The sequence below is a fragment of the Microcoleus asticus IPMA8 genome, assembly GCF_013179805.1.
Lineage (GTDB): Bacteria > Cyanobacteriota > Cyanobacteriia > Cyanobacteriales > Microcoleaceae > Microcoleus > Microcoleus asticus.
Genome location: NZ_SRRZ01000040.1, coordinates 1 through 52,399, shown reverse-complemented (window position 1 = coordinate 52,399; position 52,399 = coordinate 1). Strand labels below are relative to the sequence as shown.

Here is a 52,399-nt window from a genome sequence, read left to right as displayed (position 1 = left end):
GTGTAACTTTCATCTGACCTATCTTTTTTTAACACAAGTCGGTCAAATACCAGCCCTGTCTGAGTTCCGGCGGGGTTGTCACCCCGCCAGAACTCAAAGGAGGAGCGAATGAACTAAATATTATTAGCAGGTTGGTCAAGCATGGGCTGAAATTCACCCAATAACCTGCAACAAAACAATGCCCAAAATAGCCATCATATGCTGATGCTAAGCTAAGCACTTATCCACACACCATAGACATACTGAATGAAAAGCGCGATCAAAAAGTCCGATTTTGTGCTAGCTCCTTATATGAAGAGCAACAATTTGAAAGCTACTTGCCAAATACTCAATACAGTGATTCCTTATACATTCTTATGGTTTTTAGCATTTAAAGCGGCTGCCATTTCTGTATTCCTTCTTCCGCCGATAATGGTGTTGATGACACTTTTTTCAGGACGTTGTTTCTCTTTGATGCACGATTGCGGACACTATTCTCTTTTTAGTTCCAAAAAAGTCAATCGCATTATGGGTTTTCTGCTAGGTATCATCAATGCGATTCCTCAGTACCCCTGGTCGAGGGGACACGCTTATCACCACAAACATAATGGTAATTGGGATATGTACCGAGGCCCTTCGGCGTTGATATCCACCGAAAAATTTGCGGCGCTAAGTCCATTTAGTCAAAAGATGTATCAGTTACTCAGACACCCATTGATGCTGTTTCCCGGTGGTTTTTTCTATCTAATTATTAAACCAAGGCTTGCGCTTATCTTGGGAACTACGGGTTTTATCCGACATATTTTTGCTTGTCTCAATCAAGATTTTGGCATGGGTTTATCTGCAATCATTGCTTCTTATAAATCCAAACATTGGTATACGACGGCTGAGTTTTGGGATTTACTGTTCAACAATATTTGTGTTGTGGGTAGCTGGATTTATCTGAGCAACTTACTTGGGTTTGGCTTTTTCTGGAGTGTTTACTCAATTGTCATGACCTGTTCAGCAGCGATATTTATCTGTATTTTCTTTGTTCAGCATAATTTTGACGGTTCCTACGCTCATAAAGCCGAGGGTTGGGACTATCTTCTTGGGGCAATTGAAGGCAGTAGTTACCTAAAATTACCAACTATTCTCAATTGGTTTTCGGCTGATATTGCTTACCACAATATTCATCATCTCTCTGAGCGAATACCTAACTATAATCTTCTGGCTTGTCACAATGCTAATATTCACTTGCTGGCTAATTCAAAATTACTGACTATTCGCGATATTCCTGACTGCTTCCAATTCATTCTTTGGGATGCTGCTTCAGATAGTCTGCAATCGATTAAATTATTTCAACAACAAGAAGAAATTCCCTTCAGTAATGTAGCTAATTAAAATCGGTTGGCAATGAATTTGGTCGCTTTTTTATCAGTCACCAAAATCCTATGATTAGGGATGCAGCTAGTGGGAAAAATTTTAACAGTAACTTTGCTAGTTAAGTAGGTGGTTACAAATAAACATTAGATAGGTCTGGCGGGTTTAATCGGGAGCTATGCTAGCAGCCAGTTTATCCTGACAAAATTCGCCCTCCTCGTGACCAGTTTATTTGCACCAGCCTACTTATCTAGGGTCTAACTATAGATGACTCAAAGTATCTGTCACTGGTCAATGCAGCAATTCCTCTAATTTTTGCTGGTTCCACAAATACTGATAAAGCCCTGTTTGCCCTACCAATTCAGCGTGAGTGCCGCTCTGAACTATTTCTCCTTTCTCCATAACGAAAATGCGATCGGCAGTGGCCGCCGCTGACATTTGATGCGAGATAAAAATTACTGTTTTGCGATCGGTTCCCGTTGCCAAGTTTTGCAAAATATCGGTAGCAGTTTGATTGTCAACGCTGGAAAGAGCGTCATCCAAAATTAACACCGGGGCGTCAACTAACAAAGCGCGAGCAAGTGCCGTCCGCTGCCGCTGTCCGCCGGATAAAGTAATGCCGCGCTCGCCGACAACTGTTTTGTACTGCTGCGGAAAATTGAGGATTTCGGGGTGAATTTGCGCTTGTTTCGCCGCCGCTTCAATCTCCGGCTGTTGCGCTAAAGGGTTTCCGTAACGGATGTTATTCTTGATGCTAGTGCCGAACAGAAAACTTTCTTGCGGAACGTAGGCGATCGCCCCGCGCAATTGGGTCAATTTTACCTTGGTAATATCCTGTCCGTCTACAAATAACTGACCCGGATCGATATCGAGCAAGCGTGGCAGCGCATTAGCTAAAGTTGATTTTCCCGATCCGATCGCGCCAACAATTGCGACAGTTTCTCCCGGTTGTATGGTAAAATCAACATCTTTAAGCGCGGGTATCTTAGCACCGGGATAAGTATAATTTAGATGGCGAGCCGCAATTTCGCCTTTGAGTGGAGTCGGCAGTTCCACTGCATCGGCAGCATCCTTAATTTGCGGTTCCACAGTCAGAATTGATTCGATGCGATCGACACTCACTTCTCCCCGCTGGTAAGCAGTAATCGTGAAACCCAACAGCGCCGTCGGAAACACCAAACGCTCGACATAAATCAGCAACGCCACAAAATCGCCAATGCTAATTTTACCATTAGCAATTGCCCCGCCACCAGCCGAGAGCAGCACCAACAAACTGATGCTTGCCAAACCGCCCAGCAGCGGAAAAAGAAAGTTTCTAGTTTTTGCTAATTCCAAATTAGCTGATAGCAACTGCGCGTTGCAATCGCGAAAAGCTCGGCGTTCGTTTTCTTCTTGAGCGTAGATTTTAATTACGGAAATCCCGCTCATATCCTCCTGAATCAAATCGCTCATCGCCGACAGTTCTTCCTGTACACTTAACTGCTGGATACGAAGTTTGTCGCTAAATAACTGTACCAAAACCAGCATTAAAGGATAAACTGCGATCGCCAACAGCGTCAGCCGTACATTAATCCCCAGCATCACCGGCAAACTCAAAGCATAAGCAAAAGCTGTATTCGCCAAACTGAGCACTGCAAACCCCACCAAGCGCCGAATATTGTCCAAATCGGAAGTAGCGCGGTTAATTAAATCCCCAACCGTATTGGCGGCAAAATAAGACGGTTCTAATGTTAATAAATGGTTAAAAATTTGCTGTTTGAGGTCAAATTCGACTTGACGCCCCACGCCAAACAGCAAAATCCGCGATGCCATCCGAATCAGCCACATAATTGAGGCGAGGAGCAGAATTAGTGCCACGTAGTTGAAAACTTGGTCAAATTTAGTCGCAACTTGGAGAGTGTCAACTGCATTCCGAATTAGCAGGGGAATGTAAACGCCCACAGCATTGACAATTAACAGCGAAAAAACGCCCCAGAATGTTGGTTTCCAGTGCGGGCGCATATAAGAGCCGAGTTTTTGCAGTCGAGAATAACGAGCCATAGGAAGAAGGAAGAAGGAAGAAGGAAGAAGGAAGAAGGAAGAAGGAAGAAGGAAGAAGGAAGAAGGAAGAAGGAAGAAGGAAAAAGGAAGAAGGAAGAAGGAAGAAGGAAGGAGGTTCGGCAGCGGATTTTGTAACGGATTTAACGGATGGATGCTGAAGGAAGAAGGAGTCTTCCCCAAGGTTTTTAGCAATTAAGAACGTCCTAATAGTCTTGGCGGTTGCTATAGAAGGTAGAAGTTTGAAAAAAGAATAGAAGCTCTATCGAAAGGTAGATGACCGAAAACACAAGTTAAGAAATTTTGAATAAAAATTCTGCTTGGGGATGACGCGCCATAAAAGTTGGGTTTGGGGCAGAACCAAAATTCGATCGAGATGTCACAAACCACATTATATCTGCGGGACAGGATATCTGTGGGGACACGATATCTGCGGGGACACGATATCTGTGAGGACACGGCAGTGCCGTGTCCCTACCCACCCGGAACGATCGCCCAAATCTCCAATCCGCCCCCACAATCCCCCGCAGCATTGGGGCGCGCTACAATCAAAAATTGATCGGCTTAGCACTCAGACTCAGAGAGTGCTAAATTTGCTAATGTAAGCGACAGGAGACAAACATGACCAAAATAGTTGCATTTAGCGACAAATCTCGGCGGGCACTAGAACGCGGCGTCAATCAACTCGCCGATGCTGTCCGCATCACCTTGGGCCCGAAAGGCCGGAATGTCCTATTGGAAAAGAAATACGGCGCTCCCCAAATCGTTAACGACGGTATCACCGTTGCTAGGGATATCGAGCTCGAAGATCCCCTGGAAAATGCCGGCGCTCGCTTAATTCAAGAAGTCGCCTCCAAAACTAAAGATATCGCAGGCGACGGCACAACAACCGCAACGGTTATAGCTCAATCCCTGATTCGCGAAGGTTTGAAGAATGTCGCAGCAGGCGCGAACCCAGTCGCGCTGCGCCGGGGTATTGAAAAAACGATCGCCCACTTGGTACAGGAAATCGAGAAATTGGCGAAACCCGTCGAAGGGGCTGCAATTGCTCAAGTCGCCACTGTCTCCGCCGGTAACGACGAAGAAGTCGGCAGTATGATTGCCCAAGCAATGGAAAAAGTCACGAAAGACGGCGTAATTACTGTTGAAGAGTCGAAATCTCTGACAACAGAATTGGAAGTTGTCGAAGGGATGCAGTACGATCGCGGATATCTTTCTCCGTATTTCGTCACTAACACCGATCGCATGGAAGTTGAGTACGAAAACGCTCGCATCCTGATTACCGACAAAAAAATTAGCTCAATTCAAGAACTAATTCCAGTTCTCGAAAAAATCGCCCGCACCGGTCAACCGCTGCTAATTATCGCCGAAGATATTGAAGGCGAAGCTTTAGCAACTCTGGTAGTCAACAAAGCCCGCGGCGTATTGAACATCGCAGCAACGAAATCTCCCGGATTTGGCGATCGGCGCAAAGCTATGCTTCAAGATATCGCCGTGCTCACCGGCGGTCAACTGATTTCCGAAGAAGTCGGACTCAGCATCGATACCGCAACCCTAGAAATGCTCGGTACCGCCCGCAAAATTACGATCGACAAAGAAAACACGATCATTGTTGCTGGCGAAGAACACAAAGCTGACGTGCTAAAACGGATCGAGCAAATCCGCAAGCAGCTAGAAGCGACGGATTCCGACTACGACAAGGAAAAGCTAACCGAACGCATCGCCAAACTCGCCGGCGGCATCGCTGTAATTAAAGTCGGCGCAGCTACCGAAACCGAGCTCAAAGACCGCAAACTGCGTATTGAAGACGCTCTGAACGCTACTAAAGCTGCTGTGGAAGAAGGTATCGTTGCCGGAGGCGGCACGACGCTACTTCACCTGATTACAAAAATAGATGCGATCAGAAATACTTTAGACGCCGAAGAACAAGTAGGCGCTGACTTGGTTGCTAAAGCTTTAGAATCACCTTTGCGTCAAATTGCTGATAATGCTGGCGTTGAAGGTTCAATCGTCATCGAGCGAGTGCGGGCGAGCGAATTCAACATTGGCTACAACGCTCTCACCGACGTGTACGAAGATATGATTGCCGCTGGGATTATTGACCCCGCTAAGGTGGTGCGATCGGCTTTGCAAAATGCCGGTTCCATCGCTGGTATGGTTTTGACCACTGAAGCTGTGATTGTCGAAAAACCCGAGAAGAAAAAAGCCGGCGGCGACATGGGCGACATGGGCGGCATGGGCGGCATGGGCGGCATGGGCGGCATGGGCGGCATGGGCGGCATGGGCGGCATGGGCGGCATGGGCATGATGTAGTGTTCAGTCATTAGTCTGTAGTCTGTAGGGTGCGCCACAAGCACCATTGGTGTAAACAAGCGCGTCTTATGTAGTACCGTCTACTGTTTGAGGATTAGAGCAGCTTATCCCCCCGGCGCCCCGCTGATAGTCCGGGGGGACTTGAAGCTATCAAAGTCCCCTTCTTAAGGGAGATGCAATAAAGATCGGGACTAAGCTAAAAGCGAGGGTTCTCATGAATTTTAAGCTTGAGTTGGCACCTATGCAGTGCGCGCCTTACCCGATCGATCGACTAAGATTCTTCCAAGAAACGGCGTCTCCCCCTCTCCCAATCTCCTTTAAGACGACGGAGTTACATTGTTGCTGTGCAAGTCTTGAGGAGATTGAAACAGAGTTTCGAGATAAACTCTCGCAGCTTGGCGATAGCTGCGCGAAGCTTCAGGCGTACCGCTATCGGCATTTTGCAACAAAAACAGCGACAGGGCCGCGCAAAATACTCGGTCTAGATCCCATTCGGGATGGGTTTCCAGGTACGTTTTGAGAGAATCGTGCAGCGTTTCGGGAATTTCGGCAAAAATACTGACTGTTGGGTTCATCATTTTTTTTAGTCTCGCTAATAAATTGAAAACAGAACCCCCCTTCGGCCGGATACAGGTGCAGGCACAGCCGAAATCAGAGCGCTTTTTTTTAGGTCGGTCGCATCATTGTGCGCTATCAGGGGGTGGGTTTGTCAATGTTGCGAAATATTACAAATTCCTTTAGATAAAAAAAAGGTTTACCAAATAATAAGCTTTTCAGGGCATTTTTTGTTACATATCTTTATGGTGTCAGGGTTTTATGAGGGATTGGGCAGCAAGTTAACGAAATCCCCAATTCCGCAGCAAGATGCTACCGTGCCGTTAATTTCTGTGGAAAACTTTGTCGAATCTGTGGAAAACCTCAGACTTGCCTGTGGAAACGCTGTGGAATGTTTAGGGAAAAGTCAGGGAAAAAATAAGAATTGCAAAGGGCATGGGGCATGGGGCATGGGTAGCAAATAACAAATGACTAATGACTACTGACTAATGACTTCCTAAGTGCCACTCTGCCGCTTTTTGGCGGATGGTTGCCAATTCTGCAGGCGACATTTTGTCGAGATTGGCTAAGATAAAGCTCATGCGACCGATCGACTGAAGTTTGTCCCGGTGGCGCGCTAGGAAATCCCAGTAGAAGAAGTTGAAGGGACAGGCATTTTCGCCGGATCGCACAGTGCGATCGAATTTGCACCCCCGACAATAATCGCTCATTTTATTGATGTAATTGGCAGAAGCAGCATAGGGCTTCGACGCCAACACACCGCCGTCAGCAAACAAACCCATGCCCAGCACATTAGTCTGCATTACCCAGTCGTAGGCATCAACAAACGCACTGTGGAACCACTTTTCTACCTCAGTCGGCGAGATTCCCGCAATTAGGCCAAAATTGCTCAAAATCATCAACCGCTGGATATGGTGCGCGTAACCGCTGCCTTCGACTTGAGTTAAAACTTGGCGCAAACAGTTCATATCAGTTTTGCTAGCGTCCCAAAAAAACTTCGGCAGTGGCTGAGTGTGGTTGAACCAATTATTCTCAAAATAATCAGCATCCACGTAAAAATACATACCGCGAATGTATTCTCGCCAGCCCAGAATTTGGCGGATAAAACCTTCGACGCTGTTTAAATTTAAGTGTTTTTCTAGGTAGGCTGTTTCGGCAGCTTGAATAACTTCTAAAGGATGCAGCAAGCCAATATTGAGATACGGAGAAATTAGGGAATGCCACATTGTTTCCTCCCCCGTTACCATCGCGTCTTGATAAGGGCCAAAAGCAGGGAGACACTGTTCGATGAAATTATCTAATACTTGCAGTGCTTGCTCTCGTGTAACCGCCCAGCGAAAAGGTTCAATGTTTCCGTAAGTTGCGAAAGATAGAGATTTAACTTGTGCGATAACTTCTTGAGTTATGGCGTCCGGTTCAAAACGCAGAGGTTTCGGTGTATCCAGTTTTCCTTTGGGTGGCTGACGATTTTCTTTGTCAAAATTCCACTGACCTCCGACAGGCTTATCGCCCTCCATTAAAACTTGGAAACGCTGGCGGCTGGCTCGATAGAAGTCTTCCATTAACAAACGTTTGCGGCTTGACGCCCAATCTTTGAATTCTGTTTCTGTCCAGAGGAATTGATTGTTGGGAATTAGGGTTGTTTTGCAGGGGAGTTGCAAGTTTTGAATGAGCTGTAAAAAAGGTCGATCGTTCGGAGCCATCACGCGCACTTCGGTGATATTGTGAGCTTGTATCCAAGCTTTGAGAGGTGCTTCAAAGTCCCCCGATGTTGTGTAAGTGACTTGGCAGCCCCCGCCGCGCAATTCTTCAGCGAAGTGCCGCATTGCCGACCAAATTAATACTAATTTTTGTCGGTGGTAGCGACGCTGTTGAACGTGCTGCCAAGATTCAATTAAAATTACGGGTAGGGAAAAGTTATCATCTGTGCGGTTGAGAGCAGCTTGGTTCTGCCAAAGTTGATCGCCTAATATCCAAACGCCAACAGTCATTTTACTTTTTTTACCCTAAAAGTTATATTTTACTTTTACTGAGCGCTGATTGTCTGTTCAGACAACTTAATGGGATGAAAAGTTACCACTCAAAAATTATGATTTTTCCGCTTTTCCCGATAACTCACTAGAGCATAACATTGATTTCCAAAGATAGGGACACCGACCAGCAAATTTAAATTTTATGTCTGTGTATCCTTCAGATGTTAATAACTTGGTTAGCGTCTTTACTGAAAAAAATTTAATGTGACCGTTATCCCAAAGTACGGTAAAATGTTGATCGAGTTTGCCAGAAATAGCTAACGCCAGGTTTTTCAAATAGCCGTGATATGGCGTGGAAATAATTAGCCTTCCTCCCGGCTTGAGGCATTTTTTTGCAGCTTTTGCTAGTTCTTTAGGATAAAGCAAGTGTTCGATTACTTCAATGGCTAAGACAACATCAAATGAGTGCAGCATATCGGTATCTGGGAGGTCGTAAATATCTGCTTGGATAAACTGACAGTCGGGAAAACTTTGACGGGAGATGGCAATTCCGGGTGCAGAAGTGTCAACGCCGACAACTTCGCAGCCGTGCTCTGCGATGACGTGACTGAGGCTGCCATTGCCACAGCCGAGATCCAAAACTCGGAGTTGTGTCTTGCTGGCCTCCTGAAGTGTCGCCAGCATTTCTAAAAGGGGAGATATCAAATAAGCGTGATGATATCTGGGACGGTTGTTTGTGTAATAATACGTATAATTGCTAAAGTTTTTTTTCATCGATTAAGTTATGGAAATTATTGCCGAGACCGCCAATTTACGGAGCGCGGGTGTACTGTTTGGGCCAACGTTCGCCAGCTTAGGGTTGTCAGAGTCGATCGGCAGCTCGATCGTCTCATTCTTTTTTTTTGACAGGTGAATTGTTATCACCGGATCAATCGGATGTCAAAAGAAATCTTTCACAGGGTGCAAAATCTCGAATCGCCCATCTCTCGAAGGCATTCGGAAAGAAAAAGTCCCATCGAGCAAAAATTCTCTCCGTACACTAGCCGGAAACCGAACTTTTTGCCTCTTAACTTTGGCGGAGTCAATCCATGCGATTCTAGCTTCAAACAACTGCGGTATGTGCAGCCGAGGCTTTTTTGCAGCCTGAAAAATCTGCCCTGGGGCGATCGGGTGCAAGTCGATCGGAGAAGTGAGGAGGGATGTGTGACGGAAATCACAGGCATTCGCCAAACAAATTGCTGAGCATCTTTAAGTCCACACACTTAGAATCGAGATTACTACAAGTGGCTTCTATAATTGTGTTTAAATGTTGTTCGGAAGCTGTGTTGTCCCGTCAGCAGAGCACCCTAGACAGATTGGGGCTTTGGGTCTGGTTTATTTCACTTTAATGGTCGCTGTTGGGTGTTGCACCTTAAGTTAGATACGTCCTATGGTTAAGTTAGGTCAATCCTCCTTTCGCCGTATTTTACTGTCGCGGATTTTGTTGCTCAGCGTACCTGTTCTACTGGTGGGGGAGTATGTTACCTATCGCAAGGCACGCTCGACGCTTCTGGAAACTGCTCGTCAAAACTTGACAGAAAGTGCAGTCAGAAAAGCAGAAACTATTGAACAGTGGGCGAAATCGCTGAAGTCGAATCTGATCGGCGCTTCGGAAAGCTCGATGTTGCAGTCTGTAAATCCGAAGGATTATCAAAAGTTTATCGCGCAATTAGGGCAGCGGTTGCCAGCGCAGGTTGATTGCTTGCAATTGACTAATTTAAAGACAAATCAAGTCATAGCAAGCACTTGCGGGCAGCAGCCGATTCAGTCGCTGCCGGCTAAATTTTGGCCGCCAGTACAGCAGCAGCAGACGCTCCTGGACGACAAGAGCGTTTACATCAGTCTGTCGTTGCCTCAGCAGCCGCAGGGGAAAGCAAACGACCAGAAGGTGGCTTTGGGTGCTGAGGATTTTCCAGAGGCGGGTAAAGAAGGCCGCGAGAGCCAAGTGAGTTTGGTGTTGAGCGCTCCTGTTTACATTCGTCGGGGCAATAGCCTGCAGTTGAGCTATGCTTTGAGTTTGCAGTCAGCCTTGCCTGTGCAAACCAGCGCTCCCAAGGGTTCTCTAGCCGGCTATACGGTGGCGATCGACCAAGATGGGACGATTTTGGCGCACCCGAATATCAACCGCGTGGGCCGCAATATCGCCCAAGAGGCAGATGCCGATCGACTAAAAAGTATTGTCAGAAGGGCGATCGCCGGCGGAACAGCTTTTCTCCATCTATTTTCCTTTGAAAGAAATGGTGTAGAGTTGCTAGCAGGATACGCTGCTATCCCGAGTCCTTCAACTAAACAGGAGAACAGCAAGTGGATTATTTTAGCTGTTTCTCGTTTAGATTACGCTCTGTCAGGTTTGGAAGAAATTCAGCAAGTTTTATTTAATTTAATTGTAGGTTTGGTTGCTGCTAGTATCATCGCGACTTTATATCTGTCTCGCGACTTGGCGCGTCCTCTGGAAAAACTGAGAGACTACGCCCTGAAAGTAGATACGGAAGCGCCGCAGGCCGTGCCGCAAAATTTCCAAATTAGGGAATTCAATCAACTATCAGAAGCGCTAAACAGCATGGTGCAGCGCCTCAGATCCTGGGCCAGAGAATTGGAAGTGGCAACCAAGGAAGCGCAAGTTGCCAATCAGTTAAAAAATGAATTTTTGGGCAATATTTCTCACGAATTGAGAACGCCGCTCAACGGGATTATTGGTTTTATTCAAATTGTTCGTGACGGCTACTGCGATGACAGAGATGAAGAGATGGAGTTCTTACAGAGGGCTCACGACTCGTCCATGCAATTGCTAAATATTATTAATGATATTTTGGACATTGCTAAAATAGAAGCCGGTACGTTCTCCATGATGTTAGAAGTAGTTGATATTACCCAGGTACTTGAAGACGCGATTGATTTGCAAGCACCTCTAATGGAGGAAAAAGGCTTGAATTTAAGTTTGCCCGCACCTCACGATCCGATTATTGTTCATGCCGATCCGGAGAAGCTAAAACAGGTGTTTTTGAACGTTTTGAGCAATGCGATTAAGTTTACCGAGTCGGGCAGCGTTAATATATCTGTGCGGCTAGAATCGAGGAAGAATTCTCCTGGTTTTAACGGCAGTGCGGAAAGTACGACTGGCCACAGCAGTCAAAGCGATTGGGTGGTGGTGACAATTAAAGATACGGGAATTGGTATCGATCCCGAGCAACAGCAGAAATTGTTTCAACCTTTTGTGATGGCTGATGGTTCTACAACTCGCAGGTTTGGCGGTAATGGTTTGGGTTTGGCTATCTCCCGAAGGATAATGGAATCTATGATCGGAAGCATTACCCTGCACAGCGCGGGTGTGAATCAAGGTACTACGGTGATGATTTCTTTGCCTGTCAATCAGCAGTCAAGTTTTTATTATCACAGCGAGGACTTGGTAACGGAAAATGGAAATTTCAAAAGTTGATGAGTGGTTTTTCCAATCTAAAATCTAAAATCTAAAATCTAAAATCTAAAATGGTATTAGGGGCTGTCCGCCGAGTTCGAGGGATTTGCTCAAAGTGCTGAGAATGCGGATTAATTCTACGGAGGCAGAGCCGGATGAGGTAGGACAGGGGGTATTAGTTTGCACGCTGTTGAGGAAGCGATCGCACACTCGCTGTAGCGGTTCTGCCGATTCTAAATTCAAGACTTCGCGGTGTCTGAGGCCCGTTGGCTGCGGTGCGATCGCACTTTCAAAAGAGTTATTCTCTTCGCCCACCCAATCTGAATTGCCGCGCTGCACAATCAGGGGAGTTTCTGGCGACATTTCATCAAAAATCAAGGTTCCCAAACTGCCAACAACTGTTAAGCGCCGTTGTTTGTCGGGATTTAGCCAGCACAGGTGAATAAATGCTTGAAATCCGTCTGGATAGGTGAGGGTTACCCAAACTAAATCTGCTAGTCCTTCTGAATGATTCGCAGTCATCCGTGAAGAAGCAAATTGATTTTGTATTTCTGCTGCTACTTCTTTATTTATTCCTTCTTCCTTCTTCCCTCTTCCTTCTTGCTTCGGAAACACAGTGCCGATCGCGCTTACTTGAATTGGGGTTTGTTCCAGCCAAGTATTGAAAATAGCGATATCGTGAACGGCCAAGTCCCAAAGGGCATCAACGTCATGGCGCACCGGTTCAAAATGGGTGCGCTGGGCATAACCGTAGCGCAATTTTCCCAGTCGATGCTGTTGAATAATTGTTTGGCCTCGATCGACTGCTGGATGAAACAAATAAGTGTGGTCAACGAAGAGTTGCCGCTGCTGTTTTTCGGCTAATTGACAGAGTTCTATTGCTTCAGTCAGGTTGAGGGCGAGAGGTTTTTCTGCTAAGACGTGGTAGCCTTGTTTCAGCGCTGCTGCTGCGAGGGTGTAGTGTGTGGAAGCTGGAGTGGCGATCGCCACAGCTTCCAGTCCCGGCAATGCTTGCAATTGAGACCAATCGGCAGCTAGAATCACCGAGGCATCGAGATTAAACTGTTTTTGGACGGCCGCCAAGGAATCGAGATTCGGGTCTACTACCGCTAAAACTTGGCTGTTGGGATGTTTGAGAAAGTTGCGAATTAGGTTAACTCCCCAGCGGCCGGCACCCAATACAGCTATTCCGATTTTCATTGATTATAATTTCAAAAATCGCACAGCAATTATAGCATATTTTGTTATTATTATCTATGTTTTAACTCCAAAAAATCACTGTTGACTGTTGACTGTTGGCAGTAGTTATTGGTTATTGGTAGCAGCTAACAAATAAGCAATAACTGATAACACCAGTCAACAGTCAACAGTCAACAGTCAACTGACTACCAACTAATTTATTGAAAGCTGCCTGAGCCGCTGCTTGTTCGGCCGCTTTGATAGATCGACCTTTTCCCTCTGCTACCAACTTTCCCTGAACGAGAACTTCTGCTGTAAAACGATCTTCCCCGCCCTGCACTGTCCCGGTTTCTTGCACGCTATATTTGGGCAAAGTTTTGTATTTCCCTTGAGTCAATTCTTGGAGAGCAGCTTTGTAGTTTTGGCGGGCTGGATCGCTGCGGATTTCTGTCGCTAAGCGTTGAAAGTGAGAATCTAGCCAAGGGCGAATTAATTCTAACGTCTTGGTACTCAAATAAAGCGCAGCCAGTACCGCTTCCAAAGCATCGGCCAGCCGGGGTTCAGCGCCTGTTTTGTCCGAGGCGGCGCTGCTGGAAACAATTAAATAGCGATCGAACCCGTAACTTTCAGCGATTTTAGCAAGATTGCGATCGCTCACCAAGATCGATCGAATAGCAGCAAATTCCCCCACTGTACAGTCGGGATAAGTCTCAAACAACAATTCCGACGCCGCCAGCCGCACAACTGCATCCCCCACAAACTCTAGTTGCTCGTAATTTGCCTTAGCTGACGCGCTCGCATGAGTTAAAGCTAAATCGAGGAGATGCCATTTGATCGCAGCATTCTTTGCCAGTCCCAATTTTTGAATTAATGTTTCAAGTTGCTTTTGGCGACCCGGATAAATCATACCATTTTAGATTTTAGATTTTAGATTTTAGATTTTATAATTGGGAATTACGCATGACTCTCCGGGCTTGGAGCTTGTCTAAAATTCCATTCTTTTTGGAAAATGGTATCAGATTCATATCACTAGAAAGCTTTTCATTAAAAAACTAAAGAGTCCTCCGGGTGCTTGTAGTCCGCTCTGTCAAGGTGGTCGAGAAGTGCCTCAAACGCTGGAAATCTCTGCTTCGGGCGATCGAGAAATCTTCTTCATTTGATAGACCATTAGCAATAAATAACATTTCAAGAACAAAGCTCAACGGTTACGATGAGGCAAACACGTTAACGACACCTTGACAAGTCTGGCCACAAGCACATTACCCAAAATTGGGTGGGGAAAAAGTCGGACATAAGCCGGGTTCTGTTCTCTCAACTGCAAGCAGTTTTCGAGGGCAGTTATCTATCTGGGACGCCTGTTACCAGACGCCTCAAGCGGTACCAAAAAACAGAACTGGTAAAAAACCAACCGTAGTCCCTCCGACCTTGCTCCCAACTGGGGTTTACCTAGCCAGCACCTCTCGATGCTGCTGGTGCGCTCTTACCGCACCTTTGCACCCTTACCCCCTAACACTTTGCGATTTTTGATGCTCGATTTTTGATGCAATCTCAAATCTCAAATCTCAAATCGGGGGGCGGTATCTTTCTGTGGCACTATCCTCACGATCGCTCGCACTGGGCGTTACCCAGCAAGTTTGGTTTTTCGGGAGCCCGGACTTTCCTCAGACAAGCTTTCGCTAATCCGCAACCGCCTGCGCCTACTTTTTCCCCAGATTTATTGTACGCGATCGTTCGTCAATCAATTTGGGATTTGAGATTGACGATTTTAAGTCGCCCAGTTAATTTGGACATCTGTGTTTATTCAAACTCTTGTGCGGTGGCCGCGAAAGCCCGCCCAACAATTAAATTGCCATGCAAATCCCCTTAAATTCACTCACGGATGAATCTGGAGGCGGAAAAATTTGGGAATTATGATGCAAGGGTTTATGAGACGGCTTCAACAAGGGTCAGGAAACCTTTTTACCTCACAGGATTTTGAATTATTCAATCCTCAACCCAAAATCTCAAACCTCAAGTCTTAAATCCGGTTACTTTACTGAGTCATCTTTCACCACAGTAGAAAAATTATCAAACCAGCCCCGCCGCCAGAAGAAGTAAACTAAAGCCGAGGCGATCGCTAGCATCAGTGCCCAACAAAGCGGATATCCAAAATACCAATTCAGTTCCGGCATATTGAAAGGCGATTTCTCTGTATCGAAATTCATCCCGTATACTCCCGCCACAAAAGTTAGAGGAATAAAGATACTAGAAATTACTGTGAGCAATTTCATAATTTCATTCATTTTATTGCCCACCGATGACAGATAAACATCCATTAAACCCGAAGACAACTCTCGATAGGTTTCCACCATATCCATCACCTGCACCGTGTGATCGTAACAGTCGCGCAGGTAAATTCGCACCTCTGGACTAATCAAATCACTGCTATCTCGAATCAAAACATTAATTGCATCCCGCTGCGGCCAAATGGCGCGGCGCAGCGTCAGCAATTCTCGCCGGATTTTATAAATTTTTTCCAGGGTTCTGCGGGTGGGGTTCACCACCACTTCATCCTCTAGTTCTTCAATGCGCTCTCCGTAAACTTCTAATACTGGGAAAAATCCATCTATAATCGCATCTAAGAGAGTATAAGCCAGATAATCTGAGCCGTGTTTTCTAATACTTCCTTGTGCTTTACGAATGCGATCGCGCACGGGGTCAAAACAATCATAGTCCGGTTCTTCCTGAACAGTTAGCAGGTAATGTTTACCCAAAAGCAAACTAACTTGTTCTTTGTGAAAATTCTCTGAATTCGGCTTAATCATCACCATCCAGGCAATGATTAAAATATGATTTTCGTAATGTACAACTTTAGGGCGCTGGGGTACATTAACCACATCCTCTTGAGCCACAAGATGCAAATCAAACACTTCGCCCATTTGATGCCAAGTTTCTTTATTTCCCAATCCCAACATATCAACCCAAGAAACAGATGCTGTATCTAAATACGCAGCAGCTTCTTGAGGATTGGCTAATGTGGTGCGAGTAGCTGCTGTCTCGCAATAGTCAATTAATATAATCTCGGGAGGTGGCGCATCGATTGGTAAGTCGAGAGTTCCAGGCGGAGACCCCGGAACGTCATAAAAATAGTCAACGTAGGAATCATCATCATCATCATCTTTAATTGTTTTTGCAACTGCACTAGAAGTATGTATGCTTTTGGATACCATGCTAATATTCCTGACTTTTAGAACCTTTAATTAGATTATCATTTTTCTCGTGCGACTACCAATTACCAATTACCAATTACCTCTGCCGAATTGGAATCTCGATCGCGAATTCAGTTCCCCCTCCCGGCGCGTCCTTGCAGCCCAGCGTACCCCCGTGTCTTTCCACCACAATCTGATAGGAGATAGACAGTCCCAAACCTGTACCTTTGCCTACTGGTTTAGTAGTAAAAAACGGGTCAAATACCCGAGATTTAACAGACTCTACCATTCCCGACCCGTTATCTGAAATTGCGATCGCAACCCGATTGTTATCCAAAACCTCCGTGCGAATGTGAATCCCTGGTAATGCGTCGCAACTTAAAGGTAAAGTCGGAAAATCTTGCCGTTCCGCATCCGAAGAACTCACCAATTCTAACTTTCTATTCCTGACATCTGCTAAAGCATCGATAGCATTATTTAAAATATTCATAAACACTTGATTTAACTGTCCGACGTAGCACTGTACTGGTGGCAGTTTCCCATATTGTTTAACTATTTCAATCTGGCGGTTTCTGCCATTTTCTTTAAGTCTGTGCTGCAAAATCAACAGAGCACTGTCTATTCCTTCGTGGATATCAACACGCTTAATATCTGATTCTTCCAGGCGGGAAAAGTTGCGCAAAGACAGAACAATTTGGCGAATCCGATCGGCTCCGGTTTCAATTGAAGTCAGCAAATTCGGGAAATCCTCTTTCATAAACTCGAATTCTATTTCCTCCGCAAACTCCGCGATAACAGCAACAGGTTTCGGGTAATGTGCTTGGTACAAACTGCACAGATCCAGCAAGTTTTTAGCATACTCGCTAGCGTAAATGATATTACCGTAGATAAAACTGACAGGATTATTAATTTCGTGAGCAATTCCCGCTACTAGCTGTCCCAAACCCGACATTTTTTCCGCTTGAATTAGTTGAGCTTGAGTCCTGCCTAATTGTTTCAATGTTTGCTCTAGCTGGCGATTTTTCTGTTTTAATTGAGATTCGGCTTGTTTGCGCTTGGTAATATTGCGGGCTAGAATAATAATTTGATCTGAATTAAACGGCAACAGTCTGGCTTCATAAGTTTTTTCTTCTTCCGACATAGAAAGCGAATACTCTATGTCGATTGAATTTCTTGTTTCGGAAATTTCAAAGATTGCTTGGGCAAATTGGCAGGCGACATTGTGTGGCAATATGTCTGTCATTCGTTGACCCATAAAATGTTCGGGAGGTACGTATAAATTTGAGGAAGTACCTGACAAATAATCCACGATTATACCGTCAGCATCTAGTCGAAAATACAAATCAGGCAAAGCGCGAAAAACTGCTTCTAACTCTAAAGTTTTTTGGCGCAATGCTTCCTCGGCGTAGTACCGATCGCTAATATCAACAATCACCCCATCCAAACAGCAAACGTTCCCATCTGCGTCGAACACAGGAGAACCTTTATCCCACACCCATTTAACCGTGCCGTCTGCTGCTAGCAAGCGGTATTCCAAGTTATAAGAGTGTTTGTTTTCTATTGCTTGCTGAATAGTGGCTTCTACTTTTACCAAGTCTTCCGGGTAAATAATGCTAGCAAAAGCCCTACCTCCCCTGTTCAAAGGCGAAATAAAATCGGCAGCAGGGTAGCCCGTTAGTAAGTAAACGGCATTGCTAATAAAACTTGTCGAAAAATCGCATTGCCAGCGATAAACTACTCCGGGAATATTCGCGACCAAAGACCTAAATCTGGTTTCGCTCCGGCGCAAAGCTGCTTCCGATTCATGGCGTTCTGTAATATCGCGAGCGAAAGCTAGCACTGCAAATATATTGCCTTCAGCGTCGCGCAGTGGAAGTTTTTGGGTGTCAAAAATATGTACTGAACCGTCTGCAACAGTGGCCTCCTCGCAGGGATTGTGGATGATTTCGCCTGCGAGTACAGCAGAGTCGTCTGTGCGGAATCCTCGGATATTTTTGTCTAAATTTCCAAACACTAGCTCTTCTGAAAATCCTAATTCTAAATCGGATTGGGTAATGATTTCTTCTACTGTTTGATCAATTGCTTGAGCGAAACTCTTGTTTGCCAAAATATATCGAAAATTTTTGTCTTTGGCAAAAATCCAGTCGCTGGTTTTGTCTATTACTGTGCGCAGCAGTTGTTCGGAACGTTCGGTTTTTTCCAAAGCTACCTGCAGTTCTACTTCCAGGCACTTGCGAGCAGTAATATTTTCAAAAGCAACGCCGACGCAGTTGTTGGGTAATGGAAAAGCTTTAATAGAAAAAGCGCGAGTTATTCGGCCGCCTTCATCGCAGTCAATATCTTCAATTTCTACGGCTTTTTGGCCCAGAATTACCGAAGCAAATGCTTGCGGAATGTTTTTCGATCGCAGGTGGGGAAAAATCTCGTCGATTGTCATGCCCAAAACGTCGGCCATTTCTAATCCGGTAAACAGGGTAGCAGCGGGATTCGAGGCGATCGCCCTGAGGGTGCTGTCATCGTCTATGTTTTCTAAATGGTAGACGTACAAACCAATTTGCATATTCTCGACAATTTGGTCGTAGAGGCGCACGCTTTCGTCTACCTGCCTGCGTTCGGTGATATCTTCAGTAATACCTAAAACGTACTGAGGACGGCCTGCCGCGTCGAGAATTGGCACTTTGCGGGTGTGCAATATTCTCATACCTTTGTGGCGAGTTTGAATCGGCTCTTCGGCTATGTCTTTAACAGTAGATTGGTTGTGCTCACCGGTCAATATTTCCCTGTCTTGAGCGGTGAAAACATCAGCTTGTTCTTTGGGGTAAATATCGTAGTCATTTTTGCCGATCGCCTCTTGAGAGGTAACACCTGCGATCGTTTCTCCCGCTTTATTCCACAGCACAAATTTCAGCGAAGAAGCATCTTTAGCAAAAACTCCCACAGGCAGATTTTCTACTACGGAATTGAGGAACCCTCTAGCTGATTTTAATTCAGCTTCTGCACGCTTGCGTTCGATGCCTAAAGCGATGACATCGGCAACCGATGCTAAAGTTTCTTGAAAAGGTGTTGTCAGCGGCTGGCTGCTGATAATTACCATGACTCCCACCAGCCGTTCTTCGACTATTAAAGGGTAGCCGGCGAAGGTGAGAATTTGCTTGGGGATTGGGCAATTGTCCGGCTTGTGACTGGTGTCGATCATTGCTACTTCGGAACTGTGTGCCGCTGTTTCTTTCGCGGATTCTTCCTCGGGAAGTCCAAAATTATTCAGTTCAAATCCGCAGTCAAATTCCGGTTTTTGCTGTTTGGCGATCGAGTTAACCTTAGTTTCAATAAAGCTAGCCCGATCGTCTGTGCGGCCGTAGATTCCCGAGGCTGCTTGCAATTCCCAAACATTATATTGAGAGTTGAAAGTCCAAATTTCAGCAGAGGCGACATCGAGATTCCGCACCATTGCCTCGCAGCAGGGAAGCAGGATATCTTGAGGGTGTTTGGTGAGGGCAATACCGACATCGGCTACCATTGCTGTGAGGCGAGAAGCTTGGGCTTTTTCTGCTTCCAACCGTTTGCGATCGGTGATATCTTCCACCAAAGAAAGCACGGTAAAAGTCTCGCCGCTGCGAATAATCGAGTTGAACCAGCGACACCAAATTACCTGTCCGCTTTTAGTATAATTGCGGTTAATTGAAGTATTGCCGTTGCCGGTGGCTAGTTCGAGTTCGATCGCGCTTACAGCGTCTCTATCTTCGTCGCAAACCAAATCTAAATCGCCGAACTGCTTGCCCATCATATCATCGGATGTCCAGCCAAAGATTTCCTCGGCGCGTTTAGACCACTGAACGATCCGAAAATCTTCATCCCAGCCCACCATTGCCAGGGGAGTGTTAGCTGCATTCAACAACAGTAAATGGTTCGATCGGCGCAACTGTTGAGTTTTCTTCTGCTGCCAGCGGTAGTGCCTGGTGATATCTCTACCGACGCCCAAAACCCGCATCTGGTTGCTAGAGGCATCCACCGCTGGCGTGTAAGCAGTTTCGTAAATTTTAATCCCGCCGTTTGCCGCCGTAACCTCATGAATTGCCAGCCTTTTTTCCCCGCTTATAAATACTTGTTGCAGGCAGGAATCAACCTGCAAGATTATATTTTTAAGAGCAGCATTATTGGGATATAATTTTAATAATTCCTGATTAGTTTTGTTGACTATTTCAGCAGGATCTAATCCCATCCAAGCAGCAGCAACAGGATTTATCGATAGGTACTTTTGCTGTCGATCGCACTCTAGGAAAGCATCAACAGAGTTAGAGAAAAAAGACTGAAACGAGTTGATAACTTCCTGCATGGGTATTTTTTCATGAGAAAAGCTTAGGAGTGTGGAAACCTCGTGTCTTTAGGCTCATATGTTGCACCATTTTCAATAAGTTTTTATGGGCGGGATCTCCTGCCCACCCCACAAGAAATTAACTCTTTGCTTAACAGGCCGGAAAGCCTGTTCTTAAGAATGGTGGAAGATATGAGTAGACCGGGCGAGGAAACACACATCAGGCAGTTTTAACCGCCTTGAATATTAATTATTGTTACAGGGAGACTACTTGGTCGCTTAATACTTTTGTGATCTACTTTCCACGGGACAATTACCGTTTCAAACATTTCACCCGCGATCGCATAGCAGCTTGCACTTACACCCATATTTTTGATAACGTCATCAGTTAAGACGATAGGTGGTCAACTCTCTCTTTTGATTAGGGCAGGAAGCCCCATCTTTTCAGAGCGGGGTGCTGACTTGCAAGTTAAGCTGTAAAATTTTCCTAAAGTTAGTTTAACCCACTCAAATCTTTTTGCGCACTTTACTGCTGCGTTTCCTAGTGCAATTTTCGGCACAGTTCCCTATCATACAAAAATTTTCAATAAATAGTATTTTTGGAAATATAGCTTAATTAGAGCATCTGCTCTTTTTTTAAACCAGACCCAGCGGATACAAAACGGAGATGGGGAGAAGGGGAGACGGGGAGAGGTTAATCGATAACCTTCGAGAAAAATGCTTGAGAAATGCGGGATAGCTTACCGATTCCCCATTCGCAATTCCCCATTCGGTAATCTGAAAGCGGTTTTGCAGTACGCTCCGCAAAGAACGCAAGCCGTGCAAAGCCATGTAACATAAAGATTGCGATATTTTTATATGTAACATGGAACTATTAGATACCTTGATTGTGGGTGCGGGTATTAGCGGTTTGAGTTTGGCGCACGCACTTCACAAGGAAGCAACGAGTGCATCCTCGCTGAAGATTTTAGTCGCTGAGAGTCAGGGACGTGTGGGCGGGAACATCACAACTGTGACAGCGGGGGGGTTTCTCTGGGAGGAGGGCCCGAACAGTTTTTCGCCGACTGCGGAATTGATGAAGTTGGCTGTGGATGTGGGATTGAAGCAGGAGTTGATTTTTGCCGACCACAAATTGCCTCGTTTTGTTTATTGGCAAAATAAGCTGCAACCGGTGCCGATGACTCCACCGGCGATGATTCAGTCTCAGTTGCTGAGTTTTCCGGGAAAACTGCGGGCGTTGTTCGGGGCTTTGGGGTTTGTCGCGCCGGCAATGGGCGATCGACTTTCGCAGCAGGGTGACGAGGAAACTGTTTCTCAATTTTTCCGCCGTCATCTGGGGACGGAAGTGATGCAGCGGTTGGTGGAACCTTTTGTTTCTGGGGTTTATGCCGGAGATCCCCAACAACTTAGCGCGGCGGCGGCTTTTGGGCGGGTAACGAAGATGGCTGATGTGGGTGGCGGGCTGGTGGCGGGGGCGCTGCTTTCTGCTAGGAAAAGACCGAAGAAAATGCCCGCAGACCCGAATGTTCCTAAAACTAGGCCGGGGGAGTTGGGTTCGTTTAAACAGGGGTTGAAGGCTTTGCCAGAGGCGATCGCTGCTCAATTGACCGATCGACTGAAACTCAACTGGCAATTGACTCGCCTCCAGCGTACAGAACGCGAAACTTACATTGCTGAATTTTCCACGCCCGATGGGCCCCAACAAGTTGAGGCGCGCACCGTGGTTTTGACAACGCCGGCTTACGTTACAGCCGATTTGTTGGGGCCTCTGCAACCGGAAGTTAGCAGCGCTTTACAAACTTTTACTTATCCTACTGTTGCCTCCGTTGTACTAGCATACCCACAGTCGGATGTCAAGGGAAAATTAGTAGGTTTTGGAAATTTAATTCCGAGGGGGCAGGGAATTCGCACTCTGGGGACGATTTGGACATCGAGTTTATTTGCCGATCGCGCGCCTGCTGGTTGGCAAACTCTCACGAGTTACATCGGCGGGGCAACAGACTCGGAAATTGGCAATCTCGACTCAGAACAAATCGTTCGGGAGGTGCACCGAGATTTGTCTCGCATTTTGCTGAAACCAAATGTGCCACAGCCAAAAGTTTTAACGGTGAAGCTGTGGAAGCGGGCAATTCCTCAGTACAATCTGGGGCATTTCGATCGCCTGCAACAAATCGATCGGGGCTTAAAATCCTTGCCTGGGGTGTATTTGTGCAGCAACTACTTTGGCGGCGTGGCTTTGGGAGATTGCGTGCGCAGGAGTTTTGAGCGTGCGCTAGAAGTGCGCGAGTATTTGCAGAACCAGGAATCAGATACTCGATCGATCTGAATTATTGCGTGGGGAGAGCGGGTTTACAAATATCGAGTATGTTAATCAGAGATATTCGTGAACCCGCCCCTATACAGCCTTCTGCCTTGTGTTCCGGCGGACGTTTGGCGAATGCTACTAGGTTGTTGGCTCAAACTTGTAACCCACCCCCCGGACGGTTTGAATCATCGATATTTGAGTGGCATCTGGTTCAATTTTGCGGCGAATTTGACCGATATGAACATCCACCACGCGATCGGCTCCTACATACTCGTAGTCCCACACTTCATGCAGCAATTCCGATCGCCTCCACACGCGACCGGGTTTGCTGGCCAAACAGTACAACAGGTCGAATTCTAAAGCAGTCAAAGCAACTATCTGACTGCCGATAATTACCTCGCGGCGAACCGGATCTATTAGTAGCTCTCCAAAGGTAAGACTTTGTTGTTCGGCGGGAGTAACAATGCGCTTGCGCTTTAAAATTGCTGCCACGCGAGCTCCAATCTCTACAAGACTAAAAGGTTTAGTAATGTAGTCGTCAGCACCTTCGGCAAACCCTTTCATTTTGTCAGCTTCATCGGTTCGGCTGGTCAGCATCAACACAAACACGCCCGTGCGTCTTTGCATTTCTTGACACAGTTTGTAGCCAGTAGTATCGGGTAAATTTACATCTAGAACTACTAAGTCAGGATTGAGTTGCTCAAATAATTCCAGACCAGTCTGACCGTCCTCGCCAGACTCAACTTGATAACCTTGCTGGCTCAAAAAACGCTGAATTAAATTTCGGATTGCCGGGTCGTCATCAACCACAAGGATTTTTACAGGGGCCATGACCACAAGTTTGCTTGAAGAATTTGGCAAGAATATTCAGCCATAATAATAGAAAACTGGATACAAATCTCGAAAAAATTGAGCTTTTAATAGTTATAGCCATATTTATAACCTACGCAAGATTTCAGGCAATAAATCTCCGGGAACTTTGGATAAGGCTAAATTTTGGCCAGGCAGCCCACATTCACTATAGAAAGCTCTAATCGTTTTGACAATATAGCTCAATGCTGTTTGCCGGGAATCAGCAGCTTGGGAGTTTGCCGGGGCTTGCAGGTTGAGTTTATCCCCATATGTTAACCCTTTGTCCTTGAGATGTTGTCCCCATTCGGCGCACACTTGCAACTGGTGGTGCAGGGCTGCTTCTAAATGGCTTGTCTGTGCGGCTTTGTTGAGGGCGAAATCTGGGTCTGTGGCTAGTTGATAGTGGGCTAGTCCGAGATTGTTGCGGGCGGCCAAGGTGTCAAAGGTGAGTTGCGTTCGATCGATCTCTCCGGCGATATCCAGGGCGGCTTCATAGGCGGTAATCGCCTGCTGCAAAGATTCCGTCCGCGCCTGTTTGTTCTGAAACTGGTTCGCCAAATGCCAATAAGCGGTACCGAGATTATTGTAGGTGGCGGCTGCTGCTGCGGGTACTAATTCTCGGGTGCGGTATTTCAATGCTTCGCGGTAGGCCTCAATCGCCGTGACTAGCAGGGGTTCTGAGGGTTCGTGCTGGGCGAGGTTCCAGTAGGCGGTACCGAGGTTGTTTTGCACTCCGGCATAGTTGAGGGGTTCTCGTTGGGGACTGTAGCAGGAAAGGGCTTGGGTGTAAGCTACGATCGCGCTTTTGAGGTAGACGATCGGCTGACCATCTTGGGCTAAATTCCAGTATGCTGTCGCCAAATTATTCTGAGCAGCAGCGTACTGCTGGGGTTCCGCGGCGGGGTCTAGATCCTGCAGCGCTTGTTGGTAAGCTGCAACTGCTTGCTGCAAGTTCTCTGTCTTGTCTCGATAGCGCGCTAAATCTGCCGAAGCGATTCCCAAATTTTTGTTTAATCTAACGCGGGTTTGGGGTGCGCTCTCGGCATCTGTTCGCCTCAAACCTTCAAGGTAGAGGGCGATGCTGCGTTCGAGGCAGGATACCGGATCTGAGGCGTTATGCTGCGTGCGATCGCGCGACAGCATCCAGTAAAGAGTGCCGAGATCGTTGAGCAGATCGGAAATTGGCGGTAGGCTGTAGGACTGTTGGGCGTACTGAGTTAAATTTTGTGTCAATTGGGCAATCAGCCGGGCGCATTCTTCGGTTGGTGGTTGATTTTGCTGCGAGTTGGCGTCAAGTTCGAGGTACGCAATCACTTGTTCGATCGCGCCAATGGCGATTGTCACGTTTTGCTCTGAAGCGTCTCCGCCCAGAATGCGATCGCGGTAGTAATTCCCCAAACTGTGATAAGCCAAAGCCAATGCTTCGCAACAACACTGATGTTCTTGCAGCAGTTCGATGTATTGCAAGGTTTGCAGCGGCAGAAAATTGTCCTCCGATGCGGCATTATTTTCTGCTTCCAACTCCTGCGAGGTCGCTGCTAGCACCAAATCTGCCAGTTCGACGGATTTAGAATCTGGCGCTGGGGATGGGGAATCGGGAATTGGGGATGGGGAATCGGGAGTTGGGGATGGGGAATCGGGAATTGGGGATTGTCCAGACAGAAAAGATATTACAAGTTTGTCGCCGGAGTCTCCGTTGTCCTGACAGTTTCTCAAATCTTTGGAGTGCCCGAAGTCTCCCTTAGCTGGAGTTGGTTCGCCTTCAAACTCAAATACTCCGGTTCGCCAGTGCCAAAATTCCGGGGCCGACTGCTCGATCGAACTCAGCCAAGGGCGCGACACCCACAGCAACAGAGTAGACTCGCACAATTGCAGGTGTGCTTCGATGTCCCTCAAATAGCTCAGGAACGACCACTGCACGGATGCTGAGTGCCTGGTCAGGTGTTCTGCCCCGATAATTTGGAATCCCGGCAAACGGCTGTAGCTGCCCCTGTTTTGGGGCGGTGGGTGTTGGGTCAGCCACGCGGCGATCGAAGCCCAAGGATTTGGATCGCTCAAGTCGAGTTCCAAACTGACAAATCGGGGGTAGTCGATCGGGGAGCGAGGATTGGAGCCTGCGCTCTCTGCAACTAATTCTGCCTGCAAGCGGGCTGCCAGACAGTCCCGCAAGCACAAGTCGTCGCAGGCGGCAATAAAAATTTGACGGCGTAAATTGAGGTCGATCGCCTGTTTCAAGCGTTGGTAGATCAGCTTGTTGGAGCTAGAAACTTTTTGGGAAGGAATAGACATCAGAGTCTGGCGATTTTAGATTTTAGATTTTGGATTGTAGATTGTAGATTGTAGATTGTAGATTGTAGAGTTGAGAGTTGAAATCTCGATCGCTCATAACTCGCAACTAAGCCCCGAAGGCAGTCAATCGCACCGGTGATGACCAAAGGATTGTAGATTTTCAATTGGCAATTTTATATTGGTGACGCACCCGTCGGATTAATTGCAACCTAAGTCCCCGATCCCGACGGCAGAGAGGAAAAAACCTAATTTCTGCTTGTGTTATTTAGCTTTCCAGCTCGCTTGGCACGCTTCAGGATTGTTGCAACTACCTGCTTTGTATTGAAACACAAAAACCATGTTTCCATTGGTTGGAAAACATGGTTTGCTGAAGGATTATTTAAAATTGCGATTTGATGAAGCAGCTTTGAGTCTCAGCCCAGCTTTTAGACGGAAGCAGCCACGAACACCAAACCAGCGACCAACATGGCTGCTGCAATTCCCATGATGATATAGTTCCGCTGCTGATTTTTGTTGGGAGGTACGGCTTCATACACCTTCGGCTCTTTAGCAAAGTTGTTCAGGCGTCCATCGTCATCTTTGATGTAAGGCATCAGTCACAATCCTTAATATTTTTGATGTTTACAACTGTACCAAAAAAGCGCCCAGGAAAATTCTGCCATTTATTTGGAGGTGACAGTGCCTGTTTGGGGAGAAGAGGCGATCGCGTAATCTTTGATCGGCATTCTGCCTGCTAAGTACGCTATCCGGCCCGCTTCTGCTGCCATTCCCATTGCTTTTGCCATTGCCGGGGAATTTTGGGCATTGGCGATCGCGGAATTAATCAAAAGTGCATCGGCTCCCATTTCCATTGCTTGAGCCGCTTCGCTGGGCGTTCCGATCCCCGCATCGACAACCACAGGAACCTTTACCGTCTCAATAATTATTTGAATGTTGGCGGCATTGTTGATCCCTTGTCCCGAACCGATGGGCGAACCTAAAGGCATGACTGTCGCACAACCGACTTCTTCGAGGCGTTTTGCCAGCAAGGGATCGGCATTGATGTAAGGCAAAACTGCAAAACCTTCTTTAACTAATTGTTCTGCGGCTTCCAAAGTGCCGATCGGATCAGGCAGCAAATATCTAGCATCGGGAATCACTTCTAATTTGACAAAATTATTGTCTTCTTGCCCTAAAAGTTTCGCCATTTCCCGGCCTAAACGAGCTACTCTAATCGCCTCATCCGCAGTTTGACAACCGGCAGTATTTGGCAGCATCCAAATTTTAGTCCAATCGAGAGCCTCTGCCAATCCTTCATGGCCCGGAGCATTTGTTTGCACTCGCCGCACCGCCACGGTAACAATTTCGCACCTGCTAGCGTTGACACTTTGCTGCATTTCTGCCATGCTGCGATATTTTCCCGTCCCCGTCATCAAGCGAGAATGAAAAGTTTTGCCTGCAATAACCAGAGGTTTGTCTAAAGGTGGCGTTGCTGTGTCTACTGGATAGCCAAAAATACTGTACTCAAGTGCCTCTTCCCACTGTGTTCTGCCACCCATCATCTCTTCAAGCTTCCAACCTTCTTCTATTGTGAGATCGTCGTGGCTAACAGCATATAAAATTTGCCCTACAGTAATTAATTTAGCATCTCGCGGCATATTGTTCTGCAATCCCCGCGCTACAATCTCTTTAAATTCGCTAAAATGATCTTCCATTGTTCCACTCTTCCCTTGTGATGATTTGAATTTGTTCGCTATTAACAACAAAAAATATTTTTTGAATTTGCTTTTCGGTATCCCAAAACAGAGCTTGTTTGATGCCAGCGTTAATTTTCCCGACATCATAATTTTCTCGATTGATGTGAAAAACAACGGCTGATGCACCTTGCTTTTTGGATCTACTGATGCCTTCTTGCACTCGGTCTCTGATGTTTTGAGTCTGTTCAGTCAACTCCTTAAATTCGCAAATCTCACCGTCAATCTGAGCGTCTGGTGTTCTCACACCTTCTGCTGCTTGCTCGCTCAACATTATAACTCTCTTCCCTATTTTAGCCAAAACTTCAGCTAGAAAGATTTCCGAATTATTAAGATTGTGTTGTTGGTGAATTAGCACAAATCCGCCAGCTATCTCATCAAAATAATATCGCCGATATTCTGGTTCTGCATTTTCGTAGATGGCTCTGCTTGTCTCGATATATTCTGAATTCACCGTTATTATACTCTCAATAGACTCCTAGCGGGTAGAGTTAAATGTATGAAAGCAACTGTTGAGCAACTGGCTAAAATTGGAATATTTGCCAGCTTAAACCGAACTGAATTAGAGCGATTGCAAGAACATACAGCAATTCGGACGTACCGACAGGGAGAAGTTGTAATGTATGAAGGCGATCGCATCCCCGAAAAATTATACACTCTTTTGAGCGGTTCTCTGCGGGTTGCAAAAACAGCGGCGGCGGGCAAAGAAACAATTCTCCGCACTTTATTTCAGGGAGATATTTTTGCCGCACCTGCTTTGTTAGGCAACGGCATTGCCCCCGCAACGGTGACGGCAGAAACTGATGTGCAAGTTCTTACCACAGAACGGGAAGTTTTGCTAGCAGCTCTTCGGGAAAATCCCGAGATTGCTTTGCGAATATTGGCGGTTTTCAACCAGCGGTTGCAGCAACTGCACGAGACTGTGCACGGGTTGGTGTCGGAAAGGGCGATCGTGCGGCTGGCCCGATTTATTCATTACTTTGCCGTCGAGCAAGGTACGAAGATTGCTGATAATAGTGTATGTTTAGAAAAACGTTTTCCCTACTATCAAATTGCTCGCAGCATTGGGATTACCTACGAAGAATGCGTGCGGTTGTTTAAGAAACTCAAGCCGTTTGTCTCCTACAGTCGAGGGGGTAAAATTATTGTATTGGATTGGGAAAAATTGGAGGATATCGCCTCTGGAGATGAAATAGACTAAATGTTAAAATGCCAATTTTTGTAGGCGGCTTTCACAAAGAATACTTGATTGCAACTCACTATCTATATAAACCCGCCCCGCACAACCTGTGAATCGGGGCGGGTTTATGAGATTATTGATTTTAGGCAGTTATGGTTGGTAAAACCCGCCCCTACAGCAATATTTAGGGAATTAATTGACTTCAGAAAGTGTCAAAATAAACGCCAATTTTTCTTCAGCTTTCAAAGCGTGGAGTGCTTGACCTGGCATGAAGGCAAATACCCCCGGTTCCAAAACAATATCCTTTCCTTCCCAAGTCAAAATACCCTTTCCTTCGATGACATTAACCGTGGCATTTCGTGCCGAAGTGTGCTCCGAAATTTCCGTTCCTACGGTCATACAAAATAAACTGTACTGACAATTATTGTCTTTGACTAAAATTTTGCTCAACACTCCGGCGGGATATTCAATTGTGTCTCGGAGTTGGATTGCTGAAGATTGTAGCTGTAAAAGAGTAACAGTCATAGTTTTTGACAATCAATTAATTTAGTCAGAAAGCCCCGAATTTATCAGTGGCTTCACTATCTTCAATCGACAATCGACAATCGACAATCGAAAATCGATTGACTCCGTTAAGTTGTTTTTTTTGCAGAGATAACGATGTAGCCTAGATCCTGTTGGTAATGCTGGAAAACTCGACGCATTGCTAAGATACGATCGCGAATCTGCGATCGGCTTAATATATTCCACAAAATCCGCACAGTACCCACAAACCCTTCATCTTGCAGCATTCGCGGCAAGTTGAGGAGCCCCATCGCCCCGGTTTGACACTTTTCTACTTGCAAACTCGCGTTTTCGTAAACAGCAATCCAGCCAGACTCCGACAAAGGCGTGGAATTAACCCGAATCACTTCTGATAAAGCTTTGTGAATTTCAGATTCTCGGTTTCTAGCTAAAAGTTCGTGAGAGAGAAACTTGCCGCCTGGTTTTAAACGATCGCAAATTCCCGATACAATTTTAGCTTTCCCTGACGGCGACTGCATTGTCAGGATAGCTTCAGCCAAAACCCAATCAAACTGTTGGGAAATCCGATCCAAGTGAAAAATATCTCCTTCCACAATTTCCACTCGATCGCTCAAACCGGCTGCTGCAACATTAGCACGAGCGCGGGCCACACTGTCGGGATTTTTCTCAACTCCCACTACTTTTACGCCAAAACGTTCAACAAGGGCGATCGAACTATATCCAAAACTAGGAGCCAACTCCAAAACAGTCTCCCCAGGCTGAAAATCCGCCCATTCAAATAACTGTTTTGTAGCAAGTTTCCCCCCCGGTCTCAGCATTCTCTTACCCGCCGAGGCCAGAACTTCATGTCCGGGTGCAGTCTTAAAATTGAGAGCAGTATTGGTCATTAAATTGACCTCCTATTTAACCTTACTCTCAGTTTGTCAAATTCTCCCAAATCTTTCTATGATCTAGCTTATATTCACATTATCGTAGGCTGACGCACGCTACAATATCAGGAATTATACCATGTCCGCCCATCAACAATTAGGACTGTTTTTGATTGCCAACACGGAATCTAACAAGGAACGAGAAATTTGATGGTTTTAGGACTTACGCAAAATTTCCACATAAGCGGGACAATCACGGGGATTATCCCTACAAACACCCTATTAAGAAACAATTTTCTCATGCCGCTCTTTGAAACATTGCTGCAACACAGAAGCAGGGAGCTCATTCAATTGACCCGATCGCACAAATTCAGCATAAGTATCAGCCTCTATTGCCTGCAAATCCCCTTCGAGTTTGTCGATAGTCATCTGCCGCAGTTCAGGAGATCGATCGTACATTTGGTTGATTTCTGCTTGCAGCAAGTTTAATTTTTCTTGAAGCTGACTCATGAGATGATTGGAAAACTCAGGCTCGATTTTACGATCGCCCGATACTTCAGATAGATACTTGAGAACCCGATTGAGAGCAACACGTTGGGCGATCGCCTCCAGATACTGCTGGCGCAACTCCTGGTTGCTCAACAACCCCAATTTTTCCAGCAGCGCCTTGGTGGTTAAACCTTGTACTAGCAGCGTAAATAAAACTACCCCAAACACGATCGCAATAATTTCTGGTCGATCGGGCAGAACATGGGGTACGCTCAAAGCTAAAGCAATCGATACAGAACCCCGTAATCCTCCCCACCAAATTACAGTTTGATCGGACAATGAAATTTCAGAGTTTCCTAACCAATTGCTCAACCATCCTAAACCAAAAATAGCGAGCGCTCGCGTCACAAACATCGCCACTACAGTTATGCCAATCACTCCTAAATTCGTTCCCAAATCAGCAAACCTCATCTGATCGCCAATCAGCAGGAACATGATCGAATTTACAAAAAACGCCAAAAAATTCCAAAATTGTGTTACCGCAAGTCGGGTACTGGGTTGCATACCAATCTGAGAGCCAAAATTGCCAAATATCAAGCCCATCGTCACCACCCCAATCACCCCTGAACCGCCCAATTCCTCCACAATTATATAAGTACCGTAGGCGGAAACTAAGGTTAACGATTGCTCAACCAAAGGTAAATCAAATGGTTGAGTTAGATAAGAAACTCCAAAACCGATTAAAGTGCCGACAACAACCCCAATTCCCACAAAAGCTAAGAAACGCGCAATCAGATTTGGGATGCCAACGTCATCAGTCCCTAGAGAGAATCCCACCAAAAAACTAAAGGCAACAATAGCAATGCCATCATTAAATAAACTCTCACCCTCCACCAGTAACGCTAAGCGTTTTTCAACTCCCAATTCCCGGAACAATGCAATTACTGAAACAGGATCGGTAGCAGATATACTAGCTCCTACCAACAGGGCGATCGCTAAAGAAACTCCCGCTATTTGGCTGAGAGCAAAAGCCACGCCAGCAACAGAAATAACAACACCCAAAACCGCATAAAGAGCGATCGGCACTAAATCCCGCTTGAGTTTAGGCCATTCCAGATTCCAAGCAGCTTCAAACAAAAGAGGCGGCAAAAAAATCAACAAAATTAGTTTCGGTGAAAGCGTCACCAGCCGCACATCTATAAAAGCCAAACCCAACCCGACAATTACTAACAGCAGCGTGTAGGGAATTTTGCTCAGCCACCCAAAGATTTGCGGCAACGTTGCCACAGTTAAAGAAACCGCTAGCACTAAGAGAAATTGCTTCAGATTCCCCTCGATCGTCACTTGGTTAATTAGAGCTTCTGGGGTCATACAATTAGGGCTAAAATAGTTAAAATTTCGGTTTTGATCCGGACTTATTCAGGGTTGAGCGCCGCACTTCTTCAACTTGACTGACTTGAAAAATCAGGGTAAATGGTTGACCCATTTCTTTTTCGACAAATGCTTCTAAAAGCTGCACCTGTTTGGGTGTCAAAGCTTCGCTGCTGCGAACACTCAGACGAACTTCCGGCGGTTTCGCCAACCAGTTAGTATCGCTTTTAATCATTTCCACTCGTTGAAAAGTGATAGTTCGGTTAAGCAATGCCCGCTTCAGACTGGCTTCTAGTTGCGCTTGCTCGATCAATTCCGCAAAACTCACCCCCAGAGGAATCACAAGTATAGTCGTCAATCCTAGCGCCCACAAGAGGGCTTTACCGGCGCGATGCAGGGGCGTGTAGCCGGCCATTAAAGAGGTTAGCATACAGGAAAGAGTAATCCCCAGCAAATTAGTAAGATACAGGAGGCTTGCTCCCAAACTGAGCGACCAATTAGCTTGAGATAAGCCTAAACCTATAACACAAATTGGCGGCATGAGAGCCACGGCGATCGCAGTTCCCGCCAGAGTAGCAGAAACTTTGGGCTGAACTTTCGCATAACCACTGATTCCCCCAGCGGCGATCGCAATTCCTAAGTCTAGTAATGTAGGTTTAGAACGAGCTAGAACTTCGCTCCCATAGCCGGGAAGTTGTACCAAAGCTCCCAAAAAACAAGCTAGAAAAATTGCTAGCACCGTCCCAACTGCTAATGCAATTAAACCTTTGCGGAAGAGGAGAACGTTACCTTCTACCGCTCCAAATGCTAACCCTCGGATTGGCAACATCAGAGGCGCGATTATCATAGCACCGATGATAACGGCGGCACTGTTGGCAAGCAGTCCAAAGGTGGCAATTATACAGGAACCGAGAATTAAGACAAGATAGTTAATATCTAGGGTTGATTCTTCTAACAAGTCAACTCGTATTTGCTTTAAATGCTCTCGAGGAATCCGGCTCCTGGTGAAATATTTAAGACGGTCTCGAATATTGTTGAGCAAAATAATCTCCTTAAGTCGGGGGCTTCTATCCCTATGCAGGTGCGGTCAGTCGATTTTAGATTTTAGATTTTAGATTCGAGATTTTAGATTTACTCCCCAAATTTTAGATTTTAGATTTTAGACTCGATATTTTAGATTCGAGATTTTCAATTTACTCCACAGATGAATCTGGGAGGTAGAATAAGAGTCTAAAATTTGGGGTGACTCACGAGAAGAGTCGGCGGCTTGTCTCCCTGTGCAGGTGCAGTCAAAAGAATCAAAATCCCAGCCAGCAAGTTTTCGAGGATGTCCCAGAACTATAAAGCAATTGCCGCGCCACTAATACCCAGCAGTTGCATCAAATCGCCTGCCGTGAATGACGGGAGGGAGATGAATAACGCGATCGGCAATAATTGATTTATAATCAAGATATATACTCCACCCCAATAATACCGAATCATGCTCGCAGAAGCAAACGCGACACTTTGGCCTAGTCTAATTACTGTTTCAGCATTAATTCTCTACTTCGTTGTTACCATCAACGTTGGCAGAGCTAGATTCAAACACAAAGTTTCTCCCCCGCAGATGACAGGAAACCTAGACTTTGAACGAGTGTTGCGAGTTCAGCAAAATACCTTAGAGCAAATGATTCTATTTTTGCCCTCGCTGTGGCTGTTCTCGCAATTTATCAGCCCAATTTGGGGTGCTGCTATCGGCGCAGTTTGGATAATTGGACGCATTTTGTTTGCTTGGGGTTACTATCAAGCTGCCGAAAAAAGAGCGGCAGGATTTGGCATTAGTACCTTAGCTACTTTAGCTTTGCTTGGTGGTTCCCTAACTGGCATAATTATGTCGCTGCTGAAGGTTTGAGCATAGCTTCCGATCGACATAATTGTTTTTCTACTCGTTTCCAGGCTCTGCCTGGTAACGCAGATCCGGAGGCTCTGCCTCCAATTTTCCTGCTGAAAAAGCGAGGCAGAGCCTCTCGACAGCGGTTCCCAGGCAGAACCCGGGAACCAGTTATAATGTAATAAATGTTAGGAGTGAATATGTCAGAAACCAACAAACCCGTATTTGAAATTAACCCGAAACTTTTTCAGCAGCTTGTCGAGTGGCAAGAAAAACTTGAACGAGAAGATGAATTAGCAAGCGAGTCAGAAAACGAGAAACCAACTGAGGTAAAAACTCCTCCCGACAGTGATGAACAGCATTCTCAAACAGATAATTTCTAGCTGGTGGCTAGCAGCATCTTTTGGATTTCCGGCTGCTGTCTCGGCTCAATCGCTGACACCCAGCCAAATTCAGCAAGTCAATAGTGGTTTGTTTCGTTCTAACTCTCAAGATTTCTTTCAGCAAGGCTATCGGCAACTGGAAAGGGAAATCGCAATTTTGTTGCAAAAAAGTGTCACTTCCGAAGGTCAGATTCTGGAGATTGATGAAAAATTGCGCTCTCAGATTTGCAGCGAAGAATTAAAAATATCTTCGCGCAACTTTGATAGAGTAAGCGCTACTCAGGTTGCCAGTTTTAATGCACAACTGAAAGAGATTTGCAGGCACAATTAAAATAAAAATGAGGTAAAAATTAAAAGTTTCGTGTTAATGGATAAAGAAGCAATGACCAAATTGAAACTAGCAATGCTGGAAGCGGAAACGGTGGCTCAATTGGCGGCGATTATTATTGATTATACTCATGAGGAAATGATGCTAGTTTTTGGCGAGCTAGAATGGGAACAGCAGGCTAGAATTAAGGATATTTGGAAGACAGTTTGAAGGCTTACACATCTATAAAGTCGCAGCTCCCGGGGCAGGACACGGCATTGCCGTGTCCCTACAGATATCGCGTGCGATGATCTATATCTAGCTCTACTCTTTAGCAAGCGATTCGAGACACAATTGACGGAAATGATCGCCCCGCTGCTCGAAGTTTTGGTATTGATCGAAGCTAGCACAAGCTGGCGAAAGCAGCACTACTTTAGCATGATTTTGTCTGCCTAATTCTGCGGCTCTCGGGATTGCTCGTTCCATTGTTTCGACTATTTCCCAAGCATGGTAATTTGCTTGTGCGAGCCGATCGCCAAAAAGACTCGCTGCATCCCCAATTAACAGCACCGCAGCAGCTTTCGCCTTGATTGTATCAATCCATGCGCGATCGTCCCCTTCTTTGGCGTCGCCGCCGGCAATTAAAATCGCCGGTGCACTAACAGAAGCCAACCCGACTTGGGCCGCGTCATAATTAGTAGCTTTGCTGTCGTTGATGAAATCTATGCCTTCCCAAGTGCAGATGTGTTCGAGGCGGTGCGAAACTCCGGGGAATTTAGCGATCGCCCGGGCGATCGCACTTTTATTTATCCCCGCCAAATTAGCCGCCGCCACCGCCATTAACAAATTCTGCAAATTGTGTTCTCCCACCATCCGCAAAGAATCAGCAGGCAGAATTTTCTCGCTTTGAGCTATTACCCAACCGTTTTCGATGTACGCTCCAAAAGTGCGATCGCCCAACAGTTCTTTTTCACCTTTCACACTCGTCCAACACGCATCCGGCCAAATGTCAATTCCTTGCTGGCGCAAATAAGGATCGTCGCCGTTGATTACTTGCAATTCAGACTTTTTGAGCAAATGCGCTTTAATGTTGTAGTAATTTTCTAAAGTTTTATGGCGACTGAGGTGATCCGGCGTCAAAGTCGTCAAAACTCCGATTCGCGGCGCTACAAACGGCGAGGATTCTATCTGATAGCTGCTAATTTCTGCGATTACCCAATCCGGCTGTTTTTCGGCTAAAGCTAATTCACACGCAGCATAGCCAATATTGCCGCAAGCGGGAGCGTAAAGCCCGGCTTCTTCAAAAATAGCAGCAATTAAAGCAGTAGTAGTAGTTTTGCCGTTAGTGCCCGTAATTCCCACCCAAGGAGATTTGAGGTAACGCCATGCGAGAGCCATTTCTCCTATTGTTTCAAGGCCTAACTCTCTGGCGCGCGCTAATGCTGGACTGTCCCAGGGAACGCCCGGACTTACTACTATTAATTCTATAGATTCGACTGGTTCAAAAGATTGACCTAGCTCAACATGAATTCCTTCGTTAGCGAATTCCTGTTGCTGTTCGAGCAAGCTTGGGGAAGATGAGCGATCGCTCAGCGTTACTTCCCATCCTTCGCGTTTTAGCAGTCTGGCGGCGGCAATTCCTGATTTTCCTAGTCCAATGATATGAGCGATCGGCATAAGTTGTGTGTGTGATGGAGCGAACTTCCCTGGTTTTATAAGTTTATATCTTAACCTTGCATAGGTTTTTGGCTATTGGCCATTTTGCTTATTTTTTAAGAGAGCGATCGAACTCTGCTGAGAGGCGCGCGATTTCGCAATAATTCTAATAGATTTACTTTTTTTATTGGTAACCTTTAAGGTTATTTCGATCGACATTTTTAACAAGTACGTTTCTCAAGTTTGCCCCTGTCCCGCCAGGGGTTGAAAACCCCTGTCTAACAGCTAAAGTCAGTTTTAGCTGACTAAAAGTCTAGTATGTATGGCTTTGAGTCCTCATAGCGAGGACTTTCGCTTTCAGACGGGGGTTGAAACGAACGGCAAACTGCGGGCAAAGGTGGAATCTGCGGGCCCAGAATATTCAGGTGTTGTCAATTCTAACTTTTGACGATCGCCCCAAAGTCAGCCAACACCCGCGCGTGATTCCGCAGCAAACCCAGTAAATTCAACCGATTTTGCTTAATTTCCGGGTCGGAGTCCATCACCAAAACGCTTTCTGGCCCGTCGAAAAAGTTGCTGACAGTCGGAGCAATCTCAGTCAAGCTATCTACTAATTGCTGGTAATCGCGAGTTTGTTTGGATAGCAGCGTTTGCGGCACTAACTGCACTACTGCATCGTAAAAAGCTTGTTCAGACGACTTTTGAAATAACTCCGGTTTCACCGCCGTTTTCGGTTCCAATTCTACTTTATCTAAATCACCTTGAGCCGCCAAACGAGTTGAACGGTTGACTGTTTCGTAAATCAGATCCAAAGTCTGGTTATTGCGGATTTGTTGTAGGAAAAGCGATCTTTCCAGTGCGTCCAACAAATCTCTCAATGCTCGTTCAGTATATTCTGGGTCGTTTTCTCCCAAAACTGCATTTACCAAATCGTAATCTACATTCTTTTCTTCTTGCAACAAAGTCCGAATTCTTTGTAAGAAAAAATCGTATAACTGATCCAGCAACTCCGCCGATGTTTCCGGGCGCGCTGCGGTAAATTCGGCAACAACTTCTGCGAGCAACTGGTGCAAGTTGACTGGCAACTCAGCAGCCCAAATAATGTTAGTTATTGCATTGGCTGCGCGGCGCAAAGCAAAGGGATCGGATGAACCTGTCGGCAACATTCCCAAGCCGAAGATGCTGACTAATGTATCTAATTTGTCTGCTATTCCGACAACTTGACCTGTCAGAGTTTGCGGCAAATTATCGCCAGCGCCTTTGGGCAAATAATGTTCAAAAATCGCTGTGGCTACTGCTTCCGGTTCGCCGCTTGCTAAGGCGTATTTCTGCCCCATGATTCCTTGCATTTCGGGAAGTTCGTAAACCATTTGGGTTACGAGGTCGGCTTTGCAAAGCAATGCTGCTCTTGCTATGTAAGCTTGTTCTTCGGCTGTGATTTGCAGTTGATTTGTGATGAGGCTGGCAATCTTGCACAGCCGATCGACTTTTGCGCGTACAGTCCCCAAATCTTCCTGGAAAGTAACTTTTTCCAACTTGGGCAAATATTCCTCTAGAGGCTTTACCAAGTCTGCTTTGTAGAAAAACTGACCGTCTGCCAATCTCGCCCGCACTACTCGCTCGTTACCTGCAGCTATAATCGCCGCTTTAGCCGGGTCGCCGTTGGAAATTGTAATAAAATAGGGCAGAAGTTCGGGAAAATCAGGGCTTTTGAGGATAGGAAAATACCGCTGGTTTGTAACAATAATTGTGGTAATTACTTCCGGCGGCAATATCAAAAATTCCTCGTCAAATTTGCCGACAACTGCGTTCGGCCATTCTACTAAGTCGGTGACTTCTTCTAACAAATCTTCGGTAATGTCGGCGTAACCGCCTTGTTTTGTTGCTGCGGCTTCTACTTGTGCTTTAATTTGAGTTTTGCGCTGCGTTCGATCGACCTCCACGCAAGCAGCCCGCAGACACTCGACATAATCCTCGGCTTGCGGAATCGAGACCCCCCCCGTCCCCCCCTTGCCAAGGGGGGGTGTAGGGGGGGTGTATAACACCCGGTGTCCTTGGGAAATTCGATCGCTATTGACCGTATCCGAACCGCTCACCAATGTAATTGGCAGTACAGTATCATCCAACAGTGCCACCATCGATCGAATCGGGCGCGGAAACTTCAAATCTCCGTCGGCCCACCGCATAAATCTTTTGCCTTCTAACTTATTAATCCACTGCGGCACAAGTTCTGCCAAAATATCCGCACTCATCCGCCCCGGAATCTTTTTGAGCACAAAAACAAAATCGCCTTTATCGGTAGCGCGAACTTCCAAAGCATCAATTTCTACGCCCTGCTTTTTCGCAAAACCTTCCGCTGCTTTCGTCGGTTTGCCATCTTTAAAAGCGGAACTCGCCGGCGGCCCTTTTACCTCTTCTTCTCTATCTAATTGCTGAACTGGCAGTCCTTTCACCAGAACGGCCAAACGCCTCGGAGTAGCGTATACATTAATTGATTCATTTGTCAAGGATTCTTCTGCCAGACTTGCAGGTACAAGCCGCTGCCACTGCTCGACGCTGCCTTTGACAAAAGAGGCGGGCAATTCTTCCGTACCGAGTTCTAATAAAAAGTTAGCCATATAACAGTTTTAGGTGTTTGTGTCAATAGGCAATTAATCTGCCCGTTCAATCATTACAAAAGTTACCGATCGCCAGTTAAAAAAAACCTGCAATTGCGATCGCGATAACCCAAATACAGAATTATTTTAGCGATGCGCAAGTCCTATTAGATCCAAAAAAGAATCAAATGATCAGCATACCACGTAAAATCGGGGGTGAAAGACAAATAGCTCAACAGCTCATGACCTTGGCGGAAAGACTGGCACAAGATTGGAAGTCACGACTTGAACAAGATTGCCCGGATGAGAGTTCTAGCACTCGCGAGAGCGTTGTCCGCTGGCTGTTGGGAGACAGGCCAGAAAGATTTGACACTCTTGCTCCGGCTCAGCTAACCGTCGCCTCCGGCGCGATCGACTTTTTATATCGAATTTTGCTTTCTCGGTATCTGGGAGTACCGCCAGAAAAAGCTTACCGCAACTTGATCGGGCGGCTCGGCGGCTTGGTTGTGCTCCGGCAAAAAATCCAAGCGTGGGTTTCCCTGAGTCGCGACAGACAGCGGAGTGCGGTGGAGGTACTGCAAGAAGTGATTCAGGAAATGCTCAATTCCGATCGCTACCTGCAGCAGCAAGTCGCCTGGATTGCCGAGTGCACCTCTGACAGACGCCTGCGAAATGCTTTGCTGCTGGCGAGCACAGAAGAATACTGCTTGCGGCCGATCCGCAACCAGCCGCTGCTGGTGTACCGTTTTGTCAACTACCTGCGGCGTTCCCAGCGGGGCGGGTTGACGCAAGTGCCTGCAGGAGACTGGGTGCGGCTGGTGTCGGAACAGGTTCTACCCGACGATACAGACGAACCGCTCAGCCTGCTAGACGAACAGGCAATGTCCGAGTATCGAGAAAATCAAGCTTGGGAAGAGCAGCAAACTCAGCGGCAGATTGTCCAACAAGAATTTGAGAATTACTTGGCGGCTGAAGTCGATCCGCTGGCTTCCCGGTGGCTGCGGCTTTACCTGCAAGGTCGTTCCCAAGAGGCAATTGCCGAGGAGTTGAAGGTTCCTATCAAGCAAATTTACCGCTTGCGAGAAAAAGTCAGTTACCACGCGATTCGGGTTTTTGCGGTCAAACAAGCACCGGAATTAGTCGCCACCTGGCTGGAAACTTCGCTCCAAGAACACAGTTTGGGCTTGACTCCCGCTCAGTGGCAGCAATATTTACAAGACCTCACGCCGGTGCAGCGGCAGTTGGTAGAATCGCTGAAAGCAGGGAAAAGTGTAGAGACGATCGCATCTGAATTAAAGCTGAAAACCAATCAAGTCATCGGCGAGTGGAGCAAACTCTATTTAGCAGCTCAATCGCTCCGCAACGAGTAGATCGATCATGGGTGGCAGGCAATTGCTCGCGGTTAATTGGCGGTAGCATTTTTCAGAATCCGCGCTACAAATCAATTCCCGAACAGCCACAAAGTGCTGCGAGTTTCCCCGTGGAAAACCGCACGATGCCCCTTGTATCAAATCAGGTTAGATCGATCGGGATATCGTAGCGCTGGCGTCGCGATCGCGATCGGAGACGATCGCAGTCAACTCTCTGGGCTAAGATACTAGCAGCACGATCGACTTTTTAGGGTTTTTTAACCAATCCTAAATTCAGCGGTTGCCCGTAAATCTCGGTTCGGGTGCATCTATAATACTTGCGCATTAAAGACATAATTCTGTCGTTGCCAGCCACGGGAAGCAATCTCCCGCGATCGATGATAGTTGGTCTAGACTGCGCCTGTTATCATCGAGTTCTCCATCTTTTGGTAGAATTTGAGGCTGCAATAGAGAAGGGAGAAAATTCGGGGACTAAGGATTTTTATTTCATAAAAGCTTCCGGTTGTTAGACCAATTCCTCCGTCAGGGAAGTTGCAGCGTTTAAATTTATCGCATCAGGTTGGTGCGTCGCGCTCGATCGCGCTTCCAACTACATAGCAGCTAATGGTACATACATCTTCAACAGACTCGGCAGCTACAATGGACTCCGATCGAATCTTTCACCTAATCGACACAGTTGTCCCCTTTGAAGCTTGCCTTTACTATCAAGTTTTGCCTTTATCTCTAGAAGGTAATCTCTTTAAACTGGGCGTAGTTGATGCCCAAGATGATTCCGCCTTGGATTACGTGCAGCGGATTTTAGCTTACATGAATTGCTCAGTCACAACAGAGCCAATTGCCTCGGAAACTCAGCGCTCTATGCTCTCAGCTTACTTGCTCCACGGGAGCCAGCTCAGAGAACCCAGCCAGACAGAAACCGCAGCAGCCCCAACACCCAAAAATCCCGCATCCGCAACTTCAGGCCCCAATGCAGAAATGCTGCTGTCTGTGCCAGAACCCTCGATGCCCGCTCCTGAGCGGTTTAAACCTGCTGGCGCTGAGGTTCGCCCGACACCGACACAGCTATCGGTTTTGAATGTCGAGGCCTTGCACTTGTCAAGCCAAGTGGAAGTTTTGGCAACTTTGCCCGCGCCCCAACTGCTGCAAGAATTGCTCGGTAGAGTGCTGCGAGAGGGTATCGGCCGCCTGTTTTTTGAGCGGCACCAGTCGCAAGGTCGCATTCTTTGGAGTCAAGACGGCGTTTTGAAATCGATGCTCGAAGGTATCGATATCGTCCTGTTCCAAGAGGTCATCGACGAGTTGAAGCGGCTGACAGATATGCCTGTTTGCCCGGTGGAACAGCCCAAACAAGTCGAAGTTGAGCGCATATATCAAAACACTCATTTGCTGTTGCGCTTGCGGGTAATGACGGTGGGCGGCAAGGAAGAAGCAACCCTGCAAGTTTTGCGGGGGGCAGCTTTGAGGTTTTACCAGCAGCAGCAGTTGTCTACTTTGAGTCGGGACGCACTGCGGCTGGCCGAAGAATTGCAGCGGAAAGTGAATCAAATTCGCGATCGAACTCGGCTTTCTCCTGTGCCTTTAGAGGGGTTGCCCGCTTTGGAACAGGTGGTTAGAAATGTTGACGACCAAATTGAAGCTTTGCTGCACGAACACAATCCCGAGCAGCCCTAATCAACCATATATCGCTGTTTTGAATTTTCTTTAACTCACATCAAGTCCGGTCAAATAATAATAATTACGTTTGTAGTGAGGACTCAAGTCCGAGCGAGTTTTATGATAACTCAAGTCTTCACTACAAACCAATTTGATGGCAGTTCTGCGAGGTGACAGAATATTATACCAGTTCAAAAAAAAAATGAAACTGTATTCCAGTGCTCTAAACCCTGGTAGTCATCAGTCATTCCCAATCTAAAATCTAAAATCTAAAATCTAAAATGGTATTAGCCGTGCTCGAAAACATTGTTGTACTGCAATAAATCCAAACTCACAAAAACTGGCAAACACTGAAAACATTGCTGTGCAATTTCCCAGCGTTCTTCTCGCTGCAACATAGCAGTCAACTTTTGTTTAGCGCTCAGCAAATAGCGGACATCGTTAGCAGCGTAGCTGAGTTGGTCGTATGAAAGATGCTCGGAATTTCCCCAGTCAGAACTTTGAGAAGTTTTGTTGAGTTCTACTTTTTCCAATTCTTGGATTAAATCTTTAAGTCCGTGTTTGTGGGTGTAAGTTCTCGCAAGTTTGCTCGCTATTTTTGTGCAGAAAACAGGTGCAATGTCAATACTTAAATTGTAACGCATTGTTGCCATATCGAAGCGCGCAAAGTGAAATACCTTCTCAATATTTTCAACTTCCATTAGCTTTTTTAAATTCGGCGCCGCAGTCTGGCTTTTGGCAATCCGCACCGCCGCAACTTTACCTTGCGGATCGCACAACTGAACCAAACACAAGCGATCGCGCCACGGTAGCAAACCCATTGTTTCCGTATCAACGGCGATGGCCGGAGCAGTCAAATAATAAGATAAGAGAGAATCGGGAATATCACGATCGCACACTTGAAAATCTGGAAATTCCATTATTGGTAACTGTTGACTGTTGACTGTTGACTGTTGACTGGCTTCTTCCTTCTTCCTTCTTCCCTCTTCCTTCTTCGTTTTTCCTTCTTCCTTCTTCCTTCAGCTTACCTGCTGCGAACAAAAAGCTGAGTAAAATAATACTCGCCTTTGGCATTTTTTGCAACCCCAATACCGGTCACATTAAACTGACCTTCCATATTCTTGCGGTGGCCCTCACTTTTAATCCAACCCTCAACAGCATTGCGTACCGGGTCGCTGAAGCCGAAATTGTAAGCAACGTTTTCAGCTACGCTTTGATAAGGAATAGTAATTGCCTTCGCCCGGCCTTCAAATCCATCGTGGCTGAAACGTACTTTACCGTTAGCCATATTTTGGCTGTGAATTCTTGCTATCTGAGTGATTCGCGGATCGATACTCAGCGGCGGCAACTTTTTAGATGCTCGGTATTGATTTATCTGTTGGTTAACCGCTTTTTCTAAGTCAGTAATAGCACTCGAAGCAACATTAGTATTCATGGGAGTTTGTGGCAGCGATCGCACCGGAATAAACGTGTCACACTTAGGCAGGATTGTCAACAATCCCAAGCACATCAACATCAAACCTTTGGACATGAAATCAAACGAGAAATAAAGTTAATTGTTACCGATTCCTACAGAGCGATCGCCCCACATTCCGCTAACTTAGATATTCAGAACCTTCGCTACAGTGTTCACGTCTTTGTCGCCGCGTCCCGAACAGTTAAGCACAATGCGGGGATTGCCTGTTAGCTGCGGGCAGAGAGTCTCTAAATAGGCGATCGCGTGAGCAGTTTCCAAAGCCGGAATAATCCCCTCCAACTGCGAAAGTCGCTGAAATGCTCCCAGCGCTTCTGCATCAGTTACGCTATAATATTCAGCTCTGCCCGCATCCTTCAAATAACTGTGTTCCGGCCCCACGCCCGGATAATCCAAACCCGCACTAATCGAATGCGGCTCAATCACTTGACCTTCATTATCTTGCAGCAAATAACTCATCGCCCCGTGCAGAACTCCCACACTTCCTTTAGTCAAAGTAGCAGCGTGTTTCTCCGTCTCCACACCTTCGCCTGCCGCTTCAATACCAATCAATCTGACAGTTTCTTCCCCGACAAACTCGTGAAAAAGACCCATTGCATTAGAACCGCCGCCGACGCAAGCTAATAAAATATCCGGCAAACCAGCCCACTTTTCCTGACACTGAGCGCGGGTTTCTTGACCGATTATCGCATGGAAATCGCGCACCATCATCGGGTAAGGATGCGGGCCCGCTACCGAACCGAGAATGTAATGAGTTGTCTCCACATTTGTCACCCAATCGCGAATCGCTTCGGAAGTAGCATCTTTCAGCGTTCCCGTACCCGCCGCCACCGGCCGCACTTCGGCTCCCATCAAGCGCATTCTAAACACATTTAAAGCCTGTCTTTCCATGTCGTGAACGCCCATGTAGACAACGCATTCTATACCGAAACGAGCGCAAACTGTGGCGGTAGCAACGCCGTGTTGGCCGGCACCCGTTTCAGCAATTACCCGCTTTTTGCCCATGCGTTTTGCGAGCAATGCTTGAGCTAAAGCGTTGTTGATTTTGTGAGCTCCGGTGTGATTTAAATCTTCGCGTTTGAGGTAAATTTGCGGGCCAGTTCCGTCTGCTTTAGCGTAGTGCTCGGTGAGGCGTTCCGCGAAATACAAAGGGCTGGGGCGGCCGACATAATCTTTGAGCAATTGTTGGAGTTGCTGTTGAAATTCCGGTTCGCTGCTGTATTTGTGGAAAGCGGCTTCTAGTTCAAATAAAGCCGGCATCAGGGTTTCGGGGACGTATTTGCCGCCGAATTTGCCGAATCTGCCGAGGGAGTCGGGGCGTTGGGCGCTGGTTTCGGTGGTGAGATGCAGGGGTGTGACTGTCACGAACTTTGTGCGAATAATGGGACAGATTTCATTATATCGAGTCGATGGGGCTGTGGGCGATCGGGTGCGATCGCGAGGGCTGCAAGAAATCGCTGAGATGGCTGAAGTTGGTTTTAGCCTTCAATTTATTGTCCTGTAAGGGTTTCAGCGATTTTTATTGGGGGTAAGAGGCTATTTGTACAGACATTTTTGGGAGCGATCGCAAATTGCCTTTGGACACGTTGCGCTGTATGGGGTTTATTGTGGAAGCCTCCCCACTCGTTGGGGAAACTAATTGAATGGAAACTCTTTCTTGTACTCAGCCAGTGCTGAGACAATTGGCGCTCCCCACTCGTTAGGGAAACTAATTGAATGGAAACGATTCAAGGTATTCGCAAGAATTGTCTCTCGTGAAGAACCGACTCCCCACTCGTTGGGGAAACTAATTGAATGGAAACATGAAAAACTTAGAAACCCGACTCCTTGAAGAAGTCGGGTTTTTTACGCTTGCATCCGATCGCACTTACGAGATTAGGATTTACGCAAGGGTGGTCAGAAACCGGGTTTTTACGAGAATATTTCGTTGCAGCGCGCAGATAAGGTACAAAACCCGATTTCTTTGGTCGCACTGCGTCCACTATTGTAGATAAAATTAAATTTCCCGCTCAAATCAAATCCCTTAAGATCGGAATTATCCATCCTTCTCATCTCTTCCTCAGCGCCATCAGCGCCCTCTGCGGTTAAATCCTCCAAAAACACCCTTAAACGATATAATTCAATCAAAACCGGGAAATGTGCGATCGTCCTTAAGCCCGCCAGGGAATGAATTACCTGTCTCATAGCTAAAGTCAGTTAAAACTGACTGCTAATATCAAGTACAATCTCTGCAAAACAAACTGTAAATCTCATAGATTATCTTCCCTGAAAACTCATCTAAATCAACCATTCTCAAACACATCCTACAGTCCTCGGTCGAGGACTTTCGCTATGAGGCGGGGGTTTCAACCACTGCCGGACTGCCGGACTCATCGGCTACCCAGCTTAACTCCAAACACCAAACTACTATGAGTACATCAAAGCCCAAAAACTCCAATTCCAATAACCAATCAGGAAAACGAATTGTTTACTCCGAATTTGGCAATGTTGACAACTCCGCCGCCCTAGAACGAGGAATACAAGAAGTCCCCCCAAATCAACAAAACCTCAAAATCGAAGCATCCCGAAAAGGACGCGGTGGCAAAACAGTTACAGTTATCAGCGGCTTTCAGGGAAAACCCGAAACTTTAGCAACTCTAGCCAAACAGCTAAAAGCCCAATGCGGTACTGGCGGCACTGTCAAGGAAAATGAAATCGAAATTCAAGGCGAACACAAGCAAAAGCTGCTAGAAATCATCACAAAGTTAGGCTATAAAGCTAAAATTAGTGGAGGGTAAATTAGTCAATAGTCATCAGTGTATGGGCGGGGCTGGTTTATGATATACTTAGTTTTCAACATAGATGGTTGGTAAAACCCGCCCCTACATCGCGCAAATTATACGATCGCGAATCAACCAGAAATGATATTACCAATTACCGCCAATTTTTAATGTACACTCGACCTTTAGCTCGTTTAATCGAACAATTGCAGCGCTTGCCCGGAGTCGGCCCAAAAACAGCCCAGCGTTTAGCTTTACATATTTTGAAGCGACCGGAAGAAGAAGTGCAAGCCCTAGCTAAATCTTTGATTGATGCCAAACAGCAAGTAGGTTTCTGTCAAGTATGCTTTCACTTATCTGCTGACCCTGTTTGCGAAATTTGCCGCAATACCAACCGCGACAGTCATACCATTTGTGTAGTGTCAGAATCCCGCGACGTAATCGCTTTAGAAAAAACGCGGGAATATATGGGCAAATATCACGTTGTTGGCGGCGTTATCTCGCCGATGGATGGAATTGGCCCGGAACAATTGAACATTCAACCATTAGTCCGGCGCGTCAGCCAGCAAAAGATTAAGGAAGTAATTATTGCTATTAGTCCCAGCGTGGAAGGCGAAACTACTACTCTTTATATCGGTCACTTATTAAAACCTTTTACCCTAGTGACGCGCATAGCTTTTGGTTTACCGATGGGGGGAGATTTGGAATATGCCGATGAAGTTACATTGGCTCGCGCTTTGGAAGGAAGGAGGGAATTGGATTAGTTATTCAATATTATTCGGCGGCTGAAACCTATCCTACGCAAACGAAGTCTGCCTGCGCGAACTAACAGCGGACTAACAACAGATAATAAGGCTACACTAAACTAAGTTACCGATAGTGAAAAATCATGGCTAAATTCGATCGACCTTTCACCTACCCCACAACCCGCAAAATCGACCAAACAGACGACTACCACGGCGTCAAAGTACCTGACCCCTACAGGTGGCTGGAAAATCCCGACTCTGAGGAAACCCAAGCTTGGGTGGAAGCCCAAAACGCAGTTACTTTTGCCTACCTCAACGAAATTCCTGCCCGGGAAAAAATTAAACAGCGCCTGACTCAACTTTGGGATTACGAGAAATACGGCATACCTTTCAAAGAAGGAGATCGCTATTTCTACTACAAGAATGACGGCCTGCAAAATCAATCCGTACTCTACACTTTGACATCCCTCGACGGCGAACCCAAAGTATTAATTGACCCCAACACTCTCTCAGAAGACGGAACTGTTGCTTTGGGTGGGGTAGCTATCAGCGAAGACGGCAAATACATGGCCTACGGTTTGTCACATTCCGGTTCCGACTGGCAGGAATGGAAAGTCCGCGATGTGGCAACTGGCGAAGATTTATCAGACCATTTAAAGTGGATTAAATTTTCAGGAGCATCCTGGACTCACGACGGTAAAGGCTTTTTTTACAGCCGCTACGACGAACCCAACGAAAAAACCAAACTAGAAGACGTTAACTATTACCAAAAACTGTTTTACCACCAGATCGGCACGCCGCAATGTGAAGACGTATTAATCTACGAGCGATTAGACCAGAAAGAGTGGGGATTTAGCGGCGGCGTCACCGAAGATGGTCGTTACTTAATTATATCTGTTTGGCAGGGAACGGAAACGAAAAACTTGATTTTCTACAAGGATTTAACGGCGCCGGAATCAACCGTTGTAGAACTAATTAGCGAATTCGAGGCTGAGTACAGTTTCATCGACAATGACGGTTCTCTTTTCTGGTTTCAAACAGACTTGAATGCACCGCTGGGCCGCATAATTGCGATCGACACCAACAACCCACCTCCTTCATCCCTCGCTGGTGATGAAACCGCCTCTGAATCCCCCTGCAAAGGAGGGATTCAGGGGGGATTCACAGAAATTATCCCCGAAGCAGCAGAAACTCTCGAAGGCATTGGTCTCCTGAACAATCAATTTGTCGCTTCCTACTTGAAAGACGCCTACACCCAGATTAAAATCTTCAACTTAGACGGCTCTTTCGTGCGAGAAGTTGCCTTGCCCGGAATAGGTTCGGCGGGAGGATTTGGCGGCAAGCGGCACGACACCGAAACTTTTTATGCTTACACCAGTTTCACTGCACCTAACATCATCTACCACTACAATATGGTGACAGATGAAAGTACGATTTATCGGCAACCAAAAGTAGATTTTAAGCCCGAGGATTACGAAACAAAACAAGTATTTTACCCGAGCCAAGACGGTACGCAAGTACCCATGTTTATCACCCACAAGAAAGGCTTGCAGTTGGATGGAAATAACCCCACCTACCTTTACGGCTACGGTGGTTTTGGCATCTCGCTAACTCCGAGTTTTTCTGTTAGCAATGTGGTGTGGTTGGAGATGGGCGGAGTTTATGCGATCGCCTGTTTGCGGGGAGGGGGCGAGTACGGCGAATCATGGCACCAAGCAGGCACAAAGTTGAACAAGCAAAACGTGTTTGACGACTTTATCAGTGCCGCTGAATGGTTGATCGAAAACAAGTACACCAAACCGGCTAAATTGGCGATCGCAGGTGGCAGCAACGGCGGTTTATTAGTGGGAGCTTGCATGACTCAGCGGCCGGAATTGTTCGGTGCAGCACTGCCGGCAGTCGGCGTCATGGATATGTTGCGCTTCCACAAATTTACCATTGGTTGGGCTTGGACTTCTGAATACGGTTCGCCGGAAAATCCCGAAGAATTTTCCACAATTCGCGGCTATTCTCCCCTGCACAACCTCAAACCGGGAACGGCTTATCCGGCGACAATGATTACAACTGCCGATCACGACGATCGAGTAGTTCCGGCCCACAGTTTCAAGTTTGCTTCGGCTTTGCAAGAAACCCACGCGGGAGAAAAACCGGTGTTAATTCGCATTGAGACCAAAGCAGGACACGGTGCCGGCAAACCCACTGCGAAAATCATTGAAGAATTGGCAGATGAATGGGCTTTTTTAGTGCGGGAACTCGATATTAACTAACGTTTAAAAAGTGCGGAATTGGGGGTGGCGCAGTCGGAAAAAGTGCGATCGCGCCACCCTCTATTTTTCCGCCTCTCCCCTAGGATACGCACGCAGCACAAACCACCTCACCCTAGTATTTGAAATAATTTTTTGGCCTAATCTCGCGTTCAATTCTAAAATCCTGCGATCGCTTCACCACTTTTGGCTGCGGATACCCGAAAATTAAAATCATAGATTAGTGCAACTTGTCAACTCCTAGCTCGTGTTAACTTGCCTGACGCGATGTTAATTTTTGTATGTTTTAGTGGCATTTCTGATATTTTTTTGATATGGCTTCAAGATAAGTAAATTTGGCGGCGATGTCAATGGCCAACAGTAGTAAATCGAATCGAAAATTAAAAATTTTCCAATTCTCGGAAACCACCTTTTTAAGTTGATTTACGGTGAAGATTCAACAAAAAATCCTACTTACAACCGTACTGAGAAGCCTCGCGTTACCGGAATCACTGCCTTTTTCCAGCAATGCGTAAGTAATTGGCGATCGAAATCTCCATCTTCTGGCATGGCCTCTTCTCCCATAAAAAGAACTGAGTGGGGCAGTCAAATCCAGAAAACGCTTGCCTAGGAGTTGGGGTGATTTGTCGTCCTAGCGACCCGCGATCGCCCGCAGCAGTCCTCGTCCAATTCTTTCCTAAAATCTCAAAAAAACACGTAAGTATTAAATTATTTGTATAAAAATAATTCATCGAAAATTTATATTTTTGTGTTTATGGAATATTATCAATGTGGGTAGGCTAAAACAAATAACTAAATCAGGGAATAATGAAAATGATCTCCCATCTGCCGAATTTTTCTGCCGTAAAAATACCTAAATCTACGAATATTGCCACTAAAAAAAACTTTTTTTTTAAACAAGCAAGCTCTAAAGCAGGGCGTGAAGCGAAAAAATCTCTAGTGATTGTTGACTCCCGAGTAGAAAACTACGAACAATTGATCGGTGGTATTAAAGCTGGAACGGAAGTATTTGTACTCAATCAAACCAGGAGGGCGATCGAGCAAATCACGGAAATTTTGGGTCAGCGCAGCAGCATCACCAGCCTGCACATAGTTTCTCACGGCCGAGAAGCAGCAGTAGAAATCGGCTCAACAGAACTTAATATTGATAATCTAGAAACCTACAGCCACCAATTGCAGCAGTGGGGAAAAGCCCTTAGCGAATCCGGCAGCATTCTACTTTACGGCTGTAACATAGCAGCCGGCGAATCCGGCCTTAAATTCATACAAAAACTCGGCGAATTAACCGGGGCAAATATTGCCGCTTCCAATAATTTAACAGGGAGTGCAGCATTAGGTGGCGACTGGAAATTAGAAATTACTACAGGACTAATAAATACCGAATTAGCCTTTGAAAAAAAAGTCCTAGAAAGCTACACATCAGTCCTGGCTACCTTAGCTGCTGAAGAATTTAAAAATTCAACAGTAATCGGGCCTTGGATATATGGAGTTGGCAACACCCTTTCAGCTAACCCAGGCTTAACCGCAGGTAGTACAGCCAACACCAGCGGTGTTATTCCTGCTTTAGGGACTGGCGATCTAGAGGGACAAGGTACTTTGAGATTAACATCAAACGCCTTTCAACAAGCAGCTTTTGTAATCTACAACAACCCCATCTCGGCCACTGAGGGTCTGAGAGTTACCTTTGATTACTTTGCCTATAACAGAGGTACTGTCCTTTTTCCACAACGACCACCAGGGGATAATACCCCCCTTGGTGCCGATGGCATTAGTTTTTTCCTCATTGACGGAACAGCTACGCCAACAGAAGCGGGAGGCTATGGTGGCTCTCTCGGCTATGCTCAGAATAATAATAGCCCCGCTTCACTTGGTATTTCAGGAGGTTATTTAGGTGTCGGATTAGACGAGTTTGGCAATTATTCTGCTAGTCAAACAGGAGTGGGAGGGCGTGTAAATACAAATCCGGCTGCGCCGGGAGGGCCGCTACCTGATGCAGTAGGACTTAGAGGCAGCGAAAGCACATCTTATAATTTTTTAACTAGCAGAGTCGTTCCCGGTGGCATAGATAATCAAGGTACAAGCATTCGCGCTGAAGCTAAAAGAACCGTTCAAGTTACATTATTCCCGGCGAATTCACAAACATTTCCTAACCGTCTTACAGTTGCCTTCGACTTGAACAGCAACGGCACATTTGATGCGGGCGAAACACTGATCGACATACCAAATTTGGCAACCGTAAACGGAGCAGTGCCACGTACTTTTAAATTTGGGTTTGCTGCTTCGACAGGGGGAAACACAAACATTCACGAAGTTAACAATGTCATCGTCCAAAGTATAGATGATCCTGCACTCCGAGCCGACGTTTCTATTGTTAAAAAAGGCCCGCTCTATGCCATACCCAATAGCACCATTACCTATACAATTACCTCCACAAATAACGGGCCAAACAGCGCCGAAAGCGTCCTGATTCAAGATCCGCTCCCAGAGGGCTTAACTTTCGTCAGCACTGACAACGGCGGTAGTTTCAATCCCACAACGAGGACGGTCATCTGGCCGGCGATTCCGACTCTGGCTTTCGGTGCTAGCGAAACCCGTACCATCACCGCAAGAGTTCCGGCAACAGTCGGCGCTGCCTTAACTAACAGTGCCTATAGCACATCCAGCACTTTCGACCCCAATCTAGCTAACAACAATAGTTCCCAACCCATCTCTCAAGTCTCAACTACAATTGTTGCTGCTAGTGCCGACCTAGTTACCACCAAAAGCGGGACTACCGCAGCAGCACCAGGTGAAAGAGTTACTTACACAATTTCGACAGTCAACAACGGCCCAAGCACAGCCGAAAACGTCACCATTACCGACACCATCGTTCCCGGCTTAACAGGAGTAATCGCCTCCAACGGCGGTGTCTACGATCCCGCTACAGGTATAGTCACCTTCTCGGCTATCAGCTTAGCCAACACAGCCACCGCCACCAACACAGTCAGCTTCATCGCACCCCCATCCGGCAGCGTCACCAACACCGCCAGAAGTACCTCAGCTACCCCTGACCCCACTCCGGGCAACAACGAAGCTACATTCACCACACCTCTGACACCTAGTGCCGACCTAGTTACCACCAAAAGTGGGACTGCAGCAGCAGCACCGGGTGAAAGAGTTACTTACACAATTTCGACAGTCAATAACGGCCCAAGCACAGCCGAAAACGTCACCGTTACCGACACCATCCTTCCGAATTTAACAGGAGTAATTCCCTCCAACGGAGGTGTCTACGATCCCGCTACAGGTATAGTCACCTTCTCGGCTATCAGCTTAGCCAACACAGCCACCGCCACCAACACAGTCAGCTTCATCG

At 46.4% G+C, this 52,399-nt stretch carries 44 protein-coding genes and 1 other RNA gene; 20 read left to right on the top strand and 25 right to left on the bottom strand.

Features of this window, described 5'->3' with window-relative positions; genetic code table 11:
- Positions 1-246 precede the first annotated feature (246 nt).
- Positions 247-1,362, top strand: coding sequence for a fatty acid desaturase (locus tag E5S67_RS12875; RefSeq protein ID WP_172187728.1), 1,116 nt, complete (start codon positions 247-249; stop codon positions 1,360-1,362).
- A gap of 270 nt (positions 1,363-1,632) precedes the next feature.
- Here E5S67_RS12875 and E5S67_RS12870 read toward each other — a convergent pair whose 3' ends face one another.
- Positions 1,633-3,381 carry an ABC transporter ATP-binding protein gene (locus E5S67_RS12870; protein WP_172187726.1) on the bottom strand — a complete coding sequence of 583 codons (1,749 nt, stop codon included), beginning with the start codon at positions 3,379-3,381 and terminating at the stop codon, positions 1,633-1,635.
- Between E5S67_RS12870 and E5S67_RS12865 the strand changes: the two genes are divergently transcribed.
- The 3 genes from E5S67_RS12865 (at position 3,358) to groL (ending at position 5,691) form a co-directional block, all read left to right on the top strand.
- Positions 3,358-3,516: a hypothetical protein gene (locus tag E5S67_RS12865; protein WP_172187724.1), complete on the top strand. Its 159-nt coding sequence runs from the start codon at positions 3,358-3,360 to the stop codon at positions 3,514-3,516. The genes E5S67_RS12870 and E5S67_RS12865 overlap by 24 nt on opposite strands.
- A gap of 238 nt (positions 3,517-3,754) precedes the next feature.
- Entirely contained in the window at positions 3,755-3,937 is a 183-nt protein-coding gene (locus E5S67_RS12860) for a hypothetical protein (protein WP_172187722.1), read from the top strand.
- 62 nt (positions 3,938-3,999) lie between these two features.
- A complete protein-coding gene (gene groL / locus E5S67_RS12855) occupies positions 4,000-5,691 on the top strand; it encodes a chaperonin GroEL (protein WP_172187720.1) in 1,692 nt (563 codons plus the stop codon).
- Between the two features lie 317 nt (positions 5,692-6,008).
- Here groL and E5S67_RS12850 read toward each other — a convergent pair whose 3' ends face one another.
- On the bottom strand, positions 6,009-6,266 hold the full coding sequence (locus E5S67_RS12850; protein WP_050813024.1) for a DUF2811 domain-containing protein: 258 nt from the start codon (positions 6,264-6,266) through the stop codon (positions 6,009-6,011).
- Positions 6,267-6,476: 210 nt separating this feature from the next.
- On the opposite strand from E5S67_RS12850, the gene E5S67_RS12845 reads away from it, so the two are divergent.
- On the top strand, positions 6,477-6,710 hold the full coding sequence (locus tag E5S67_RS12845; RefSeq protein WP_246276758.1) for a hypothetical protein: 234 nt from the start codon (positions 6,477-6,479) through the stop codon (positions 6,708-6,710).
- 21 nt (positions 6,711-6,731) lie between these two features.
- Here E5S67_RS12845 and E5S67_RS12840 read toward each other — a convergent pair whose 3' ends face one another.
- On the bottom strand, positions 6,732-8,237 hold the full coding sequence (locus tag E5S67_RS12840; RefSeq protein WP_172187718.1) for a cryptochrome/photolyase family protein: 1,506 nt from the start codon (positions 8,235-8,237) through the stop codon (positions 6,732-6,734).
- A gap of 96 nt (positions 8,238-8,333) precedes the next feature.
- A complete protein-coding gene (locus E5S67_RS12835) occupies positions 8,334-8,993 on the bottom strand; it encodes a class I SAM-dependent methyltransferase (RefSeq protein WP_172187716.1) in 660 nt (219 codons plus the stop codon).
- A 162-nt stretch (positions 8,994-9,155) separates the two neighbouring features.
- Here E5S67_RS12835 and E5S67_RS32405 point away from each other — a divergent pair, with 162 nt between their 5' ends.
- Together E5S67_RS32405 and E5S67_RS12825 are read left to right on the top strand one after the other, a co-directional pair.
- Positions 9,156-9,461 carry a hypothetical protein gene (locus tag E5S67_RS32405; RefSeq protein ID WP_216670402.1) on the top strand — a complete coding sequence of 102 codons (306 nt, stop codon included), beginning with the start codon at positions 9,156-9,158 and terminating at the stop codon, positions 9,459-9,461.
- A 187-nt stretch (positions 9,462-9,648) separates the two neighbouring features.
- The gene (locus E5S67_RS12825; protein ID WP_172187712.1) at positions 9,649-11,694 is read left to right on the top strand and encodes a sensor histidine kinase; all 2,046 of its coding nucleotides are present in this window, start codon (positions 9,649-9,651) and stop codon (positions 11,692-11,694) included.
- 45 nt (positions 11,695-11,739) lie between these two features.
- Here the strand turns inward: E5S67_RS12825 and E5S67_RS12820 are convergent, their stop codons facing one another.
- The 5 genes from E5S67_RS12820 to E5S67_RS12800 all read right to left on the bottom strand — a co-directional run bounded on the left by E5S67_RS12820 (position 11,740) and on the right by E5S67_RS12800 (position 20,373).
- The gene (locus E5S67_RS12820; protein ID WP_172187710.1) at positions 11,740-12,873 is read right to left on the bottom strand and encodes a Gfo/Idh/MocA family protein; all 1,134 of its coding nucleotides are present in this window, start codon (positions 12,871-12,873) and stop codon (positions 11,740-11,742) included.
- A gap of 163 nt (positions 12,874-13,036) precedes the next feature.
- Positions 13,037-13,759 (bottom strand): ribonuclease III, encoded by a 723-nt coding sequence (gene rnc, locus E5S67_RS12815; RefSeq protein WP_172187708.1) that lies wholly within the window; start codon positions 13,757-13,759, stop codon positions 13,037-13,039.
- Between the two features lie 370 nt (positions 13,760-14,129).
- An RNA gene (gene rnpB / locus E5S67_RS12810) (RNase P RNA component class A) lies at positions 14,130-14,556 on the bottom strand.
- A gap of 323 nt (positions 14,557-14,879) precedes the next feature.
- Positions 14,880-16,061 (bottom strand): magnesium/cobalt transporter CorA, encoded by a 1,182-nt coding sequence (corA, locus tag E5S67_RS12805; protein WP_172187706.1) that lies wholly within the window; start codon positions 16,059-16,061, stop codon positions 14,880-14,882.
- Positions 16,062-16,137: 76 nt separating this feature from the next.
- Positions 16,138-20,373: a PAS domain-containing protein gene (locus E5S67_RS12800; RefSeq protein WP_172187704.1), complete on the bottom strand. Its 4,236-nt coding sequence runs from the start codon at positions 20,371-20,373 to the stop codon at positions 16,138-16,140.
- Between the two features lie 844 nt (positions 20,374-21,217).
- On the opposite strand from E5S67_RS12800, the gene hemG reads away from it, so the two are divergent.
- Positions 21,218-22,678 carry a protoporphyrinogen oxidase gene (gene hemG, locus E5S67_RS12795; RefSeq protein WP_172187701.1) on the top strand — a complete coding sequence of 487 codons (1,461 nt, stop codon included), beginning with the start codon at positions 21,218-21,220 and terminating at the stop codon, positions 22,676-22,678.
- A gap of 117 nt (positions 22,679-22,795) precedes the next feature.
- On the opposite strand, the gene E5S67_RS12790 is transcribed toward hemG, so the two are convergent.
- From E5S67_RS12790 to E5S67_RS34390, 5 genes are all read right to left on the bottom strand, one after another.
- Positions 22,796-23,488, bottom strand: a complete 693-nt coding sequence (locus tag E5S67_RS12790) for a response regulator transcription factor (protein ID WP_172187699.1) — start codon at positions 23,486-23,488, stop codon at positions 22,796-22,798.
- A 105-nt stretch (positions 23,489-23,593) separates the two neighbouring features.
- Positions 23,594-25,798, bottom strand: a complete 2,205-nt coding sequence (locus tag E5S67_RS12785) for a tetratricopeptide repeat protein (protein ID WP_172187697.1) — start codon at positions 25,796-25,798, stop codon at positions 23,594-23,596.
- 425 nt (positions 25,799-26,223) lie between these two features.
- Positions 26,224-26,391 (bottom strand): photosystem II assembly protein Psb34, encoded by a 168-nt coding sequence (psb34, locus tag E5S67_RS12780; protein WP_015177107.1) that lies wholly within the window; start codon positions 26,389-26,391, stop codon positions 26,224-26,226.
- Between the two features lie 69 nt (positions 26,392-26,460).
- Complete coding sequence (locus E5S67_RS12775) at positions 26,461-27,492, bottom strand: thiazole synthase (RefSeq protein WP_172187695.1); 1,032 nt, start codon at positions 27,490-27,492, stop codon at positions 26,461-26,463.
- The gene (locus E5S67_RS34390) at positions 27,476-27,985 is read right to left on the bottom strand and encodes a CdiA C-terminal domain-containing protein (RefSeq protein ID WP_172187693.1); all 510 of its coding nucleotides are present in this window, start codon (positions 27,983-27,985) and stop codon (positions 27,476-27,478) included. Before E5S67_RS34390 ends, E5S67_RS12775 begins: the two co-directional genes overlap by 17 nt.
- Before the next feature lie 45 nt (positions 27,986-28,030).
- Between E5S67_RS34390 and E5S67_RS12765 the strand changes: the two genes are divergently transcribed.
- On the top strand, positions 28,031-28,732 hold the full coding sequence (locus tag E5S67_RS12765; RefSeq protein WP_172187691.1) for a Crp/Fnr family transcriptional regulator: 702 nt from the start codon (positions 28,031-28,033) through the stop codon (positions 28,730-28,732).
- A 171-nt stretch (positions 28,733-28,903) separates the two neighbouring features.
- Here the strand turns inward: E5S67_RS12765 and E5S67_RS12760 are convergent, their stop codons facing one another.
- From E5S67_RS12760 to E5S67_RS12745, 4 genes are all read right to left on the bottom strand, one after another.
- Positions 28,904-29,236 carry a cupin domain-containing protein gene (locus E5S67_RS12760; RefSeq protein ID WP_172187689.1) on the bottom strand — a complete coding sequence of 111 codons (333 nt, stop codon included), beginning with the start codon at positions 29,234-29,236 and terminating at the stop codon, positions 28,904-28,906.
- A 107-nt stretch (positions 29,237-29,343) separates the two neighbouring features.
- Positions 29,344-30,123, bottom strand: coding sequence for an SAM-dependent methyltransferase (locus E5S67_RS12755; protein ID WP_172187686.1), 780 nt, complete (start codon positions 30,121-30,123; stop codon positions 29,344-29,346).
- A gap of 264 nt (positions 30,124-30,387) precedes the next feature.
- Complete coding sequence (locus tag E5S67_RS12750) at positions 30,388-31,965, bottom strand: cation:proton antiporter (RefSeq protein WP_172187684.1); 1,578 nt, start codon at positions 31,963-31,965, stop codon at positions 30,388-30,390.
- A 19-nt stretch (positions 31,966-31,984) separates the two neighbouring features.
- The gene (locus E5S67_RS12745) at positions 31,985-32,923 is read right to left on the bottom strand and encodes a DUF389 domain-containing protein (protein WP_246276757.1); all 939 of its coding nucleotides are present in this window, start codon (positions 32,921-32,923) and stop codon (positions 31,985-31,987) included.
- 522 nt (positions 32,924-33,445) lie between these two features.
- On the opposite strand from E5S67_RS12745, the gene E5S67_RS12740 reads away from it, so the two are divergent.
- From E5S67_RS12740 to E5S67_RS12725, 4 genes are all read left to right on the top strand, one after another.
- Complete coding sequence (locus tag E5S67_RS12740; RefSeq protein ID WP_172187680.1) at positions 33,446-33,856, top strand: MAPEG family protein; 411 nt, start codon at positions 33,446-33,448, stop codon at positions 33,854-33,856.
- Between the two features lie 179 nt (positions 33,857-34,035).
- A complete protein-coding gene (locus E5S67_RS12735) occupies positions 34,036-34,218 on the top strand; it encodes a hypothetical protein (RefSeq protein WP_172187678.1) in 183 nt (60 codons plus the stop codon).
- Complete coding sequence (locus E5S67_RS12730) at positions 34,187-34,549, top strand: hypothetical protein (RefSeq protein WP_172187675.1); 363 nt, start codon at positions 34,187-34,189, stop codon at positions 34,547-34,549. Before E5S67_RS12735 ends, E5S67_RS12730 begins: the two co-directional genes overlap by 32 nt.
- 51 nt (positions 34,550-34,600) lie before the next feature.
- The gene (locus E5S67_RS12725; protein ID WP_172187672.1) at positions 34,601-34,756 is read left to right on the top strand and encodes a hypothetical protein; all 156 of its coding nucleotides are present in this window, start codon (positions 34,601-34,603) and stop codon (positions 34,754-34,756) included.
- 93 nt (positions 34,757-34,849) lie between these two features.
- On the opposite strand, the gene murD is transcribed toward E5S67_RS12725, so the two are convergent.
- Positions 34,850-36,202: a UDP-N-acetylmuramoyl-L-alanine--D-glutamate ligase gene (gene murD, locus E5S67_RS12720; protein WP_172187670.1), complete on the bottom strand. Its 1,353-nt coding sequence runs from the start codon at positions 36,200-36,202 to the stop codon at positions 34,850-34,852.
- Between the two features lie 416 nt (positions 36,203-36,618).
- Positions 36,619-38,799, bottom strand: coding sequence for a glycine--tRNA ligase subunit beta (glyS, locus tag E5S67_RS12715; RefSeq protein ID WP_172187668.1), 2,181 nt, complete (start codon positions 38,797-38,799; stop codon positions 36,619-36,621).
- A 167-nt stretch (positions 38,800-38,966) separates the two neighbouring features.
- Between glyS and E5S67_RS12710 the strand changes: the two genes are divergently transcribed.
- Entirely contained in the window at positions 38,967-40,148 is a 1,182-nt protein-coding gene (locus E5S67_RS12710; protein ID WP_246276756.1) for a HetZ-related protein 2, read from the top strand.
- Between the two features lie 603 nt (positions 40,149-40,751).
- A complete protein-coding gene (locus E5S67_RS12705; RefSeq protein WP_172187665.1) occupies positions 40,752-41,819 on the top strand; it encodes a hypothetical protein in 1,068 nt (355 codons plus the stop codon).
- Positions 41,820-42,088: 269 nt separating this feature from the next.
- On the opposite strand, the gene E5S67_RS12700 is transcribed toward E5S67_RS12705, so the two are convergent.
- From E5S67_RS12700 to trpB, 4 genes are all read right to left on the bottom strand, one after another.
- Positions 42,089-42,721: a ribonuclease D gene (locus E5S67_RS12700; RefSeq protein ID WP_172187663.1), complete on the bottom strand. Its 633-nt coding sequence runs from the start codon at positions 42,719-42,721 to the stop codon at positions 42,089-42,091.
- Positions 42,687-42,842, bottom strand: a complete 156-nt coding sequence (locus E5S67_RS12695) for a hypothetical protein (protein WP_172187661.1) — start codon at positions 42,840-42,842, stop codon at positions 42,687-42,689. The genes E5S67_RS12700 and E5S67_RS12695 overlap by 35 nt, the downstream gene beginning before the upstream one ends.
- Positions 42,826-43,332 (bottom strand): CAP domain-containing protein, encoded by a 507-nt coding sequence (locus tag E5S67_RS12690; protein WP_172187659.1) that lies wholly within the window; start codon positions 43,330-43,332, stop codon positions 42,826-42,828. The genes E5S67_RS12695 and E5S67_RS12690 overlap by 17 nt, the downstream gene beginning before the upstream one ends.
- Before the next feature lie 69 nt (positions 43,333-43,401).
- Complete coding sequence (gene trpB / locus E5S67_RS12685) at positions 43,402-44,640, bottom strand: tryptophan synthase subunit beta (RefSeq protein ID WP_172187657.1); 1,239 nt, start codon at positions 44,638-44,640, stop codon at positions 43,402-43,404.
- Positions 44,641-44,656: 16 nt separating this feature from the next.
- Here trpB and E5S67_RS34010 point away from each other — a divergent pair, with 16 nt between their 5' ends.
- On the top strand, positions 44,657-44,779 hold the full coding sequence (locus E5S67_RS34010; protein ID WP_281363536.1) for a hypothetical protein: 123 nt from the start codon (positions 44,657-44,659) through the stop codon (positions 44,777-44,779).
- A gap of 407 nt (positions 44,780-45,186) precedes the next feature.
- On the opposite strand, the gene E5S67_RS12675 is transcribed toward E5S67_RS34010, so the two are convergent.
- Positions 45,187-45,459 (bottom strand): hypothetical protein, encoded by a 273-nt coding sequence (locus tag E5S67_RS12675; RefSeq protein WP_172187653.1) that lies wholly within the window; start codon positions 45,457-45,459, stop codon positions 45,187-45,189.
- 224 nt (positions 45,460-45,683) lie between these two features.
- Between E5S67_RS12675 and E5S67_RS12670 the strand changes: the two genes are divergently transcribed.
- From E5S67_RS12670 to E5S67_RS12655, 4 genes are all read left to right on the top strand, one after another.
- On the top strand, positions 45,684-46,052 hold the full coding sequence (locus E5S67_RS12670) for a translation initiation factor (protein ID WP_172187651.1): 369 nt from the start codon (positions 45,684-45,686) through the stop codon (positions 46,050-46,052).
- A gap of 152 nt (positions 46,053-46,204) precedes the next feature.
- Positions 46,205-46,798, top strand: a complete 594-nt coding sequence (gene recR / locus E5S67_RS12665) for a recombination mediator RecR (protein WP_172187730.1) — start codon at positions 46,205-46,207, stop codon at positions 46,796-46,798.
- Positions 46,799-46,923: 125 nt separating this feature from the next.
- Positions 46,924-49,047, top strand: a complete 2,124-nt coding sequence (locus E5S67_RS12660; protein ID WP_172187649.1) for a prolyl oligopeptidase family serine peptidase — start codon at positions 46,924-46,926, stop codon at positions 49,045-49,047.
- Between the two features lie 936 nt (positions 49,048-49,983).
- Positions 49,984-52,399: DUF4347 domain-containing protein (locus E5S67_RS12655; RefSeq protein ID WP_172187647.1), on the top strand; the 2,416-nt coding region annotated here is incomplete at its 3' end.

What these genes read in the sequence shown, in the direction of transcription:
- glyS (WP_172187668.1), bottom strand. Translation starts at nt 38,799, where the DNA reads ATGGCTAACTTTTTATTAGAACTCGGTACGGAAGAATTGCCCGCCTCT.
- E5S67_RS12670 (WP_172187651.1), top strand. Translation starts at nt 45,684, where the DNA reads ATGAGTACATCAAAGCCCAAAAACTCCAATTCCAATAACCAATCAGGA.
- E5S67_RS12690 (WP_172187659.1), bottom strand. Translation starts at nt 43,332, where the DNA reads ATGTCCAAAGGTTTGATGTTGATGTGCTTGGGATTGTTGACAATCCTG.
- groL (WP_172187720.1), top strand. Translation starts at nt 4,000, where the DNA reads ATGACCAAAATAGTTGCATTTAGCGACAAATCTCGGCGGGCACTAGAA.
- E5S67_RS12730 (WP_172187675.1), top strand. Translation starts at nt 34,187, where the DNA reads ATGAACAGCATTCTCAAACAGATAATTTCTAGCTGGTGGCTAGCAGCA.
- E5S67_RS12725 (WP_172187672.1), top strand. Translation starts at nt 34,601, where the DNA reads ATGACCAAATTGAAACTAGCAATGCTGGAAGCGGAAACGGTGGCTCAA.
- E5S67_RS12870 (WP_172187726.1), bottom strand. Translation starts at nt 3,381, where the DNA reads ATGGCTCGTTATTCTCGACTGCAAAAACTCGGCTCTTATATGCGCCCG.
- E5S67_RS12735 (WP_172187678.1), top strand. Translation starts at nt 34,036, where the DNA reads ATGTCAGAAACCAACAAACCCGTATTTGAAATTAACCCGAAACTTTTT.
- E5S67_RS12750 (WP_172187684.1), bottom strand. Translation starts at nt 31,965, where the DNA reads ATGACCCCAGAAGCTCTAATTAACCAAGTGACGATCGAGGGGAATCTG.
- rnc (WP_172187708.1), bottom strand. Translation starts at nt 13,759, where the DNA reads ATGATTTATCCGGGTCGCCAAAAGCAACTTGAAACATTAATTCAAAAA.
- E5S67_RS12840 (WP_172187718.1), bottom strand. Translation starts at nt 8,237, where the DNA reads ATGACTGTTGGCGTTTGGATATTAGGCGATCAACTTTGGCAGAACCAA.
- E5S67_RS34010 (WP_281363536.1), top strand. Translation starts at nt 44,657, where the DNA reads ATGGGACAGATTTCATTATATCGAGTCGATGGGGCTGTGGGCGATCGG.
- recR (WP_172187730.1), top strand. Translation starts at nt 46,205, where the DNA reads ATGTACACTCGACCTTTAGCTCGTTTAATCGAACAATTGCAGCGCTTG.
- E5S67_RS12755 (WP_172187686.1), bottom strand. Translation starts at nt 30,123, where the DNA reads ATGACCAATACTGCTCTCAATTTTAAGACTGCACCCGGACATGAAGTT.
- E5S67_RS12765 (WP_172187691.1), top strand. Translation starts at nt 28,031, where the DNA reads ATGAAAGCAACTGTTGAGCAACTGGCTAAAATTGGAATATTTGCCAGC.
- E5S67_RS12790 (WP_172187699.1), bottom strand. Translation starts at nt 23,488, where the DNA reads ATGGCCCCTGTAAAAATCCTTGTGGTTGATGACGACCCGGCAATCCGA.
- E5S67_RS12850 (WP_050813024.1), bottom strand. Translation starts at nt 6,266, where the DNA reads ATGAACCCAACAGTCAGTATTTTTGCCGAAATTCCCGAAACGCTGCAC.
- E5S67_RS12675 (WP_172187653.1), bottom strand. Translation starts at nt 45,459, where the DNA reads ATGAGACAGGTAATTCATTCCCTGGCGGGCTTAAGGACGATCGCACAT.
- E5S67_RS12705 (WP_172187665.1), top strand. Translation starts at nt 40,752, where the DNA reads ATGGTACATACATCTTCAACAGACTCGGCAGCTACAATGGACTCCGAT.
- murD (WP_172187670.1), bottom strand. Translation starts at nt 36,202, where the DNA reads ATGCCGATCGCTCATATCATTGGACTAGGAAAATCAGGAATTGCCGCC.
- E5S67_RS12825 (WP_172187712.1), top strand. Translation starts at nt 9,649, where the DNA reads ATGGTTAAGTTAGGTCAATCCTCCTTTCGCCGTATTTTACTGTCGCGG.
- corA (WP_172187706.1), bottom strand. Translation starts at nt 16,061, where the DNA reads ATGGTATCCAAAAGCATACATACTTCTAGTGCAGTTGCAAAAACAATT.
- E5S67_RS12710 (WP_246276756.1), top strand. Translation starts at nt 38,967, where the DNA reads ATGATCAGCATACCACGTAAAATCGGGGGTGAAAGACAAATAGCTCAA.
- E5S67_RS12860 (WP_172187722.1), top strand. Translation starts at nt 3,755, where the DNA reads ATGTCACAAACCACATTATATCTGCGGGACAGGATATCTGTGGGGACA.
- E5S67_RS12760 (WP_172187689.1), bottom strand. Translation starts at nt 29,236, where the DNA reads ATGACTGTTACTCTTTTACAGCTACAATCTTCAGCAATCCAACTCCGA.
- E5S67_RS32405 (WP_216670402.1), top strand. Translation starts at nt 9,156, where the DNA reads ATGTCAAAAGAAATCTTTCACAGGGTGCAAAATCTCGAATCGCCCATC.
- E5S67_RS12835 (WP_172187716.1), bottom strand. Translation starts at nt 8,993, where the DNA reads ATGAAAAAAAACTTTAGCAATTATACGTATTATTACACAAACAACCGT.
- E5S67_RS12785 (WP_172187697.1), bottom strand. Translation starts at nt 25,798, where the DNA reads ATGTCTATTCCTTCCCAAAAAGTTTCTAGCTCCAACAAGCTGATCTAC.
- psb34 (WP_015177107.1), bottom strand. Translation starts at nt 26,391, where the DNA reads ATGCCTTACATCAAAGATGACGATGGACGCCTGAACAACTTTGCTAAA.
- E5S67_RS12700 (WP_172187663.1), bottom strand. Translation starts at nt 42,721, where the DNA reads ATGGAATTTCCAGATTTTCAAGTGTGCGATCGTGATATTCCCGATTCT.
- E5S67_RS12740 (WP_172187680.1), top strand. Translation starts at nt 33,446, where the DNA reads ATGCTCGCAGAAGCAAACGCGACACTTTGGCCTAGTCTAATTACTGTT.
- E5S67_RS12820 (WP_172187710.1), bottom strand. Translation starts at nt 12,873, where the DNA reads ATGAAAATCGGAATAGCTGTATTGGGTGCCGGCCGCTGGGGAGTTAAC.
- hemG (WP_172187701.1), top strand. Translation starts at nt 21,218, where the DNA reads ATGGAACTATTAGATACCTTGATTGTGGGTGCGGGTATTAGCGGTTTG.
- E5S67_RS12800 (WP_172187704.1), bottom strand. Translation starts at nt 20,373, where the DNA reads ATGCAGGAAGTTATCAACTCGTTTCAGTCTTTTTTCTCTAACTCTGTT.
- E5S67_RS12660 (WP_172187649.1), top strand. Translation starts at nt 46,924, where the DNA reads ATGGCTAAATTCGATCGACCTTTCACCTACCCCACAACCCGCAAAATC.
- E5S67_RS12775 (WP_172187695.1), bottom strand. Translation starts at nt 27,492, where the DNA reads ATGGAAGATCATTTTAGCGAATTTAAAGAGATTGTAGCGCGGGGATTG.
- E5S67_RS12875 (WP_172187728.1), top strand. Translation starts at nt 247, where the DNA reads ATGAAAAGCGCGATCAAAAAGTCCGATTTTGTGCTAGCTCCTTATATG.